This window comes from Telluribacter sp. (assembly GCF_035998675.1).
Lineage (GTDB): Bacteria > Bacteroidota > Bacteroidia > Cytophagales > Spirosomataceae > Telluribacter.
The window spans coordinates 288,358-346,028 of sequence record NZ_DASYHI010000018.1; the positions used below are offsets into that span (position 1 = coordinate 288,358).

At 46.1% G+C, this 57,671-nt stretch carries 49 protein-coding genes (2 of these 49 only partly in view); 21 read left to right on the forward strand and 28 right to left on the reverse strand.

Going from position 1 to position 57,671, the window contains the following annotated elements; all coding sequences use genetic code 11:
- Nucleotides 1-788, forward strand: partial view of a TerC/Alx family metal homeostasis membrane protein gene (locus VGN67_RS11885; RefSeq protein WP_327487045.1) — the 3' portion only. Its footprint begins 295 nt before the window's first position; only the last 788 of its 1,083 coding nucleotides appear in the window; the start codon falls outside the window, past its left edge; the stop codon is at nt 786-788.
- A gap of 17 nt (nt 789-805) precedes the next feature.
- Nucleotides 806-4,777, forward strand: coding sequence for an AAA domain-containing protein (locus VGN67_RS11890; protein ID WP_327487046.1), 3,972 nt, complete (start codon nt 806-808; stop codon nt 4,775-4,777).
- Nucleotides 4,778-4,870: 93 nt separating this feature from the next.
- Here VGN67_RS11890 and VGN67_RS11895 read toward each other — a convergent pair whose 3' ends face one another.
- Together VGN67_RS11895 and VGN67_RS11900 are read right to left on the reverse strand one after the other, a co-directional pair.
- Nucleotides 4,871-5,749 carry a hydroxypyruvate isomerase family protein gene (locus VGN67_RS11895; RefSeq protein WP_327487047.1) on the reverse strand — a complete coding sequence of 293 codons (879 nt, stop codon included), beginning with the start codon at nt 5,747-5,749 and terminating at the stop codon, nt 4,871-4,873.
- A 103-nt stretch (nt 5,750-5,852) separates the two neighbouring features.
- Nucleotides 5,853-6,536 carry a 3-keto-disaccharide hydrolase gene (locus VGN67_RS11900; RefSeq protein WP_414717310.1) on the reverse strand — a complete coding sequence of 228 codons (684 nt, stop codon included), beginning with the start codon at nt 6,534-6,536 and terminating at the stop codon, nt 5,853-5,855.
- Between the two features lie 187 nt (nt 6,537-6,723).
- On the opposite strand from VGN67_RS11900, the gene VGN67_RS11905 reads away from it, so the two are divergent.
- Nucleotides 6,724-7,125, forward strand: coding sequence for an HIT family protein (locus VGN67_RS11905; protein ID WP_327487048.1), 402 nt, complete (start codon nt 6,724-6,726; stop codon nt 7,123-7,125).
- Nucleotides 7,126-7,311: 186 nt separating this feature from the next.
- Here the strand turns inward: VGN67_RS11905 and VGN67_RS11910 are convergent, their stop codons facing one another.
- Both VGN67_RS11910 and VGN67_RS11915 read right to left on the reverse strand, forming a co-directional pair.
- Complete coding sequence (locus VGN67_RS11910) at nt 7,312-8,796, reverse strand: capsule assembly Wzi family protein (RefSeq protein WP_327487049.1); 1,485 nt, start codon at nt 8,794-8,796, stop codon at nt 7,312-7,314.
- Nucleotides 8,797-8,825: 29 nt separating this feature from the next.
- The gene (locus VGN67_RS11915) at nt 8,826-10,319 is read right to left on the reverse strand and encodes a capsule assembly Wzi family protein (protein WP_327487050.1); all 1,494 of its coding nucleotides are present in this window, start codon (nt 10,317-10,319) and stop codon (nt 8,826-8,828) included.
- Nucleotides 10,320-10,404: 85 nt separating this feature from the next.
- On the opposite strand from VGN67_RS11915, the gene VGN67_RS11920 reads away from it, so the two are divergent.
- The gene (locus VGN67_RS11920; RefSeq protein WP_327487051.1) at nt 10,405-11,781 is read left to right on the forward strand and encodes an exopolysaccharide biosynthesis polyprenyl glycosylphosphotransferase; all 1,377 of its coding nucleotides are present in this window, start codon (nt 10,405-10,407) and stop codon (nt 11,779-11,781) included.
- Here VGN67_RS11920 and VGN67_RS11925 read toward each other — a convergent pair.
- The 13 genes from VGN67_RS11925 to aspS form a co-directional block, all read right to left on the reverse strand.
- Nucleotides 11,749-13,032, reverse strand: coding sequence for a WcaI family glycosyltransferase (locus tag VGN67_RS11925; RefSeq protein WP_327487052.1), 1,284 nt, complete (start codon nt 13,030-13,032; stop codon nt 11,749-11,751). The two genes, VGN67_RS11920 and VGN67_RS11925, sit on opposite strands and share 33 nt — an antisense overlap.
- A gap of 11 nt (nt 13,033-13,043) precedes the next feature.
- Entirely contained in the window at nt 13,044-13,787 is a 744-nt protein-coding gene (locus VGN67_RS11930) for an FkbM family methyltransferase (RefSeq protein ID WP_327487053.1), read from the reverse strand.
- Nucleotides 13,788-13,792: 5 nt separating this feature from the next.
- A complete protein-coding gene (locus VGN67_RS11935; protein ID WP_327487054.1) occupies nt 13,793-14,923 on the reverse strand; it encodes a glycosyltransferase in 1,131 nt (376 codons plus the stop codon).
- A gap of 84 nt (nt 14,924-15,007) precedes the next feature.
- Entirely contained in the window at nt 15,008-15,676 is a 669-nt protein-coding gene (locus VGN67_RS11940) for a class I SAM-dependent methyltransferase (protein WP_327487055.1), read from the reverse strand.
- A complete protein-coding gene (locus tag VGN67_RS11945) occupies nt 15,595-16,491 on the reverse strand; it encodes a sugar transferase (protein ID WP_327487056.1) in 897 nt (298 codons plus the stop codon). The genes VGN67_RS11940 and VGN67_RS11945 overlap by 82 nt, the downstream gene beginning before the upstream one ends.
- An 88-nt stretch (nt 16,492-16,579) precedes the next feature.
- Nucleotides 16,580-17,722: a hypothetical protein gene (locus VGN67_RS11950; RefSeq protein WP_414717309.1), complete on the reverse strand. Its 1,143-nt coding sequence runs from the start codon at nt 17,720-17,722 to the stop codon at nt 16,580-16,582.
- Nucleotides 17,723-18,051: 329 nt separating this feature from the next.
- Complete coding sequence (locus VGN67_RS11955; RefSeq protein WP_327487058.1) at nt 18,052-18,705, reverse strand: class I SAM-dependent methyltransferase; 654 nt, start codon at nt 18,703-18,705, stop codon at nt 18,052-18,054.
- A gap of 50 nt (nt 18,706-18,755) precedes the next feature.
- Nucleotides 18,756-19,388, reverse strand: coding sequence for an FkbM family methyltransferase (locus VGN67_RS11960; RefSeq protein WP_327487059.1), 633 nt, complete (start codon nt 19,386-19,388; stop codon nt 18,756-18,758).
- A gap of 17 nt (nt 19,389-19,405) precedes the next feature.
- Nucleotides 19,406-20,890, reverse strand: a complete 1,485-nt coding sequence (locus VGN67_RS11965; protein ID WP_327487060.1) for a hypothetical protein — start codon at nt 20,888-20,890, stop codon at nt 19,406-19,408.
- A 121-nt stretch (nt 20,891-21,011) separates the two neighbouring features.
- Complete coding sequence (locus VGN67_RS11970; protein WP_327487061.1) at nt 21,012-22,643, reverse strand: TMF family protein; 1,632 nt, start codon at nt 22,641-22,643, stop codon at nt 21,012-21,014.
- Nucleotides 22,644-22,794: 151 nt separating this feature from the next.
- Entirely contained in the window at nt 22,795-23,853 is a 1,059-nt protein-coding gene (locus VGN67_RS11975; RefSeq protein ID WP_327487062.1) for a Wzz/FepE/Etk N-terminal domain-containing protein, read from the reverse strand.
- A 27-nt stretch (nt 23,854-23,880) separates the two neighbouring features.
- Nucleotides 23,881-26,214, reverse strand: a complete 2,334-nt coding sequence (locus tag VGN67_RS11980; RefSeq protein WP_327487063.1) for an SLBB domain-containing protein — start codon at nt 26,212-26,214, stop codon at nt 23,881-23,883.
- Nucleotides 26,215-26,342: 128 nt separating this feature from the next.
- On the reverse strand, nt 26,343-28,103 hold the full coding sequence (gene aspS, locus VGN67_RS11985; protein ID WP_327487064.1) for an aspartate--tRNA ligase: 1,761 nt from the start codon (nt 28,101-28,103) through the stop codon (nt 26,343-26,345).
- A gap of 91 nt (nt 28,104-28,194) precedes the next feature.
- Between aspS and VGN67_RS11990 the strand changes: the two genes are divergently transcribed.
- From VGN67_RS11990 to VGN67_RS12005, 4 genes are all read left to right on the forward strand, one after another.
- Nucleotides 28,195-29,115, forward strand: coding sequence for a PE-PGRS family protein (locus VGN67_RS11990; RefSeq protein ID WP_327487065.1), 921 nt, complete (start codon nt 28,195-28,197; stop codon nt 29,113-29,115).
- A 156-nt stretch (nt 29,116-29,271) separates the two neighbouring features.
- Nucleotides 29,272-29,802, forward strand: coding sequence for a DinB family protein (locus VGN67_RS11995; protein WP_327487066.1), 531 nt, complete (start codon nt 29,272-29,274; stop codon nt 29,800-29,802).
- Between the two features lie 78 nt (nt 29,803-29,880).
- Nucleotides 29,881-31,767 carry a CocE/NonD family hydrolase gene (locus tag VGN67_RS12000; RefSeq protein WP_327487067.1) on the forward strand — a complete coding sequence of 629 codons (1,887 nt, stop codon included), beginning with the start codon at nt 29,881-29,883 and terminating at the stop codon, nt 31,765-31,767.
- 162 nt (nt 31,768-31,929) lie between these two features.
- On the forward strand, nt 31,930-33,231 hold the full coding sequence (locus VGN67_RS12005; RefSeq protein ID WP_327487068.1) for a DUF5690 family protein: 1,302 nt from the start codon (nt 31,930-31,932) through the stop codon (nt 33,229-33,231).
- Here the strand turns inward: VGN67_RS12005 and VGN67_RS12010 are convergent.
- The 3 genes from VGN67_RS12010 to VGN67_RS12020 all read right to left on the reverse strand — a co-directional run bounded on the left by VGN67_RS12010 (nt 33,122) and on the right by VGN67_RS12020 (nt 36,261).
- Nucleotides 33,122-34,300, reverse strand: coding sequence for a TIGR03364 family FAD-dependent oxidoreductase (locus VGN67_RS12010; RefSeq protein ID WP_327487069.1), 1,179 nt, complete (start codon nt 34,298-34,300; stop codon nt 33,122-33,124). The two genes, VGN67_RS12005 and VGN67_RS12010, sit on opposite strands and share 110 nt — an antisense overlap.
- Nucleotides 34,301-34,328: 28 nt before the next feature.
- Complete coding sequence (locus VGN67_RS12015; RefSeq protein ID WP_327487070.1) at nt 34,329-35,051, reverse strand: HAD family hydrolase; 723 nt, start codon at nt 35,049-35,051, stop codon at nt 34,329-34,331.
- A gap of 124 nt (nt 35,052-35,175) precedes the next feature.
- Nucleotides 35,176-36,261: an endonuclease/exonuclease/phosphatase family protein gene (locus VGN67_RS12020; RefSeq protein WP_327487071.1), complete on the reverse strand. Its 1,086-nt coding sequence runs from the start codon at nt 36,259-36,261 to the stop codon at nt 35,176-35,178.
- A gap of 169 nt (nt 36,262-36,430) precedes the next feature.
- Here VGN67_RS12020 and rimP point away from each other — a divergent pair, with 169 nt between their 5' ends.
- From rimP to VGN67_RS12055, 7 genes are all read left to right on the forward strand, one after another.
- Complete coding sequence (gene rimP, locus VGN67_RS12025) at nt 36,431-36,913, forward strand: ribosome maturation factor RimP (protein WP_327487073.1); 483 nt, start codon at nt 36,431-36,433, stop codon at nt 36,911-36,913.
- An 88-nt stretch (nt 36,914-37,001) separates the two neighbouring features.
- Entirely contained in the window at nt 37,002-38,243 is a 1,242-nt protein-coding gene (gene nusA, locus VGN67_RS12030) for a transcription termination factor NusA (RefSeq protein ID WP_327487074.1), read from the forward strand.
- Nucleotides 38,244-38,345: 102 nt separating this feature from the next.
- Complete coding sequence (gene infB, locus VGN67_RS12035; protein WP_327487075.1) at nt 38,346-41,603, forward strand: translation initiation factor IF-2; 3,258 nt, start codon at nt 38,346-38,348, stop codon at nt 41,601-41,603.
- 216 nt (nt 41,604-41,819) lie between these two features.
- Nucleotides 41,820-42,158 (forward strand): hypothetical protein, encoded by a 339-nt coding sequence (locus VGN67_RS12040; RefSeq protein ID WP_327487076.1) that lies wholly within the window; start codon nt 41,820-41,822, stop codon nt 42,156-42,158.
- 14 nt (nt 42,159-42,172) lie between these two features.
- Nucleotides 42,173-42,550: a hypothetical protein gene (locus VGN67_RS12045; RefSeq protein WP_327487077.1), complete on the forward strand. Its 378-nt coding sequence runs from the start codon at nt 42,173-42,175 to the stop codon at nt 42,548-42,550.
- A 247-nt stretch (nt 42,551-42,797) separates the two neighbouring features.
- Nucleotides 42,798-43,481 (forward strand): hypothetical protein, encoded by a 684-nt coding sequence (locus VGN67_RS12050; RefSeq protein ID WP_327487078.1) that lies wholly within the window; start codon nt 42,798-42,800, stop codon nt 43,479-43,481.
- A 23-nt stretch (nt 43,482-43,504) separates the two neighbouring features.
- Nucleotides 43,505-43,729, forward strand: a complete 225-nt coding sequence (locus VGN67_RS12055; protein WP_327487079.1) for a hypothetical protein — start codon at nt 43,505-43,507, stop codon at nt 43,727-43,729.
- Here VGN67_RS12055 and VGN67_RS12060 read toward each other — a convergent pair.
- A complete protein-coding gene (locus tag VGN67_RS12060) occupies nt 43,726-44,196 on the reverse strand; it encodes a hypothetical protein (RefSeq protein WP_327487080.1) in 471 nt (156 codons plus the stop codon). The genes VGN67_RS12055 and VGN67_RS12060 overlap by 4 nt on opposite strands.
- A gap of 125 nt (nt 44,197-44,321) precedes the next feature.
- Here VGN67_RS12060 and VGN67_RS12065 point away from each other — a divergent pair, with 125 nt between their 5' ends.
- Both VGN67_RS12065 and VGN67_RS12070 read left to right on the forward strand, forming a co-directional pair.
- Nucleotides 44,322-44,894: a hypothetical protein gene (locus tag VGN67_RS12065; protein WP_327487081.1), complete on the forward strand. Its 573-nt coding sequence runs from the start codon at nt 44,322-44,324 to the stop codon at nt 44,892-44,894.
- Nucleotides 44,842-45,504 (forward strand): hypothetical protein, encoded by a 663-nt coding sequence (locus tag VGN67_RS12070; protein ID WP_327487082.1) that lies wholly within the window; start codon nt 44,842-44,844, stop codon nt 45,502-45,504. Before VGN67_RS12065 ends, VGN67_RS12070 begins: the two co-directional genes overlap by 53 nt.
- Nucleotides 45,505-45,508: 4 nt before the next feature.
- On the opposite strand, the gene VGN67_RS12075 is transcribed toward VGN67_RS12070, so the two are convergent.
- Together VGN67_RS12075 and VGN67_RS12080 are read right to left on the reverse strand one after the other, a co-directional pair.
- Nucleotides 45,509-46,843, reverse strand: a complete 1,335-nt coding sequence (locus tag VGN67_RS12075; protein ID WP_327487083.1) for a M23 family metallopeptidase — start codon at nt 46,841-46,843, stop codon at nt 45,509-45,511.
- Between the two features lie 95 nt (nt 46,844-46,938).
- Nucleotides 46,939-47,130 (reverse strand): hypothetical protein, encoded by a 192-nt coding sequence (locus VGN67_RS12080; RefSeq protein WP_327487084.1) that lies wholly within the window; start codon nt 47,128-47,130, stop codon nt 46,939-46,941.
- Nucleotides 47,131-47,250: 120 nt separating this feature from the next.
- On the opposite strand from VGN67_RS12080, the gene ruvB reads away from it, so the two are divergent.
- From ruvB to VGN67_RS12100, 4 genes are all read left to right on the forward strand, one after another.
- Nucleotides 47,251-48,279: a Holliday junction branch migration DNA helicase RuvB gene (gene ruvB, locus VGN67_RS12085; protein ID WP_327487085.1), complete on the forward strand. Its 1,029-nt coding sequence runs from the start codon at nt 47,251-47,253 to the stop codon at nt 48,277-48,279.
- A 195-nt stretch (nt 48,280-48,474) separates the two neighbouring features.
- Complete coding sequence (locus VGN67_RS12090) at nt 48,475-49,491, forward strand: hypothetical protein (RefSeq protein ID WP_327487086.1); 1,017 nt, start codon at nt 48,475-48,477, stop codon at nt 49,489-49,491.
- A 101-nt stretch (nt 49,492-49,592) separates the two neighbouring features.
- On the forward strand, nt 49,593-49,841 hold the full coding sequence (locus tag VGN67_RS12095) for a hypothetical protein (protein WP_327487087.1): 249 nt from the start codon (nt 49,593-49,595) through the stop codon (nt 49,839-49,841).
- Between the two features lie 463 nt (nt 49,842-50,304).
- Nucleotides 50,305-50,763, forward strand: coding sequence for a hypothetical protein (locus tag VGN67_RS12100; protein ID WP_327487088.1), 459 nt, complete (start codon nt 50,305-50,307; stop codon nt 50,761-50,763).
- 93 nt (nt 50,764-50,856) lie between these two features.
- Here VGN67_RS12100 and VGN67_RS12105 read toward each other — a convergent pair whose 3' ends face one another.
- The 5 genes from VGN67_RS12105 to VGN67_RS12125 all read right to left on the reverse strand — a co-directional run.
- Nucleotides 50,857-51,972 carry a DNA topoisomerase IB gene (locus VGN67_RS12105; RefSeq protein ID WP_327487089.1) on the reverse strand — a complete coding sequence of 372 codons (1,116 nt, stop codon included), beginning with the start codon at nt 51,970-51,972 and terminating at the stop codon, nt 50,857-50,859.
- Nucleotides 51,973-52,105: 133 nt separating this feature from the next.
- A complete protein-coding gene (locus tag VGN67_RS12110) occupies nt 52,106-54,154 on the reverse strand; it encodes a beta-L-arabinofuranosidase domain-containing protein (protein ID WP_327487090.1) in 2,049 nt (682 codons plus the stop codon).
- A 149-nt stretch (nt 54,155-54,303) separates the two neighbouring features.
- Complete coding sequence (locus VGN67_RS12115) at nt 54,304-55,149, reverse strand: alpha/beta hydrolase (protein ID WP_327487091.1); 846 nt, start codon at nt 55,147-55,149, stop codon at nt 54,304-54,306.
- Nucleotides 55,150-55,354: 205 nt separating this feature from the next.
- A complete protein-coding gene (locus tag VGN67_RS12120; protein ID WP_327487092.1) occupies nt 55,355-56,542 on the reverse strand; it encodes a DUF5009 domain-containing protein in 1,188 nt (395 codons plus the stop codon).
- A 28-nt stretch (nt 56,543-56,570) separates the two neighbouring features.
- Nucleotides 56,571-57,671: the 3' portion of a CotH kinase family protein gene (locus VGN67_RS12125; protein WP_327487093.1), read on the reverse strand. Its footprint extends 555 nt past the window's final position; only the last 1,101 of its 1,656 coding nucleotides appear in the window; its start codon lies beyond the right edge, outside the window; the stop codon is at nt 56,571-56,573.

Consider the following 57,671-nt stretch of genomic DNA (forward strand, 5'->3'; position numbering starts at 1 on the left):
GGCGCAACATGTCGCTCGAGTTCATTACCGGCTACCTACTCGAGTACGCCCTTTCGGTCGACAATATTTTTGTAATAATTTTGATATTCGCCTCCTTCAGCGTCCGCGAGAAGTACTTCAAGAAGGTACTTTTCTGGGGAGTATTAGGAGCGATTGTCATGCGCTTTATATTCATTTTTGCTGGTTCGGCGCTCATGCAGCGCTTCGAGTGGATTATCTACATCTTTGGGGCCGTACTGGTGTACCAGGGCGGAAAGATATTTTTTCAGGGAGGAGAAGACGAAAAAATGGAGCCTAACAAGCATCCGGTAGTACGCTTTACGGCTAAGTACTTACCCGTTTATCCACGTTACGTTAAGGAGCATTTCTTTATACTAAAGCAGGGCAAGTGGATGGTTACGCCCCTGTTTGTAGTAGTACTTATCATTGAATTTACGGACCTGATCTTTGCCGTTGACTCGGTACCGGCGGTGTTTTCCGTTACTAAAGATCCTTACGTGGTTTTCTTCTCCAATATTTTCGCCATTATGGGACTGCGGTCCATGTTTTTCTTCCTGAGCAACATTATGGGGCTTTTCCGCTTCCTTAAGTACGGGCTGGGAATCCTGCTCATGTTTATCGGTGGAAAAATGCTGGCCCACCATTATCTGGACGAAATGGGCTTTAAAACAGTATATTCCCTGTATATTATACTTGGCATATTAGCCACCAGTATACTGGCCTCCCTGGTTTTCCCGCAAAAAAATAAAGAAACCGAAAGCCTGATTACGAACGAAGAGCCGCAATAACAGAATAGACCGGAGCAATGAATAAAATCCTCAAAGCGTACCTCAAACGACTGACCAACCTTAGTAGTAGAAACAAATCACTAGTGTTGACGCGGTTGCCGGGGGAACAGTTTGTGGATATACACGATGGTGATTTCCTATTGGGAAAGTCATCTTTTGAGCTGGTTCGGCAGCTTATTCAGCGCAAAGCCCGAATTCCACTTTGCGACGTCCAGGACCCCCGCTACGACCGGGTCAATGAGTGGAGCCGGAAGTTGCGGAAAATAAGCCGAACCGAACGATTTATTGAAGAAGAACGAGGAGCCCGCGACCTGTACGTGGGCTATCCTTTTGTACGGGGCAAGCTGTCCGATGGTACGGTTATCCACGGGCCGCTGCTTTTCTTTCCGGTTACACTGCGCATGGACAAGGAGCAGTGGTGCCTGTTTGGGCGGCCTGACGCCGAAATTACCCTCAACCGTAGTTTTGCGCTGGCTTACGCTTACTTCAACGAAACCTCCCTGCCCGATGAGGTGGTGGAGAAAACGTTCGACGAGTTTCCGACTGATGCGCTGGAGTTCCGGACACAGTTGTACGAGTGGTTAAAGGAAACGCCTTTCCGGATCAATTTTAATCAGCAGCTTTTCGAAGATAAAATTCAGCCGTTTGAGGTCCTCAAGAGCAGCGATCTGCAGACCTTGGAAAAAACCGGAGAGCTTAAGCTTTACCCGGAGGCGGTGCTGGGGATATTTCCGCAGGCGGGTTCTTACCTGGTACCTGACTATGAAGTCTTGCTGGAAGCCTCGGAGGAGGACGAACTGGATTTTTCCTTATTATCTTCCTACGCCGACGGACCTAAGCCGCCAGGTACTTCCGAAACACCACTGCGGGAAGAGCAGGTACTGACGCCTTTTCAGGCCGATGTGTCACAGGAGAAGGTAATTCGGGCGGTGAAGAAGGGGGAGTCGGTAGTGGTGCAGGGGCCTCCAGGCACGGGTAAGTCACAGCTTATCTGTAACCTCATGGCTGACTTTGCGGCGCAGGGCAAGCGGGTACTGCTGGTTTGTCAGAAACGGGCAGCGCTGGACGTCGTGTTCCAGCGGCTGCAGTCGGTCGGGTTGGGGCCTTTTGCCGCACTTATTCATGATTTTCGTAACGACCGCACCGAACTATACCGCCAGCTGGCCACTCAGATTGAACAGGTAGATGCCTACCGCACCCAGAATTACAGCCTTGATGCGGTAGTACTGGAAAGACAGTTTACAAAGGAAAGCCGCCAGATTGATAAGGTGGTGGAGGAATTGGAAAAATTTAAGGAAGCCCTGTTTGATGAGTCGGAATGTGGGGTAGCGATAAAAGAACTGTACCTTTCCAGCCACCCGGAAGCACCTCATATTGAACTTAAAAATGCCGAAGGTACCCGTTGCTACCGCTCTTTTCGGCTGGACCAGGCAGATGATTTTCGTCGTCGGCTGAGGCTCTACGCGGCTTACGCGCTGAAGGTACCCTCCACGCACGGCTGGTACCAGCGGAAGACCTTTGCCGGGTACAGCCTGAGTGACCTGCGGAACCTGGAGCAGCTCCTGACGGATTGGCCGCTCTTTTTTGAACAAAAGGCTCAACAATTCACCACCCTGACCCAGACCACTTTTTCAACGGAGTTTACGCAGAGGCGGGACGAAGTACTCGAGCGCCTCGAAGATGTCCGGGACTTGCTACCCGACGATAGTACCTTTACCTTATTTCAAATCTACCTCCAGGGTACTGAGCAGCCCGTAAAACGGTTGGCGCTGGTCCGGCAGATTATGACTACTCTGGAAGGTTGGGAAGGCCTGGAAGGTACCCTGTCGGCGGCTGAGCTTCCGGCCTTCCGGGGGCACCTCATGAAAGCGGTCACAGCCCGGCAGTCGTGGGGCAGTAGCCAGTGGTGGGAGTGGTTTGGAGAAGAAAAAGCGGCCATAAAGCGGGTAGCGGCCCAAAACGGTCTAAGTACTCGTCTGGAGGACCTGGAAAAATTAAGTCTGCTGGTCCGGAACCGCCTTCAGCTGGAAGAGTGGCTGCAGAATCCGTTAATCAGCTTTGATAAACAGTACCTGGATGGTCAGCTTTCGTTTGAAAAACAATATGCTACTTTTTTCCGGAGGAGTGAAAAAGCGGCGGACGCGGCGGTGCGCCTACGCCTGAAGGACTGGGGCGAGGTACTTACGCCCCAGGCAATTCAAGGGCAAAAGAAAGAGGAGTTTATTCAGTTGATAAGTACCCTGATTGATTGGGTACAGGCCTGGGAAAAGGCTACCAGCGCTCTGGAAGTGTACCTGTTGCCGCACCAGTTGAGTGCGCTCTATACTTCCCCGAATCCAACTGCCGCAAAGCTCCGCGAGGAACTCCGGGTAGATTTTGATACGCTGGTAGAAATGGACCGGTTGTGGGAGCAGATGCTACCCGATGAGCAGTCGGTAACTACCCAACTTTTGCAAAGTATGGCTACCGAAAAATTCCAGCCGGAGGAAGTCATTAGCCTGTTTGACAATAGTCTGCGACTGGCCTGGATTGAGCATCTGGAAACCAGGTACCCCGACCTGCGGGCGGTATCGTCGCTTCGGATGCAGCAGTGGGAAGAGCAGCTTCAGGCCAGTATTCAGCAGAAGCAAAGCCTGAGCCGGGACATCGTCCATATTCAGCTGCGGGAGGCTACCTACGAGGAGGTTGAAAAAAACCGGCTGGGCAACCGGGTTACCTACCGGGAACTACACCACCAGGTTACAAAAAAGCGGAAGGTGTGGCCCATCCGTAAACTACTCGAAGAGCATGCGGAAGAGGTATTTCGGCTGGTGCCCTGCTGGATGGCTTCGCCCGAGGCCGTTTCGGCCATGTTCCCGATGCAAAAAGACCTGTTTGACCTGGTTATATTCGACGAAGCCTCGCAGTGCTACGCCGAGTATGGCTTACCCGCGGCTTACCGGGGGCGACAGATAGTGGTAACTGGCGACAGCAAGCAGCTCCCACCCAGCGACCTGTACCGGGTTCGATTTGAAGAAGCCGCCGAGGACGAAGAAGTACCCGTAGCCCTGGAAGTAGAGTCCCTGCTCGATTTGGCGGCGCAGTCGTTGTCCAAGTACCAGTTGACCGGCCATTACCGAAGCCGCTCTCTGGACCTGATTGATTTTTCGAATCAGCATTTTTATAAAAATACCCTGCGCCTGCTGCCTGACTTCCGGCACGTCAACGACGCCCAGCCGGGCATTGAGTACCTGAAGGTAGAAGGTACCTGGGAAAAGAACACCAATGTGGCGGAGGCCGAGCGGGTACTTCAATTGGTAAAAACCCTGCTCCCAAGCGGGCTGAGTATAGGCGTAGTGACGTTTAACTTCCACCAGCAGCAGCTGATTCAGGAGCTGTTTGAGCTGGAAAAAGTAGCGGCTCCCGGTCTTTTTGTCAAAAACATTGAAAATGTACAGGGCGACGAGCGGGACGTGATTATTTTCTCGGTAGGCTACGCCCCCGACCTTCGGGGCCGCCTGGTTATGCAGTTTGGTACCCTCAATACCCAGGGCGGCGAAAACCGGCTGAACGTCGCGGTTACCCGGGCCCGTGAACGGGTCTACATTGTTACCAGCCTGTGGCCCTCCCAGCTTCAGGTAGACCAAACGGCCAACGCCGGGCCAAAACTTTTGAAGGCTTATTTACAGTACGCGCTTGACGTGTCGGAAGGTAACTACCGCCCCCAGCCCTTACCAATGGACACCTACCGCAACGACTGGCTGCTGAAAGATAAACTGGCGCAGAAGAAGGCAAATCTGGTTAAAGAACTACCTTTCGCGGACCTGACCATCCGGTCCGGAAATACGTACGAAGGGCTTATCCTGACGGATGACGATTTGTATTACCAAAGTACCTCCCCCAAAGAACCCCACGCTTACCTGCCCATGCTTCTCCGACAAAAAAACTGGCCCTTTATCCGTCTATACAGTCGTGAGTACTGGAGGGGGGAAAGAGTAAGGGAGTTATAGATTACAATTGTTAAAATTGAAAAAGCGGATGGAGCAGCAAACAGCTCCATCCGCTTTTTTACCTAAAGCCTACTGCTTAAAGCATACAGCGGTTTATACATCACAAATCTGCACGCCTTGTTTTAGAGAAGTAAGGGGGTCACGCTTGGGGATAAACTCCTGACCCACATACCCCTTATAGCCCAGGTCTACGAGCGCCTGCATAATGGCAGGGTAGTACAATTCCTGCGTTTCGTCAATCTCGTTGCGGCCCGGTACGCCTCCGGTATGGATGTGATTAATGTACGGCATGTTGTTTTTCAACGTACGAATTACATCACCCTCCATGATCTGCATGTGGTAAATATCGTAGAGCAGCTTAAAATTCTCCGAACCGAGGCGCTTGGCGAGTTCAACGCCCCAGGCGGTGTGGTCGCACATGTAGTCTTTGTGGTCTACCTTGCTGTTGAGCAGCTCCATGACCAGCGTTACCTTATGCTTTTCGGCGGTTTTCATCAGGCGCTGCAGTCCTTTTACACTGTTTTCCAAACCTTGCTCATCGCTCATACCCCGCCGGTTGCCTGAGAAGCAAATCAGGTTTTTATAACCCGCGGCGGCCACTTTGGGTATGTGCGCCTCGTAGCTCGCTACCAGTTCGTCGTGGTACTTGGGGTCATTGAAGCCATCGGACAGGTTTTTATTGGCACCCCAGGGCATTGCGCAGTCCAGTCCGTATTTTTTCTGAATGGGCCACTCTTCCGGCCCCGTCAGCTCAATAGACTGAAGGCCAATTTCCTTAGCCGCTTTGCAAAGGTCTTCAAAGGGAATTTTTCCGTAGCACCAGCGACAAACCGAATGATTGATTTGGCCTTTCAAATTGGCACCAAGCAGTTGATTAGTAGCTTCCATACGTTCCCGTAGCGATTCGGCCGCAGGCATACCTACGGCAAGTCCGGCCATTTTTTTAACAGCCTCCCGGCGATTCGATTTCATGAGCAGGTAATTAAGTCTACTATTTACTACGTAGTAATCCTGAAAAGCAGTAGTCGCGAGTAAGCCACTACTGCTTTTTAAGACTAATTATAGTGTGAAGTTTTTACAATTCACGGATTCGGATATTGCGGTACCACACTTTGTCGCCGTGGTCCTGCAGCGCTATGGAGCCTTTGCCCTGGTTACCAAAGCCCTGCCAGGTCTTAAACTTGCTTTTGGCTACCATGGCATCCCATTCGGCTCCTTTGGTCGGAAAGTCAACTACTTTTTTTCCATTCAACCAGCTTTCGCCCTTGCCGTTATTTATTACGAGGCGCATTTTGTTCCACTCACCGGCAGGTTTTACTGCCTTGAGGTCGTTGGGAGGGAGCATATCATAAAGTGACCCAGATTTGTGGTTACCTTCCTTACCCGCGAACGAATCAGGGTGCTTGGCATCGTCGAGTACCTGAATTTCCGGTCCGGTCGAGTAGGGGCAGCAGTACTTTTCGCCTTCCTGCACGTGGTACATCACTCCGCTGTTACCTCCTTCGCTGATTTTCCATTCCATTTCCAGTTCAAAGTTGTCGTATTGATTTACCGTCAGCAGGTCACCACCTCCTTTTTCGGTCAGCACCATGGCACCATCTTCCACTTTCCATTTGGAAATATCGCCACCTTTCCACTTTTTCCAGCCATCAAACGATTTTCCGTCGAAGAGGGATACCCATTTGCCTTTTTTCTGAGCAACAGATTCAGCCGGTTGAAAGGCGATAAGAGCTACCAGCATAGCTCCCAGCACATACATTTTTTTCATAATTGTAGGTATAAACTGTTTTTATAGTAAAACGTCGAAACCTATTTCATTTACCGCTAAAAAGCTAATTTTTGTTTTACTTTGTCAGGAAGAGGTATAAAATTACGGCGAAAACAAGCGGACGAGCCAGAGAAATGTACCTCATAAACTCATCAACTCCCTAACTCATTAACTCCCTATGGCTTCCATTTTTTCTAAAATAATAGCGGGCGAGATCCCCTGCCACAAAATCGCCGAAACCGATGATTTCCTGGCTTTTCTGGATGTGTTTCCGGTAGCGCCCGGTCATACCCTGGTTATTCCTAAAAAGGAAGTTGACTATATTTTTGACCTGGACGAGGAACTGTACGTGGGCCTGATGCGCTTCGCCCGACAACTGGCACCCGCCCTGGAACAGGCAGTACCCTGCCGACGAATAGGAGTAAGTGTTATTGGTCTGGAAGTACCCCACACCCACGTCCACCTGATACCCCTCAACAGCATGGATGACATGAACTTCAATAAAAAGTTGAAAATGTCGCCAGAGGAGTTGGCGCAGACCGCGGAGCGGATAAGGAAGTTTGTAAGTTTGGAGTTATGAGTGGGCAGTTCATGAGTTTAAAGTTTATGAGTTGATGAGGGGTTAGAGGTGCCAGGAGGGAAACGAGTCACCAGTCATTAGCTCTATTAGTGGAACAGTTCCTTTTTAAACGAGCAGCTGAAATTCCAAATAGCCAACTCATATACTCATATACTCATATACTCATCAACTCCAGAACTCATGAACTTAAAAAAGCCCTTCTTTCCGGATACTGAGCATCAGGCCGGTTGAGTTGCGGTAAAGTTCTCCCACATCCGTTGCCACGGAGCCTTTCAGGATTGTGTTTGGCCCTAACCAATTTACCTTCCGTTGTACCGACAGGATACCCGAAAACTGTGTGGGAGCGGGCTCAAAAGGCAAGTCATAAGTACCTGCATTGCTGGAGTAGGAGAGTTTGGTACTCCACTCGTACCTATGCATGAAAGTACCTCTAAGCCCCAGGTGCAGCACCGCTACCCGGTTATTGCTGGTGTATCCGTAGGCGGGCCAAAGGGGCGAAGTATCAGTGGTTGGCGGAATAAAGGGAGTGCCAATAGTACGGTCATAGTAGGACCAGCCGTCCGCCACCTGGGCATTGTTGAAGTAGTTGTCTTTTCCCCGTTTTGTGCCCACACCTATAATAAAGTCTTCTCCCCCCTGACTCTTGGTGTATAACAACTCTACCACCGCCTCTTTTAAGGTAATCATCCGGAAGGAAGGTTGATTCCACCGAATGCGTATTCCATTGAGCCCGTCTTTTACATTAGTCAGGTAGTAGAGCGAGCCATCCTCATACAAGTTTTGCCGGTACAAAAATACATTGGTATACGTACCATTCCACTCGAGTCCTGCATCAATTGTTCCCAGGTGGTTTCCAACCCGGTTGGTATTATCAAAGTTTGTCGCCGTACTATCCAGTCTTCCCAATGATCTTCTACCCGTAACGGCGCGCAGGTAATTCTGGAAGCCCTTTGGCATTTGTCCGTCAACCGTTTGGGCGGATGATTTTCCGCCCCACTGTACCTGATGATTAAACCCACCGTACAACTTCCAGGCACCACCAGGTTTACCAAACCGACCGTACAGTTGCTTCTGATGAAGTTTTAATTCACTCGTTACCGGACGATTGTTTTCAAACCACCCATCCGCGTAAAAACCCAGTATTGCTAACCAGCCTTTGGTAAAGGGTACATCCGAAAATTTCCTCAAGCCCAGCTGAACCCGTGGTATTGGTACCGTATTCCCCGACATAATATAAGAACCCGTACCTAAGGTACTATCTGCCAAGCCCACCAATTGCTTCCTCCTGCCCACCCACAATTCCAGGTTCCCAAAGCCAAGCGTCCCGTACCTCTGCGGGAGTAATCCCTGTGATTTCTGAGACGGGGACAGATTCCCCACCGCTTCCACCCCAACCCCAGCCTTCCAGGCAGGAGCGGTACCTTTATTCTTTGATAGTTTCCAGAGCTTTTCAATGCCTGCCCGTACACTGAGGACCGGACCGGTTCGCGGTACAATACCAAACTGATTACTGTGGAGCCAGAAGGGGAGCCTCGGCTCGGTAGCGGAGTACCCGCTCACTTCCATCCAGCCCTGTTTTCCACCGAGGGCAGTAGTATCCAGAGATTGGCCCGACAGGTTAAAGCAAAACAAAATTCCCGGCAGGAACACCAACAGAAAACGTCTACACATGCATTAGTCAATTAGGGGAGGGGAGAGCTTTATCTAAAAATACCTGTTTTTCTGATTCCCAAATATACTCCAAAAGTTGTGGGATAAAGCTGTCCCAGGTCTGCCGCTACGGCTATTTTACCCCTAAGCGACCCTAGACGGCGATGCTGCAACGGGAAAAGTACCTCTGTAAGAGCGGAGAATTGATTAATATCGGGTGGGAAGGGAATACCGTAAGTACCCAGGTTTTGGGAGTATGATAGTTTCATAATATACTGCCAGGTGCTCCAGCCTCCCATTAGCCCCAGGTGCAGCATCCGAACCCGGTTGTTATTTGTGGCAGACAGGGCAGATGTTCTAGGTAATTCGTCTTTTGTTTCCGTCTCATGAGTTATAAAGGGAGTACCCATAATTTTCCCTTCGTATTCCCAGCCCTTGTACTGGGCATGATTGAAGTAGTTGTCTCTCCCCCTGGGGCCTCCATCCAGTGAGAATATATCACCTCCCTGATTTGCCGTTCCCAGGTACTCAATCAGAATCTTCTTTACGTAAAAATCGCTAGTAGACACGTTGGAGTTGGTCCAGGTTATCCCATTTAGGCCATCCTTTACGTTGGCCAGGTAAAAGAGCGAGCCATCATCATAAATATTCTGCCGGTATACCAACAGATTCCAGCTTCGATTTTTTATTTCAACCCCTACATCAAAAGTACCCAGGTGATTCCCAATCCTATTTCCGCGGTCAATGGCATCATACTTAGCCGGGTCTACATAACCAAAGGTGGGTATTCGCTTGCCCGAAGCTACATACCAGTAATCAATCCAATCCGATGGTAATTGATCTCGAACAGTATACTGGTTTGTTATAAGTACTTTTCCTCCCCATTGGGCATTGTGGTTAAGTCCCCCGTATAGCCGTACCGGCCAGCCTGGTTTTCCCAGGCGTAGGTAAAGCGTTTTTTGGTGGAGGTAGTGGTTTTTTACGACCGGATTTGCATCAAACCAACCATGAGCCACGAACCCTTTAAAAGCCACAATTCCCTTGAGTAAAGGAAAATAATCCATAAATCCTATCTGTACCCGGGGTAGAGGCAGGGCGTTTCCAGATTCAATGTAGGACCCGCTCGTCAGGAGGGAATCTCCCACCAGCCCTAACACTTGGCGTCTGCGCCCGGCCCACAGTTCCAATTTGCCGTACCTTAGTTTTAGGAAAGCTTCCGGTAGTAGCAATTGACTCTTTTGACCGGCGGTCGCTACCAGCCAGCTGCCATAGCCCCACTCGAACCGACGCTTCTTTCGCGTAGAATCCCCTGCATAATTGGCATATATTTTGCTCTGGGCAGTAAGAAACGGGGCGACTTCGGGGACACTCCCCCATTGGTTAGCCCGAAGCCAGAAAGGGGTACGCTCAGCGGTCGTAGCTACACCGCCTCCCTCTACCTCATAATGGTGTTTTAACTGGCCATACGAGAGAAAATGAAGTAGTAAAAATGAGACAGTTAACGTTCGCCTAAGATGAATAGTATGACCGTTTGGTAAATTCATACAATTTAGGAGATAGAGGATGAACCAAATATAAGTTTATATTACTAATATTGACCAAGTAATACCCCTTCAACTGTTAGATCCTATGCCAGGTCGTTACCGCTACTCTCAGCTCCTACCCATCCTGAACATTGTTGTTGATTCAGTATTATTAAATATCGCATTTCTTTTAGTTTATTATACTAAGTTTGGTCTTCGTGAGGACCTCATCATGGACGAAGCCTATATGGGGTTATTGGTAGCATTCAATGCACTTTGGCTGGCTTTCTCTATTACCAAGTACCCCTACGAAAAGTCTAGGATTTCCTTTAATTTACCTACCCTGCTGGTGCAATATTTTCAGGTCGTCATTCTCCACGCCGGCTTCATTGCTATACTTTGGGTACTAATTAAGGGATTTCATTATTCACGTTACCATATAGCCGGCACCTATTTCGTTTTCGCCTTCCTGGGCACTACCTGGCGTTTTTCTTCCCTTATTTTTCTCAAGTGGTACCGGGCCGCTGGCTATAATACCCGCAAATATAGTATTGTAGGCTATGGTAAGCTGGCACCTACCATTGTACATTATTTCAATTCTTACCCCGAAATGGGCTACCAGTTTTCTGGTTATTATGATACTACTCCATCCCGCCATATCAACGGTGATCTGGATGATCTTAAAATTATGATTGCCCGCTATGAAATTGATACCCTCTACTGTTGTTTGCCTTACCTACATCACCATCACCTAAAGGATATCATTGAGTTTGCTCAGAACTATTCATGTGAAGTGAAGATTTTCTTTGATTACCGTTCATTCGTTAACAAAGAAGTAAATGTGGAGTACCATGGCTTTGTACCTGTTATCAGTCTTTCCGACAAGCCTTTTAGGGATCTTAAGGCATCACTTATAAAACGAACCTTTGATATTATATTCTCTCTGACCTCTTTATTGTTGCTAGCACCATTGCTCTTCCTAATTGCACTCATTACCAAATTTACCTCACCGGGGCCAATCTTCTTTAATCAGGAGCGAATCGGTCAGTTTGGTAAATCTTTTACCATTTACAAGTTCCGGAGTATGTATTCCCGCTCCGAAGCCACTCCCATTCCTTCTCAGGGTGCACTAGACCCCCGCATAACGCATTGGGGCCATTTTATGAGGAAAACCCGTCTGGATGAGCTTCCTCAGTTCTTTAATGTACTCAAAGGAGATATGTCAATTGTTGGTCCGCGGCCTCTGACCGTTTTTGACGTGGAAGGAATTATGGAAGTAGCACCAGAGTATCGTTTTTTGCTTACCATGCGGCCCGGCATTACCTCCTTTGGCCAGGTAAGCTACGGACATGCCCGCAATGTAGAAGAATCAGTAGCCCGGCTTCTGTATGATCTGGAGTATCTGAAGAAAAACTCTTTTACGGAAGATATACGAATAATGGTAAAGACACTACAGGTTATGGTGAAGGCAAACGGCAGGTAGTTCTTTAGATTTAAGATTTTTTATTTGATATACCCGGTCTTCAAATTTTCCTAAAATGAGATCTTTGTTCAAATACAACTGAGCGTATTGAAAAGCATTGTTTTTCTGAATTGAAAAATCTCCAGTTAAAGCCGTCACAATTGCGTCTGCTAAAGTTTGGCAATCTTCTGGTTCTACTACGATACCAATATTATTTTGCTGGATAGTATTAAATAAAGAAGTACCTTTTTCGGCTGATACCATAGCTAATCCCCCCACAGCTAAGATGCCAGTAAGTTTGGAAGGTAGTACCAGGTCGGCTGCAGCTCTCTTCTGTGGAACAAGATGTAGATCACCAAGAGAAAGAAGTTCAGGTAAACGTTCATAAGGAAATAAAGGACAAAAGTGCACATTGGTTAATTCCAAATCAGCAGCCATTTTTACCAGTTTTGCTTTGGCAACGCCATCTCCACAAAAAATAAATCTCCATTCTTTACGTTCAGCCAGAAGTGCAGCTGCTTGAAGGACAATTTCAAGTCCTTGCTTTTCTCCCAGGTTACCAGAGTACAAAATTACTTTATCAAATTCTTTAATTCCCAGTTCATTTCGCAATCGAAAAGTTTTAATGAAGGGTTGCGGCTTGATAAAATCTAAATCTACCCAATTTTCTAGCATACAATAGTTCTCAGGAGGCACACCCTTCTCAACAAGCTTGCCCTTCATTCCCTCACTTATACTACATACCAAATCAGCCTTCCTTAGAAGAAAACGCTCAAACCTTTTTAAAATATTTAGCAGGAAAGAGCTTTTTATTATCCCCAATTGGGCTGCAGCATCAACTTGTAAGTCCTGAACGTGAAAAACAAAGGTGCTCTTAAAAATACGGCTATATAGGTAAGGAAAAAGGCCACTTGAAATGGGAGGATAAATAGCTATAACCAAATCATACCTGGGTTTTGAAAGAGAAAGACGAAGCCAGACCAGAAATGAACTACAGGTAAACGAAAGTTCACTTAGCAGACGTGTTTTACCTGTTACATGTTTTGGTACGTACATCGGGCAACGATAAACAGTCAGATTGGCAGAATGTTCTACTCGCCACTTATCATTTGAGTAATTAGCATGTACCTGCCACTCAGGATAGTAAGGAGGCGCAGTAATTACATCTACTTGGTGCCCTTGTTGAGCAAGCCATATAGCCAATTCACCATTGTATTTGCCAATTCCCGCCTTTTCAGGAGAAAAATTATAGCTATAAAGTAGAATATGCACAAAAATTAATCTTAAACACGTTTATATAGCATATCCATTTGCATAATTTGAGAGGAGCTAGATTGAAGTGAACCAACAGGACCAATAAGCTGGAATCCCAAATTTTTTACATATTCATGCATTTCGTCAAATAAAGGCTCACCTTCATACATTTTTACAAAAGAGGTTTCAAACAGTAAATAATCGACTCTTTTTATAAAATCCCTGGCACCAAGTAGAACTTCCTTTTCATAACCTTGAACATCTAATTTCAGCAGAATGGGCGAAGGTAAGTGACCAAGGTTATCAATAACTGCATCAAGAGTATTAATGTGAACATTAATAGGAGTAGATTGCGCAGTTTTGGGAATTTCTTTCTTTTGAAATTCAGAAACAGGCAATGCCGAGCTTGCATGTGAATGGGCATTTTTATAAAAATTTATTTCACCCGACTTACTACCAAGTCCATAATTATAAAATCTAGTTAAGGAAGACTTGCTTAAATTTTGTTGCAATACTAAAAAACTATCAGGAACAGGCTCAAACGAGTGAATAACTGCATTTGAGAAGAGTCGAGAGGCAGCCAAAGCAAATTGTCCTTGATTAGCTCCAACATCGATAATTGAAGAAATATCAGGGACGATTTTCTTTAACTTAATCAAAATATTGAACGATGAAATTGATGCAGCACGATTAATTAAATAATTTAACCTGCCATTAGGATGTAAAGCAATTTGAACAATCTCAATAAACCGTACTAATGATTCAGCTAACATAATTTTTATTTTTCACAAATAGAATTGTAAATTTTTACGTAATGAGGAATAATTACATCCCAACGATAAAGCGTTTCAACAAGCCGCCTAGCATTTTTTCCTTTATTTTCTAAGTCCATATCTTGATTGATAGCTAATAGTCCGGATTGAATAGATTCTTTATTACAATTAACTATGAAACCTGCATTCCAATTTAAAATTTCATCTGCTATACCAACCTCTTTTGTTATTAAAACAGGGAGACCTTCATTCATGCCCTCCAAAACAGCCATAGGCATCCCCTCTGCTCTTGAAGTATGAATAAACAATTTGGCTTGCTGATAAAGTTGTTGTTTTAGTGTATGGTCCGCAAAGCTGATAAATTTAACACTAGAACAGTTGAAATTATTAATAATTGTTTGAAGTTTATATTTATATTGGCTACTGGAAGGTCCAGCAATTATTAGATCAGGAAATGTTGGCAAATAAGTCTTGATTTCACAATAAGCATGTAAAAGAATATCTAACCCTTTTTGATATGAAATTCTACCAATAAACAACAACTTGTCTCTGCTTACATCTGGACAATAAAATTCCGAATTATCAAAATTAACACCATTAGGAATAACTACATAATTAGCCATTCCTATTTTTTTTATACATGATTCCATTTCAGTTTTAGTTAAAACCTGAACAGCGGCACATTTTTTCAGAGCTCTTGATTGAAATAATTTTAAATACAAAAATTTATAAAAATTTTTAATTTTGTTTCTAGAAATATTCCAAACATTTATTTCACCATGTGTACTAATAATTATTTTTTTTGGTTTAGAAAAAACATATGATATAAAATGCGGAAAGTGCCAAAGCTCATGAATATGAATGATTTTAAAATTCCTCAAATTACCCTTTAAAATATAAATAAGAAGTGAAAGAGAGAAGCCTTTCCATAACGCAGAAATAAATGGTGTCGATTGAAAAAAGACAACTTTAATATCTTTTGGTAATTCTATACGTTCTTCACTAATATCGTTATAAATTGTCCAGACATAAATTTCATAGTCTTTCCCCAAAAGCCCTTCAACAAGGCTTTGTAATACCTTTGGGGGACCGCCATGGGATTTATTAAGAGTCAATATAATGAAAAGTACCTTCATGAGAATTCATTTCAAGATTTTAAAAGATACTTAAATTTTTATTGCTAGATTCAGAATAAATAGTACATAAGTCTGGCTTATGATTCATGAGAAAGCATTTTTTAAAAAATTCTTTATGATAAAATGAAACCGAATTAAATTATTCTTTTTACTTAAGAAAGTATAAATTTCATTAGAAAAAAGGCTATTGTTACTTTTGATAATTTTAAAACCTTCGGATTTTAATAGAAATACAAAGAGCTGGAGAGTAAAAATATTTATATGGCCATATGACAAGAAGTGTGGTACGCGTTTAGCTATGTCCAAGTAAAAATCAATTGGTACTTCAGAAACTTGCCTTCTAGAAACTCTAAAAATTTCTCTTAGAAGAAGTCGAGGGTGTTCAACATGTTCAATAACATGGGAGCATGTAACTAAATCAAAGAAGTTGTCAAGATAAGGAATAGAATACCCATCATATTTAGTAATTTCCTTAACTGATTTAATATTCCTTGATTTTATAATATCAATTGCAGACTCAGAAATTTCTAGTGCATAAAAATTCGGATTAAATCCATATTCACTCAACCAATATAGAACGCTACCATCGCCAGAGCCTACATCGAGGACTTTATTAAAGTTGGTTTCAATAATTAGAATATCAAGAATTATTTTAGCTTTACCTTTTCCTCCTATTTCTTTCCACTTTTTGGAAAAAAGACTTGAAGCATATTGATTAATATATCCTTCTTTGATATCGATTTTGACATCCATAAACCTATAAAATATTTTAAAGTTAAAGTTGTATAGTATATTTTTTTTAAAAATGATAGTTTAAAGTGTGCCATTAAAGAGTAATTTAAACCATCATTAGGCATTACATTATACTTAAGGACAACTTGTTTATTAGATAAGTAGGAATTATGGACAGAATATTTGGAATCATTTGTTCCGCTACCATCGTTCCCTACAGTAATTACTTTTGGTTCCACAGGGTATAGAGTATAAGATTTGCTCAAAAATCTATTGTAATCCCATCTTATAGCCCATGAGTCATGTAAATTTAAATTTTGTTTTAATAGCATTAAAGTCAAATCCTCGCCTCCTTTTTCAAAAGATTTCCTTTGAGTAATATCTATAAAGAAACCGTAAAAATAATTCAAGTCCCACCTAGCCTCAAACCATCTATTACTCCATGTTCCCCAGCCATAAGAGCAAGATCTGGAAAGAAGATAAACATTATCAATGTAAGAACCAGGAAGTTGAATGGGAAAGCGAAAGCCTGATATAGAATGTATCATATGGTTATTTTCATACAAATCCAATGAATCATTCATAAATTTTAAAAAATCATTAGATACAATTAAATCGTCTTCAAGGACGATTACTTTTTTATAAATATCTAAAACTGTACTAACACCATCGATTATTGAATTTGCTAAACCTTTGTTAAATTTTTGTTCTATGATGTTAACCTCTTTAAATCCTTTTATTGTCCCAATATAATGCCTCACTTCATGAACTTTTTGAATATCAAGTTTACTTTTTGCTGCATCGGAAAATATGTATAAAATTGATTTAGAACACAAATTGTTAGATTGTAAAGAAAGTATTAACTTCTCCAGGTGATTAGGTCTATTATAACAGAAAACAATAATAGGTGACAGGATCATTTTGCTATTTCTTAAATATAAAAGCTTTGGCTGTAATTTTCGAAGTCAAGTTTGTAATTAATATTGGAATAAGAACTATTGTAAAAAGACTGCCACAAATATATGCAAAAGCGGGCATCAATGAACCTCGCAAAATAAAAATCAAGGAGATTGAGGTATATATGGCTGCGTTTCTAATTATTAAATTATTTTTTTGTATAATGTATGTTCCTAGTTTAAAAACAACATATGATAGTATGATCGAATAAAGAATTATACCTGGAATACCAAAATCTATATATGCTTCAGCAACTATAGGGTTTGATAAATTATTGAACCACATTCCGTGATTATTAATAAGGTAATTCCCAATTTCTACTCCTGAAGGTATCGGCTTATTTGGCCACATTGATCTAGGAAAAAAGAAAAGAAACGTGCCCAGTAATTGATTTCCAAAGGTGAAGTTATATTGATGAACGTATTCAAGTGTTGCTGTTAAATTTGACCAAGCATCAAAGTGTAGTTGGCTGAAATGGCTTATAATAATATCAATGGTCCTATAACTGAGAATATTTCCCCAACCATAAATGCTGGAATGTGTAAAAATAGAAGAAATTGGAAAAAAAATAATAAATAATAACAAAAATACAGATAACAAGATTTGATTGCTTATTAAATATTTATGAAATAGTAAATATAACAATAGTAAATACGTAGGTCCAAGTCCATTTCTTTTCTCTAAAAGAGGATTTTTAGTAATTAAGATCATTAAAATTAATAGGAGCGTAACAATAAATATATTTGGTGCAAAGTTTCTTCTCATAGCAACTAAATATAATAAAGTAGCAAATGGAAAATTATATAACACCTTCTTTTTTAGGAGAAGTATAGAGGTTTCCTCACTTTCTTGTGATATTATTATATTTAAGAATGAAATTTTTTCTATGATTTCGCTTGTTGCTATAAAAGTAGAGAATAAAGAAACCGTAAATAAAATAGATAATGTACTCAAATTTGGTGACTTATAAAATTGTAAAATAGTTAATTCTTTATTATGCTGATTCTTTCCCTTGTTTTTTAAAAAATATGTATAAAATAATATATAAAATAATAAAAATATCGAGGTTACTATGTTTGTATAAAAAGCACTTACCTCATTAAAAGGCATTGTGTTTATAAGAGTGTATTTATTTATTAAGAACTGAATAATAGGAGATACAATAAAGAAGAGGTAAAAAAAAATAAAAACGCAAATATTTGCAATGTTTTCTATATCAATATATAAAATTATGTATGCAAATACTATTATTAGTAATATTTGGATTAAAAAAGAGATTATTAGTGGTATAGAAAAAGTGGCATTAAACAATAAAATTAATGGCGCAATCCCTATAAAGGCTATTAAAATATCTTTGTAGATGCTATTTGAGAGCCTCAACCGCTTCATGCAAAAAGTGTTAGATTAAATTTTAATTATTAGATATAAATATTTAAAAATTATTTTTTTCCTTCTAAGTAAAGTGAATAACTATGACCCTTTATGCCGCCCTCAACATCTTTTATATCCTTAATATATTCACTTTCACCATAGTCTGATTGTAAAATCTCTTTAAAATCATATTTTTCTAAAAGAAATGTTAAGCTTAATCTATCGAACATTGTTTTATGTTGATGTGGCCAACCTTGGATATAGCCTAATATATTGCTTAATAATTCTTCCTTTGGATATTGATATTCTTTAAGTAAATTCAATTTATATAAAAAAGTTTCCGATGCTTCTGTGCTATAGTTTTGATACTGGATCAAGTATTGTTCGACGTGTTGATATAAATCTGGTACTACTATTCTAATCACTCCTCCCTTTTTTAAGCACCTTTGAGCTTCAAGAAAGAAGATGTCTGTGCTTTTACTTGATAGGTGCTCTAACAAATGTGATGCATATATAATATCCACAGATTCATTTTTAAATGGTTTCCATCTTTTATTAAGATTCATGTATTTTGCATTTACTGAAGTATATTTTATTGGTGTTAAAAAATTTGCTATGAATTTTCCAGCTGTTGTTTGTTGTAATAAGCTGTTAATAGAAGAATCCGTATTTATCCATCCTTCAGGTCTTACTGGACCGCATCCATGGTTAATTCTTATCATATCTTAAGAAATGTAAAGCGATAAAATATTATTTATGAATAAGGGTTAAATTAAATTGACAAACAATTATTGTTTCTATAGAATATTGTTGTACAACTTAATATTGATGCTCCTGGACACATTCCCCAAAAGTTTATATAGCGGAAATCGGTTTCTTTTAAAAAGGTAAAAGCCTCTGTGTAGTTTTCTCTGTTAGAATTGTCAAGAATGATTATTCCTGTAATGCTCAAAGATTCAATGGAACTTTTTATACATTCTACTCTATGTCTACCATCAATAATGATAATATCATATTTTAAATTTGTTTGGTTACAAGAATTTATATACTTAGTTACATCTGATAATGGAACATAAATTACCTTTACATTGCTTCTTTTAAGGCTTTTGGTTACTGTCTTATACCAATGATTATCATGTTCGATAGAATTAATAAAGTTTACGCGGTCAGAAAACCATAATGTTGAGTTACCACTACCATACTCAAATACTTTTAAATTATTATTTAGACGTTCGTCTAAAAAGAATATTGAAGAATAGGTAAACCATGGTATAGGAAGGCTATTCCCATCAATTGATTGTTTTTTATCATAGCTATTGAACCATCCTAGTTCCCTTAATGCATTTTTCTTCGATATAATCTTTATTGTCGCTGCTAAATTCATCTTTGATAATAAGCTTCTCATACTATTATGCATTTCCATTAAATTTTATTTATGTACTTATTGTATGCCATTTGTAATGTCTCCTTATAGAATATACTTAGTATTCCGATAAATAATATTATCGTTAATAATGAACTCATGAATACCTGCCAATTTATTATATAGAGTGTAGATACTTTGAATATATATAAATAGCTTGCTACTGAAAATATAAATGCAATAGAGATTGTTTTTATATTTATATCTAATATAATTTTCCGATTATATTTTTTTGAAAAACTGTGAATCATATATAAGCTCCCAATTATATAGGAAAAAGACCATGGGAATAATGCAGTTCCTTCCACTTTTAAAAAGTATATTATAAAACCTAATAATAATAATAATGTAACCATTATTATGTGCATATTTAGAATACTTTTCAGGTAGCCTAATCCAAAATTAAAATAGTATGCAGGTAGGCTTAAACCATTTATTATCGTGCATATTCCAACTATAAAAGCATAATTGTAAAAGGTTATACTATGATTTCCTAAGAGGATGTAAGAGATTGCTGGTAATGAGTTTAATAAGACAATCTGAGTAATTAGCATTATAAAGTTTATTGCATTACTTGTTTTTGCATATAAATCTGCAAAGTGATAATCTGTATTTTTATTTTTTGTGAGCTCTGATACATACGGTATTATATTGTATAACGTTACATTTGATGCTGTCCTAAAATAAGTTGCTATTTTACTAGCTATTTCAAAATAGCCTACCACGCTCAATCCTGCAAAATTGGTTAATAATAACTTTGCTAATGGTTCATATGCCATTCTGAACAACATCGCTATTTGTATCTGAAAGTTTATTGTTATTATCTTCAAAAAATATATTTTATGAATTTTTTGAAACATATGATACTTTATTAATTTATAAGTTGACAATATTGCGCCTATTAATATTAAGATACTTTGTACTAATTGAGCCAAACAAAGGCCTATCAATCCGTAATTGATGGTAGCCCATAGTATTAATGGAAGGAATAGTATATTAAATGTTATATATGTGTAACTCTTTATATATGTTTTCTTTAATCCTTCTGCGACTGCAAAATATAATTGGGAAAGTATACTTATTAATAGATTTAGAAAGCTGTATAGTAATAATTTATTAGCAAGATGTATGTACTTTGTCTGTATATTTATATAATTGTTGCCTATGTAAATAATTATATAAACTACACTTGCAATAATAATCCAAGTTACTATGGTAAAAACTATTGAAGCATTTAATAAAATAATTATTCTTTTTAAATTTTTGGATTTAGAGTATTCAGAAGTAAATTTGACAATTCCTCCAGACAAGCCCCCATTACTTAAATTCAATATTGATGAAATTGATAATATTATTGACCATAAACCTAACTGTTCTACACCTAGATAATCAATAACAAATTTATACTGAATTCCTATTGACGTGGCTGAAACGGCTAATTGTAAAATTGATGTAGATGCATTTTTTAAAAACAAGTTTCTCATCCTTTTCCTCTCAATATTTTCTGCTACTTACTGGTATTTGAAATTTCATTAAATATACATAATCAATAAAAAAGACCGCAATCCCTAGCGGTCTTTTTTATTGATTATGTATATTTTTAATCTATTTTAATTTTAAATTATTTACTTCTCTTTGTAATATTTCATTATCTTTCTTTAGCTCTAATAAGTATAATGTTAATTCTTCAATCTTTTCGAGTAAAAGTGCATCTGTCTTATGCAAATCATTTCCGACCTTTACCATTTCTTCTGCGCTAGGTATCCCAGGTAAATGTTTGTATTTTTTAATAAATAATTCAGTGTCTTCTAAACTTCTAAGTTTATATGTAGAATCAAATACGTGGTCAGACCAATCTGAGCTATTTTTTACTGCTACTTTTACTTTTTCAGTTAATACGCCTTCTGATACATAAAGTTTATATCCACTTGGCGTTTCCTTTATACCATTCCCGATTATAACACCTCCTGAATTTAAATTAACCAAATTCTCTTTGTCAGTTATAGTCCAATTTGAACTACCACCAACCATTTCTCGTGCGTTAGATGTATTTGAACGCATTATATTGCCATCTGCATCTACATATAATTGGAAAAGAGTCCCTGTTGATGGAGGCAGATTCTCAAAACGTACACCAGTGACAGTCGTTCCTCCAGCCTTAACATGTAGAAATGCCGTTGGACTTGTATTACCAATACCTACCTTTACCTGATTTGCACCTGTACCCCCCAATACAAAACAATTTGAACAAGCTACTGATGAATTATAACCTATGGCTGTTGCATTTGATAATGTTGGAGTAATAACATTAGAAAGCGTGCCTATCAATGTATTTTGAAATCCAGTTGTATTAGCTGTTCCTGATCCTGAACCTATAAAAACATTTCTATATCCACTACTATTGTTTGAGCCTGAATTTGTAGATATAAAAGTATTACTATTTCCTGTTGTATTTTTTTCACCACTTAAGTATCCTAAAAATGTGTTACCTGCTCCACTATTAGGAGTTTCAAGTGATACACCTTTTCCAGCATCAAAACCAATATACATATTAGTGGAACCTGTTGCGAACTGGCCTGCTCGATAACCAATTGCAAAATTGTAGTTACCATTAGATTGCTGGCCCGCACTAGTTCCAATATAGGTATTTACAATGCCTGTTGTATTGGTTACCCCTGCAAATGGTCCAATAAAAATATTTGCTCTACCTGTTGTATTAGCTTGGCCGGCTTGTGTACCTGCAAAAAAGTTATCATTACCTGTTGTATTACTTTTTCCCGACTCATTTCCTATAAATATATTTGCTTGCCCTGTCAAGGTATTGTTACCTGCATTTGATCCTAGCATTACATTATTTGTACCAATAGCCCGTAAAAAGGGTATATCATTGAATCTTATTCCTCCTGTATTTGGAATATTTATATCACCATTAACATGGAGCCGCTGAAGTGGATTTGTTGTACCTATCCCTACATTTCCTGTATAATGTACATTTGATCCGGATGTTGTCCAAGGCCCTCCAGCATCTGGGGCCAAAAAGAGTAAACCTTCAGCATTTACAGTAAGCACTTTACCATTAGTTGGACTGGTGGTGGTGGCAGAGTTCATATTGGAAAGTTTGACTCCATTGTTTCCAATGACAAGTGGTTGGCCAGATGGTGTTGTGATCTGATTCTGAGCCATCAGGCTACCGGCTATAAACAAGCCCAGAAGGGTAAGGGTAGAGGTTGCTTTCATTTGTTGTAGATTTTTGACTTGGGATAAGTTGTATGAATGATGGATGAGTAATTTAATGACTTCGTCATAAATATATAGTAAAAGAATAACATACTCCAATTAATATTATCAAATGGCTAGTAAAGTACAATAAGTTGATAATGAAGCTTAACTAGGTCAGCTTTTTGTGTAGCATCTCTTTGTAGAAAAGTACATATAGTAAATAGCCGAACATACTAAGTAGAGCAAAACTAATGCCAAAAAGTAACCGGTTAGGCGTACTTTTTCTTAAGGGTATACGAGATGGTTCAAGCACCTTAAAAACGGGCTGCTCTTCCTTTACTTTTATCTTGGCCTGTTCCCACTGACGTACCAGATCACTATAAAGCGACTGGGAGAAGGTATATTCGGACTGGAGTCGTTGTTCTTCAATGCGGGCTACGTTGAGGTAGGCATTACGGTTTTGATCCCGGTAACTTTGAAGGGCATACTCTGCCCGTTGCTGACGCTGTTTAGCGGTAGCGGCCTGTTCTGCCAGGAATTCAGCTTGCTGCCGACTTTTTTGGGTACGATAGTCTATGACATAATTGGTAAGGTAATCGGAGGCTTTCTGTACCGTAAGGGCTGCCACTACCGGATCAGGCATTTCGGATTGAATTGAGATAATACCCGTTTTCATATCGATTGAGGCACTCAAACGCTCCTGGATTTTTTTGATCATCGCATCGTCTTCTAATGAAATGGATACTACCTCGCCAGGTAGTTGGGGCTTGAATTTTGGTGAAGCAGTTTTTGAAGGCAAGAAATTGCCTAAAAATCCGGTTGAGGTATCTGGCTCTAAAAATAGTTTTAAGGTTTTATATTTTCTATTGTTTTCATCTACCACCGGCTGGTTTAGCAGAAAGAGCGCAAAGGGCGCACTTTTGAGGACATCGGGATATAAATCAGGCCGGACTGCATCCCCTCCTTCCACTCCTCCCAAATTAATGCCAGCCAATCCGGCCAGAGATCCTAATTTTCCCATTTTGGATCCCGCTCCTGCTTCTGGCAACAGGAGTGTGCGTGCGCTATACTCTTTGGACATTAAAAAACTGATGCTGAGTCCCAGAATACCTGCTATAACTGTAACCAGAAATAATGCTCTATAATGGCGCTTGATAAAAGCAAATATATCACTCAGGCTGATTTCGATGACATCGTTAGCATGATCTACTGGTTGTTGATTTTGCATAGCAGTTTGGGAATGATTCCACCGGAATTATAAAAATCTGGTGATAGTAAGAATTAGAGTACCTAATACCGAGATAATGGCGGCTTTCTCGGCGGGACTGGTTTCACGGCCTTCCTTTTCTTCTTTGGCTGGAATGGTGATTACGCTACCGGGGACGATTCGGGGCCGTGACGTAATGAAAAAGAAGGAGCGGCTGCGGTCCACCCGGCCGTTAGGGTAGGAGACAAAGATCTTACTTTTCCGGGCCTTATCGGTATAGCCCCCCGCCTGGGCAATGTAGTCTTTGAAGGAAAATTTAGTATCGTAATTGATTACCGAAGGATTAAGTACCTGCCCCACGATCCGGACGGTTTCGGTGATTTTGGGGATGGAAAGCGAATCGCCCGCCTCCAAAAGGAGATTGGCGGTTTGGTTGGGATTCTCAAATATGGATTTAAGATCTACCCCCACGAGCTGTTTGTTTCGGATAAATTGAGCGCCGGAGAGGTAGGCCTCGGGTTTTAAACCACCCGCCCGTTTGATAAGGTCGGAAATGCGTTCGTTTTTATCCACAATCGCGTAAGTACCAGGATACATCACTTCACCGTTCATGTAGACGGTTTTCTGGGCTTCGTAACGAGGCGAACGCCTCACAAAAACTACATCGTAGGGTTGCATGGTTACAACCTGGTGGCCGGGGAGCTTCTGAAGGCTGGGGTCTACATCAAAGGTAAGTATTCGTACACTTTGTAAACCCGCCAAGCCAAGGGTATCATTCTTTACCCTGCGGGCTAGTTCAATTCGATAGGGAATGGCCCCCTCGGAAAAGCCGCCTGCCAGAAAGATAAGGTCCGAAACGGACATGCTATCGGCGTAAGCGAAAGTACCCCCTTTATTGACCGCTCCCGAAATGGTTACTTTATAGTCTTCCCGGAGATCGGTAATAGATTTAATAAAAACACTATCTTCTTTTTTGAGCAGGATGTCGGGAATTTTGCCTTGTACCAGGTCGCCCAGGGCGAAGGAAAGAAGTTGGGGTTCGTAGTTATCCTGCTTGCGTTGAATCAGAGCCCGGTGCAGGAAGGCATCTTCGCGCAGTCCCTCCGCTTTTTGGATCAATTGCTTCACGGTAGTAGTACCTTCTTCCAGCGCATACTCGCCGGGCCGCAAAACAGCACCCCCAATTTGCACCCGGTTTTCGTAGCGATTCAGTATTTTTCCGATGGTGTACCTATCGCTGTTCTTTGGCTCGAATGTGGAAAACTCCTGCTCACCCAGGGCGTTGACCCGGAACTCTTTTCCGGTACTGCGACGGAGCCGAACGGAGGTAGAATAGGCATCAGTGGTGAAGCCTCCCATGTAGCGCATGAGGTCCTGAAAAGTTTCTCCGGGGCGGGTTTCAAACAGGCCCGGACGCTTCACTTCGCCGGTAACTTCCACCCGTACCTGGTAAGGATGGACCAGGATTATATCCTGGTCGCGCAGACTAATATTATCCCCCAAATCGGCTTTGGTCAGGAAGTTGTAAAGATCTATTTTCCGGATGGCATTATTGTTCCGAATGACCTCTATTTGCCTGAAAGAGCCATTTTCGGTGGGTCCGCCGGACAAGTACAGCGCGTTAAAGGCGGTGGCCAGGGAGGAGATCGTGTAGGTGCCGGGGCGTTCGACTTCACCCGTCACCATGACCTTGATGCTTCGCACATTGCCCAGGGTAATGGTTGCAAAAGTACCCGAACGGTTTAGCCCGGCGTAGGCTGAACGAAGGCGGCCCACAATGCGCTCCGTGGCCTGCTCAATGGTGAGGCCATTGACATAGACCGGAGGAAGGTTAAGCATCTTGACGGAGCCTTCCGGGCTTACCTTCAGGCGAAAGTTATCCACAGCGTTACCATAGATATCCACAATTAGTTCGTCGTCCGGACCAAGGATATAATTGCTGGGGGTGGCCAGCCGGAGGTTGGGTTCAAACGTCAGCGAGGAGTTGGAAAAAAAGGAAGCACCGAATATGCGGGACTTGGCGGCGGAGGGAGAAGAAGGGGCAATCTCTATTCGATCGGAAGAACTGCTGGTTTGTTCCCGGACTACCCCGACGGTATCGCGCCGGAGGCCGGACCCCTGCGAAGAAGAAGATTGCGCCTGCTGGAGGGCCTGTCGCATTTTGGTAATATCGTCAAGGGTATAGCCGCGGGCTAAAGCGGCCTGCTCAATTTCCATGTCGGTGAGTCCGCTGGCTTTGGCTTGCTGGTAGTACTGGAGCAACTGCGGCCCCGATACCTGAGTAGGGTTAATTTTCTGGGCAAAGGAAATGGTAGTGCCAGCTAAAAAAAAGGAGAGGAAGAGGACCCTGCAAAACAGGCTCCGAAGGGAAAACACGACCATGCAACTCACAATAAATAGAATAATGGATAGAGGAAGTACAGAGATGGACAGAACCCGTATGGATTCTGTCCATCAATTACCAAAAGTACTAAAACTTACATTATGTCAATACTGATTTCTGAAGGGAATTACTGAATGGTATTTATACTCAGCTCCCTGAGTTGCTGGTCGGCAATGGGGGAGGGAGAATCGATCATGACATCGCGTCCGGAATTGTTTTTGGGGAAGGCGATAAAGTCGCGGATGGAGTCGGCTCCGCCGAACAGCGAGCAGAGGCGGTCGAAGCCGAAGGCGATACCGGCGTGCGGAGGCGCCCCAAACTCGAAAGCATTCATCAGGAAGCCAAACTGTGCCTGGGCCTCTTCGGGCGTAAAGCCTAGGATGCCGAACATTTGCTGCTGCAGGTCGCGCTGGAATATACGTACCGAACCGCCGCCCACTTCTACACCATTGATGACCATGTCGTAGGCGTTGGCGCGTACCTTTCCCAGATCAGTAGCCAGCAGGGGTACATCTTCGGGTTTGGGACTGGTGAAGGGATGGTGCATGGCAAACCAGCGTTGTTCTTCTTCGCCAAACTCCAGCAACGGGAAATCTACCACCCACAGGACACGGTAATCGTCGGGATTCCTCAGGCCGAGGCGGGTACCCATCTCCAGACGCAGCTCATTGAGCTGCTTGCGGGCCTTGTCGGCCACACCGGGCAGGATCAGCATCAGGTCGCCGGGTTTAGCTCCGAAGGCTTCCGCCCATTTCCTGAGATCTTCTTCCCCGTAAAACTTATCTACGGATGATTTCAGGGTACCGTCGCTGTTGTAGCGCAGATAGATCAATCCTTTGGCACCAATCTGGGGGCGCTTTACCCAATCGGTCAATTCATCAATTTGCTTGCGGGTGTAGTCGGCGCAGCCGGTGGCCTTGATACCTACTACCAGTTCAGCGCCGTCAAATACTCCGAAGTCTTTGCCACTGGTCAGGTCGCGGTCTTCTCCTTTCAGTTCAACGAATTCCATGCCGAAGCGGACATCGGGCTTGTCGGAACCGTAGCGTCTCATGGCTTCGGCGTAGGTCATGCGAGGTACTTCGGGGATGTCGATCCCCTTGACCTTTTTGAACAGATGCCGAATTAAACCTTCGAATGTATTCAGTATATCTTCCTGCGTTACAAACGCCATTTCACAGTCTATCTGGGTGAACTCCGGCTGGCGGTCGGCCCGAAGGTCTTCGTCGCGGAAGCACTTTACAATCTGATAATAGCGGTCAAAGCCCGATACCATCAAGAGTTGCTTAAAGGTTTGGGGGGACTGGGGCAGGGCGTAAAACTCACCCGGGTTCATCCGGCTGGGTACCACAAAGTCACGGGCTCCTTCGGGGGTAGATTTAATGAGTACGGGCGTTTCAACTTCAATAAAATTCAGCTCATCGAGGTAGTGGCGGGTATGGCGCGCTACCTGATGACGCAATTCCAGATTGCGCCGCACCACCGAACGGCGCAGGTCCAGGTAGCGGTACTTCATGCGTATATCGTCGCCGCCGTCGGTTTCGTCTTCGATCAGGAAGGGAGGAAGCTTTGCCGGATTAAGTACCAGTATTTCTTTGACCCGGATTTCAATGGCGCCGGTCGGTATTTTGTCGTTCTTGGACAGCCGTTCGATAACTTGTCCTTTGGCAGCTACCACAAACTCACGTCCTAAACCACGGACTGTTTCCAGGGTTTCGGGCGAAGATTTTCCTTCTTCAAACAAGAGCTGGGTTATACCGTAGCGATCCCGCAGGTCAATCCAGATCATACCTCCTTTATCGCGCACGCGCTGAACCCAGCCGCATAAGGTAACCTCTTGGTTCACATGGTCTAGACGTAGTTCGCCGCAGGTGTGAGTTCGTAACATAAAATCAAATTATACAGTAAAATAGTTAGGGTCTGATGAATGACGGCCCAAAAGTACGTAATTTTACCAAATCTATTCGTTAGCAACTGCCATGAAATCCATTCCCTATCTATACAGGACGCTGTACGCGTTGTCGCTGTTCTTACTCGTCACTGCCTGCTGGGAAAAGGTACCTGACCCCGATCCGGTAACGGGGCGGTCGGATGAATTTGAGACCGTACCCCAGCGCTTTCCCCTGGAAGCCCAGGTAGTAGACGAAGCCTCGGGACTAGTCGATAGCCGGACGCTAGACGGGTACCTATGGACCCACGAAGACGCGGGCAACTGGACGGCCCTTTATCTTATCAGTAAAGATGGAAAACAAATCCGGCAGTATTTACCTGAGGGTATTGTGAATCGGGACTGGGAGGATATTGCCGTCGGGACCGGTCCGCGCGAGGGAGTAAGCTACCTGTACGTTGGGGATATTGGCAACAACGACGCTAATCCGGCGACGGATATTAACTTTATTTACCGGATGCCCGAGCTGACGAGCCTGGACGGTACCTTCCGACGGGGCGACATCGAACAGCTTATCTATAGGTACCCCGACAGTCCGCGTGATGCCGAAACTCTCCTTTTTGATCCTATTTCCAAAGATTTATTCATTATTTCCAAAGAATTCGACCGGGCTAATATTTACCGGTTACCGTATCCGCTCTCACCCGGTGGCGTGGTAACCGCCGAACTGGTAGGCAATATACCATCAGTATACTTTGCTACCGGAGGCGATATTTCTCCTGACGGCACCGAAATCCTGATTCGCACTTACACTAATATTTACTATTGGAAACGCAAGCCCAATGAATCTGTTGGCCAAACCCTGACCCGGCCCTCGGTAAAGTCACTGCCTTACGAGCTGGAACCCCAGGGCGAGGCGGTTTGCTTCGATAAGGAGGCCAATGGGTACTATACCCTGAGCGAACGCCGGGCGGCACCAAGTGTTACCCTGAACTACTTCAAGCGAAAATAGAAAGGTAGGATTATGAATGCTGAATTGAGTCAGGGTGAACTATTGTTGGTTTTGGTCCGGGATTGTTGAAAAATTCTCCGTTCCTGTAACATAATAGAGCAATCAGCACCCAATTGTTTATATTAGTGGCGGTTAAATAAAAACTACCTTTCCACTATGAAAAACAAATTACTTAGTAAGCTTTTGGTACTGGTGCTGGTCACCCTGAGTACCGCCTCCTTTGCGCAGTCGATCAGTCAGATGTCCGCCGACTGGAAGCGCGCCAAAGAATACACCCAGGAGTACCTGGATGCCATGCCGGCCGATGGCCTCAGTTACAAGCCTATGCCGGAAGTACGTTCCTTTGCTGAGCAAATGCTGCACCTGGCCAACGGAAACTTCAACTTTGCCGCAGCGGCATCGGGCAAAGCGAATCCTTATCAGGGCAAAAATCTGGAAAAAATGCCGGAGTATACTACCAAAGAAGCCCTGTCCAGGATTGTGGGCGAAAGCTATGATTTTATGATCAGCAGCCTGGATGGAGCGAAAGACGGAGATATGGGTGCTTCTATTAAGCTGTTTGGCCGGGATATGGGCCGTGGCGTAGCCTACGGCAAAGCCTTTGAGCACCAGACCCACCACCGCGGACAGACTACCACCTACATCCGGATGAAGGGCATTAAGCCTCCCAACGAAAAACTTTTCTAAAACAATCTCCGGGTCCGGTCCCTCCTGGCAGCTGTCAGAGGGGACTTTTATTACTTCATCAATTCCTGTTTTTATTATATGGTAAAAAAGCTACTTACCCTCGGCTGGGTACTGGCGTCGGTACTAGTGTACGCTCAGCCAGCCTCCGATGAAGCCTATATCCGCGAAAACTACACCAAGGCGGAGTACGATATTGCCATGCGAGATGGGACCAAACTGCACACTATTGTTTATTCCCCCAAAGACGCCTCGGCCAGTAGAAAGTACCCCTTCCTGATGCAGCGTACCTGCTACAGCGTAGCTCCCTACGGGCCCGACAAGTACCCCGTCCGGCTGGGCCCCAGTCCGTACCTGATGCGGGAGAAGTACCTGTTTGTGTACCAGGATGTGCGGGGCCGCTACCTGAGCGAAGGAGAGTGGACGAACATGACGCCCCACATCCCGAATAAAAAAAATAAAGATCAGGTAGACGAGGCCTCGGATACCTACGATACTATAGAATGGCTGTTAGCGAATATCCCCAACAACAACAGCCGGGTAGGGCAGTGGGGGATCTCCTATCCCGGCTTCTACACCACAGCTGGTTCGCTAAGCGGGCACCCGGCTCTGAAAGCTTCTTCGCCGCAGGCGCCCATTGCCGATTTCTTCTTTGATGATTTCCACCACAACGGCGCCTTCACGCAGGGCTACTACCTTACTTTTCCGGTGTTTGGCATCCAGCATCCGCAGCCAACCACGGAGTCCTGGTTCAACGACGAATTTATTCACCCCAAACCCGACGGCTATACGTTCAACCTGAACATCGGGCCACTGAAAAATTTCAACAAGTACTACCAGGATAACTTCTTCTGGCAGGAAACCGTCAACCACCCCAACTACGATGAATTCTGGCAGAAGCGGAACATACTGCCGCACCTGAAAGGGGTCAAACCCGCCTACATGACGGTGGGGGGCTGGTTCGACTCCGAAGACCTGTACGGTCCGCTCAATACCTATAAGACCATCGAAAAGAATAATCCTACTGCCTACAATACCCTGGTAATGGGCCCCTTCGGCCACGGGCGCTGGAGCCGCGAAACCGGGCATACCCTGCACAATGACATCTACTTTGGCGACAGCATCGCTACCTTCTACCAAAAGAATATTGAACAGGTATTTTTTAACCACTTCCTGAAAGGCGCCGGTGACGGCAAGACCGGCCTGCCCGAAGCCTACCTCTTCGATACCGGAACCATGCAATGGAAAACTTTTGAGAAGTGGCCGGTGGCGCAGGCCCGGAAGCAGACGCTCTACTTTCAGCCGGGCGGTAAACTGGCATTCAGTACCCCAGCCTCCCGCAACTCGTTTAGTTCCTACATCAGTGATCCGCTGAAACCGGTACCCTATACCGAAGACCTGGCGCAGATGTCGGGCTTCACGCCTTTTAACTACATGTCCGAAGACCAGCGCTTTGCCGCTACCCGCCCCGACGTACTGGTGTTTCAGACCGATGTGCTGACCGAAGACATTACGCTGGGAGGCGAGATCATGACGAGGTTAAAGATAAGTACTTCGGGTTCCGATGCCGATTTCTTTGTAAAATTGATTGATGTATACCCGGACGATACCGAAAACCACCCCCACGTGACTGATCCGGAGGTAGTATTGGCGGGCTACCAGCAGATGGTGCGCAGTGAGATTATGCGGGCGCGCTTCCGGAATAGCTTTGTAAAGCCCGAACCGCTCAAGCCCGGGGAAATTACCGAACTAAACTTCCGCCTGCAGGATGTCCTGCATACGTTCAAAAAAGGGCACCGCATCATGGTACAGGTACAAAGTACAGCTTTCCCGCTCTTTGACCGTAACCCGCAAAAGTACGTAGACAACATCTACAAAGCCGATGCCTCTGATTTTACCATGGCCACCCACCGGGTGTACCACCAGTCCGACGCCGCCAGTAGCCTGGTAGTGGAGGTACTTAAATAAAGGAGGAAGGCAGGAAAGGAATGCAGGAATAATTTGTAGAGACGTAACATCATGCGTTTCTGCTTTTTTAAAGATTATTTAACTTACAGATTGCCAGGCGGCAGGTAAAAAATCGGTACCTTCATTGTTACAAAAATCCTGTACCGAAACCTTTCCTGATCCTTGAAAAAGTACTCTTCCACTTTTGTAACAGTCCTGGGCGCGGTAGCGGCCTTTTGTACCTACACGAGTATGTTTGGTTTTCGTAAAGGTATTACCGCGTTGCGGTTTGAGGGAGTGGAATTTCTGGACATAGACTACAAGATCTGGCTGATTACGGCCCAGGTACTTGGGTATGCGGTATCAAAGGGAATCGGCGTGAAGGTAGTTTCGGAAATGAAACCTCACCAGCGGCCGCTATTTGTACTGGGGCTGATCCTTTTTGCCGAACTGGCGCTGCTGGGCTTTGCCCTGGTACCCGCACCCTACAATATCCTTTTTCTTTTTCTGAACGGGCTGCCGCTGGGCATGGTGTACGGTACCGTACTGGGGTTTCTGGAAGGTCGTCGGCAAACCGAAGTACTGGTCGCGGCCCTGACGGCCTCGTTTATTTTTGCGTCGGGACTGGTGAAAACCGTAGCGCTGCTGCTCATGCAGCAGGGGGTAACCGAGTTGTGGGCACCCTTTGTGACGGGGCTGCTGTTTGTACTCCCGCTCTTGCTTTCGGTATGGGGGCTGGCTAAACTACCCCCGCCTACGGTGGCGGATGAAGTAGCCCGCACCGAGCGCCGACCGATGAACCGGGTGGAGAGGCAAGCTTTTATAGGTACCTTTCCGGTAGCTCTTACGCTCCTGATTGCCTCCTACGTACTGTTATCGGCTTTCCGTGATTTCAGAGACAATTTCGCGCCCGAGATCCTGAGTGCCTCGGCGGTGGGGAATCCGGCTATTTTTGCCCAGACCGAAACGCTCATCGCCCTGATCATACTGGTACTGATGGCGGGGCTGCGCTGGGTCGAAAACAATTTTCGGGCCTTTACCCTCATCAATGGCATCATGCTGGCGGGCGGGGTACTGGTAGGCGCAAGTACCTGGCTTTACCAACTGGGGGTACTAACGCCGGGCGTATGGTTTATGCTAACGGGCCTGGGTATGTACATGGCCTATGTACCCTGCAACGGTCTGTACTTTGAGCGGCTGGTGGCGTCGTTTCAATACGTGAGTACGGTCGGCTTTCTGGTTACCCTGGCCGACTGGTACGGGTACCTGGGGAGTGTAGGGGTACTTTTGTACAAAAATTTCGGCCAGCCGGATATCAGCTTTCAACAGTTTTTTGTGTACGGCTGCTACGGAATGTCCGCCGCCTACCTGGTACTTACGTGCTTGTCGTACCTGGCGTTCCGGCGGAAGTACCAAACCACTCCTGTACCCGCTCTTCGGCATATCCCAGACTCGACGTCATCCCTTTCCCCCCAATCCCCGTAATGATATGCAGGCCCGGCGCGGGTTCCAATTCCAGGATGTCGTCGGGGTGTTGGGCGTAGTACCCGGCCCAGCTGCGGGCCATACCACGTACCGGAAAAGTGACGATCCGCTCGGCTTCCCGTAGGATCAATTCATTGATATATTCCTTCACATCGAAGCCCAGTTCGTCCACCCGGTCGGCGGGGGCGTACTCATGGGAGTCGCCAATGATCACGGAGCCGTCGGTAGCCTGCTTGAACAAGAGGTGGATGCCCCATTTTTTCAATTCTTGGTAGTGAGAAGGAGTAGTCAGTCGGGCAAACGAAGGACATTCTTCAAACGATTCGTAGCGGCGGAGGGTGAGGCCGGTTAGGATGTTACAGGCTAATTTTATTTGGGGCAAAGCAGAAGTCTGTAGCATCTGTAGCTTGCTTACGACCAGCCCGCTGGAAGCAAAGATTTCGGGAAAAAGCAACCTGAATTCGCCGCCACTGCAGACCAGCAGGCGGCTACCGAAGTACTTCTCACGGCGGGCCGTAACTACCTCCACGCCAGCCGCCGCGGGTACACAGTCCAACACGGCCGTATTGGGCAGGTAGATAACTTCGTACTTCTGCTGTAGGTACTGAATCAGCCGGTGAACCAGCCGGTCCGGCTCTACGCTCACATCCTCCGGGAAGTACACACTACCTTTTACGTAGGAAGGCTGCAGATAGGGGTGCTGGAGTAAGGTGTCTTCTTGGTTGAGTAGCTGAATCGGATAGTCTTTTTGCCGAAAAAGTACCTCTGCCTCCTGGGCCAGCTGCCATTCCTCCTCATCCGACGCCACATATACCGACCCATTGGCCCGTACCGTAATATCAAATTCGGCCTGTATTTCTTTGTATAGCTCCACCGACCGCTGTCCGTACCGTTGCCAGCGTCCCGATAAGCCGGAAGGTACTACCTGTCCGAAGTTACGGACGGTGGCGCCGGTGGGGTAGTTGTCTTTTTCCAGCAGCAGTACTTTCTTACCCAGGCGGGCCGCCTGCAGGGCATGAGAGGTACCCAGAATACCGGCTCCTACTACAATTAAGTCGTATTTTATCATAAGGAAAAAAATGTAGCGGTCAGGTACTTTATTGATTCAATTCTTCTACGATCCCGATCATCTCCCGCAGGGAGCCTAGCAGGCGGTCGGGCTGGTGCGGCTCTAGTTGCTCCCGGCTGTGGGTACCATTGGTAACGGCTACGCTCATCCGGCAGCGCGCGGCAAAGCCCGACTGAATGTCCGACGGCGTATCGCCCACGTTAAGTACCTTCGCCGGGTCCTCCACGCCCAGCAGTCGCATGGCTTTCTGGATCATGTGCGGGTGAGGGCGGCCTTTTTCTACTTCGTCGCTGGTGATGGAGGCCTGGATCAGGGTGTTTGAAGTACCTACCCGTTGTTCGTTGAGCCCTTCCAGCCAGCCCAGCTTTTTTAAAATTATATCAGTGACCCGGCGGTAGAAGCCCGTGGTCAGGGCAATTTGAATCTGCTGCTGGTGCAGGTAGTCAAATAATTCGAGGCAGCCTTCGGTTGGAGTAACTTCGTGGGTGAGGTAGTGGTGCTCAAGTACTTCGGTAAATACCTTGTAGGATTTATCCACCCGCATCTGCAACTCCGGATGGCTCCGGCTTTTGAAGTGCTCCTCCCAGAGCGTTTGAAAAACAAAGTACTTGTGCAGGCCCTGCATAGCCAGTATCCGGTCGTTGCTTACTGTGAGACCAGTCTTAAGCGCCGCCCGGGCAAAGCAGGCCTCTACTTCGTGCTGGTCGGTGAGGGTAGTGCCGGCCATGTCAAGGGTAACCAGTTGGATCATAAGGTCAGGTAGGAATAGCGAACGGTGAAAGTTGGGGAGGCAGGATAAATGGTTTATATCAGGGCCAAAGATAGAAAAGCCCGGCCACTGGCAAGGTTATCTGTTTATGAAATAAATGTTAACTCTACTCCGGCTCAGCCAGGGTATAGGTACCTACCAGCGGATAATGGTCCGAATAAGGAATCTTTCTCATGGTTTGAAAATCCTGAAGTCTGAGGTTTTCCCGGCTGTAAAACTGGTGGTCGATCCGGATAAAGTACGGGAGCCTGTTGTAGCTGAACCCAAAGCCCCGCCCCTGTACTTCAAAAGCATTGGCCAACTGCCCGCGCAGGCGGCCATAGACATAGCTGTAGGGGGTTTCATTGAAGTCCCCGCAAACTACTACCGGGTACTCCGACTCCGTTATCCAGGAATCCAGCTGATTTACCTCATCGTTTCGTTCCACAAAGCCTTTCTTCATTTGCCGCAGGGTACCCCGGGTCTCCCGCTTTACACCCACGTACCCCTTTTGGCTGGCCAGCTTGTTCAGCTTCAGGGTCATGGAGTAAAGGTGTACGTTAATAATCCGGATTATTTTTCCCCGCCACCTGATGTCCGTTTGTACCATGCCGTTCTGACTGGCAAAGTGAGCATCTTTACTGGCAACAATCGGATACTTTGAAAAAGTAATGACGCCGCTCACGTAGGAAGGGTCTTCGTCATTAACCCGGGTCAGAGCAACGTGGTGGGGGTAGCCGGCCTTTTTCATCAGCTCAAGCGTAGTCACTCCAGCCTTGTTTTTACGGTTAGAGAACTCCTGGAGGCAGATAACATCGGGGTTCGTCTGTTTCAGCCACGACAGTACCTGCTCCGTAAAAGGTTCGCTGTCATCGTAGAGTTGAAATCCTGCAATATTGTAGTTGACGATTTTGAGTGCAGGTGCACCGGCGGTAGCAAGAGCCCCCTCGGGGGCGCTCAACTTATAAGTACGTTCCAGGAACGGAAAGCTTGCCAGCAGCAGCACGACCGGTACTACGGCCCGGGCGGGTTGAAGTACCAGCCAAAACCCCAGAAAGATTATCTGCCCGACAAGTACCACCGGAAAAGAGATCATCATGAAACCCGCCAGCCAGTGGGAGGACGGCATCCAGTAGCAAAGGGCATACACGACCAGGGTGTACACCACAAATAATTTATATAAAAACCAGATGCCTCCAGTTATCAATCGCATAGTACTTTCATTCTTTTGACCCCAAAAATAGAGGAACCTCCTGAATAATGCAGAGATACCGGTACTGTTTGTGCAAATTGTAAATAAGTGTTATCTTTGCGGCATATTTCGGTTCAATTTTAAGATCGAGGGGATAGGAAATCCCCTTTTTTGTTGCAGTATAACGTTCATGGCGCTGAAGGAACAAATCGAACAATTACTGGAACCTTACTTACAGGAAGGAGATTGTTTTGTAGTAGATATTCTGGTAAAGTCTTCCAGAGTAAGCCAGAAGGTGACAGTCCTGCTGGATAGTGACGAAGGAATTACCATTCAGGAGTGCGCACGAATTAGCAGAAAACTGGGTGCGGAGCTGGAAGAGAAGAATGTTTTTGAAGAGGCCTACACCCTGGAAGTATCTTCGCCCGGCCTGGATTACCCCCTGAAAATGGTACGCCAATACCGCAAGAACATCGGACGGGATTTGAAAGTAACCTTGCAATCAGGAGAAATCCTTACGGGGAACCTGGCCGAAGTAACGGAGGAAAGTATTGTGCTGCAGCTACCTGCCCCCAAAAAGAAATCAAAAGTACCGGTAGACGAAGCCACGCTCCGGCCGACCATTCAACTGGCTGACATTGCCAGGGCAGTCGTGCAGGTTTCGTTTAAATAAGTAGAAATTCAACCCATATTTGGGGCTGTTTTTTTCAGACAGCGATATAATTATTAACTTAGTATCAGTAATTATCCTTACATAACCAATGGATAGCGTAGTATTGATCGAGTCATTTGCAGAATTTGCTCGCTCGAAAAGCATAGATCGTCCAACGATGATCAGCGTCTTGGAAGAAGTTTTTCGTACGATGATTCGTAAGAAGTTCGGTACCGACGATAATTTTGATGTGATCATCAACCCCGAAAGTGGTGACCTCGAAATGTGGCGCACCCGCGAAATCGTGGATGATGACTCCGAGGATATTTGGGATCATGACAAGATACCTCTGGCGGAAGCCCGCAAGATACAGTCTGACTTTGAAGTGGGAGAAGAAGTAGCCGAAGAAGTAAAGCTGATTGATTTTGGCCGTCGTCTGGTACAAACTGCCCGTCAGACCCTGATTCAGAAGATCAAGGACCTGGAAAAGGAAATGATGTACGAAAAGTACAAGGATCAGGTAGGGGAGCTGGTTACCGGTGAGGTGTACCAAACCCTGCGCAATGAACTTATTGTACTGGACAGCGAGAGCAATGAACTGAGCCTGCCCCGCACCGAGCAGATTTCCAAGGATCGTTTCCGGAAGGGCGATGCCGTGAAGGCCGTTATCCATAAGGTTGAAATGATTAACGGTACGCCCAAGATTTCTTTGTCGCGTACTTCTCCGGTTTTCCTCGAGCGCTTGTTCGAAACCGAAATTCCGGAAATTTACGATGGCTTGATTTCCATCCGTCGGATTGTACGCGAGCCGGGTGACCGGGCCAAGGTAGCCGTAGAATCCTACGACGACCGTATTGACCCGGTAGGAGCCTGTGTGGGTATGAAAGGATCGCGTATCCATACCATAGTACGTGAACTGGGCAATGAGAATATTGACGTTATAAACTACACCGATAACCTGGAGCTGCTGATTAGCCGCGCCCTGAGCCCGGCCAAAGTAAGCTCCATGCAGATAGACCGCGAAGCCAAGCGGGTATCGGTTTTCCTGCGCCCGGATCAGGTATCACTGGCCATTGGTAAGGGAGGACAGAATATCAAGCTGGCCGGCCGGCTCGTGAACATGGAAATTGATGTATTCCGCGACATCGAAGAGCAGAATGAGGAAGATGTGGATCTGTCGGAATTCAACGATGAAATTGACGAGTGGATGATCCAGGAGCTACGCAAGATAGGTTTGGATACGGCCAAAAGTGTACTGGCTTTGAATAAAGAGGAGCTCGTACGTCGTACGGATCTGGAAGAAAATACAGTAGAAGAAATTCTGGATATACTCCGGAAGGAATTTGAATAAAGGGTTTCACGGTTTTGGACCGTAAAACAGCGGGCGGTAAAGCGGAACTAATTTGTTGATAATTGATTACCCATAAAAGAAAACACTTTTTTACTTGCTAGTATGGCAGAAGATAAAATGATGCGCCTAAGCCAAGTGGCACGAATCCTGAACGTAGGTATATCTACGATCGTGGATCATCTGTCTGCCAAAGGGTTTAAGGTGGAAACCAATCCTAATACCAAAATCAACTCCGAACAGATTGAGTTCCTGGCCAAGGATTTCAAATCAAGCGAGCTGCAGTCGGCGGGGGGACCCCGCAAACCGGCGCCAGCGGAACCTGTTGTGGAGCAGAAGGAGGAAAAAGTAAGGAGCGATTTTGAGGATATACTTTATTTCCGCACACCGCCCCCCGCTAAAGAAGAAGATAAGACCGTTGAAAAAACTGTTGAACCCTCACTGGCTTCAACCGAAAACAGGCTACCGGGTATAAAGGTAGTAGGTAAGATAGATCTGAATACCAGAAAGCCGATCGCTCCGCCCAGGCCGGAAACCGTAGAAGAGCCGGAGCCGGTGAAGAAAGAAATACCTACCCCGCCTGCGCCTCCCAAAATTGAGGAGCCCGCGCGGAAGGAACCCGATATAGAAGCACCTCGTCCGGAGACCGCGGCACCAGCTGCCAGGGAAAATACTAATTCCAAAAATGAGGACTCCCAGAGTGGAGACTCCCGGAGTGGAGACTCCCGGAGTGGAGACTCCCAGGGTGCTAAGTCGCCTGTCATTGACGTTCCGACAGAAACTCCCAAGGAGGAGGCTTTGAAGGTAAAGGCTCCCCGAGTGGAGGCTCCCGGAGTGGAAGCTCCCCGAGCTGATGCTTCCCAAGTGGATACTTCCCGAGTGGATACTCCCCGAGTGGATACTCCCCGAGTGGATACTCCCCGTGCCGAAACAGCCCCGGCGGAACCTAAGGCTGAAGCCCGTGTAGTACCTGCTGAGGGGACGGGTCAATCAAGCCAGAAAGAAGAAGCACCAGCAGTTGCTCAAAACGAGAGGCCACCCGCTGCCAGTCCCAAAGAAGAACCTAAGACCGAACAACCAGCTGGTGACACTCCGGAGGAGTCGAAACTGATTGAGGCCAAGGGCGAACAACTCCGCGGCCTTAGGGTAGTGGGGAAAATAGAACTGCCTTCGGAACGGGGCCGCAAGAAAGATGCGGTAGCCTCCACCAGCGATGCCAATGCTGACAAAAAGCGGCGTCGCAAACGGAAGCGCATTCGTGAAGGGGGTGCCGCTGCTCCCAAGCCCGCCGAAGCTACCGCCAACGCGGGTACCGCTTCGCCGGCCGGAAAGCCCAAGGAAACCACCGGAACTGGTCGACCTGCACCAGCTGCGGGTACTGCAGGTGCCAATGCAAAAGGCAAGACAGGTGCAGGAACCGGAACAGGTGCAGGAGGACGTCGCCGCGACCGTCGCGAAGAAGTATCTCAGAAAGAAGTATCTGACAATATTAAAGCCACGATGGCCCGCATGGGTGGTGGTAATACGCGTGGAGGTAGTACCAGGGGGCGGGGCCGCCGTCGTGATCGCTCGGAGCAGGATGACTTCAATGAGGATCAGAACGAAACCAAGGTACTGCGCGTAACGGAATTTATCTCCGCCAACGACCTGGCTTCCTTCATGGACGTAACCGTGCAGGAAGTAATATCGGTATGTATGAGCATGGGTATGTTCGTTTCAATAAACCAGCGTCTGGATGCCGAAGCCATCACGTTTATTGCCGATGAATTTGGTTACGGGGTAGAGTTTATCTCAGCCGAAGAAGAAGTACAGAACGATGTTTCCATAGAAGTAGATAGTCCGGATGATCTGGTAGAGCGTGCACCAATTGTTACCATTATGGGACACGTTGACCACGGTAAAACCTCTTTGCTTGACTACATCCGCGAAGCTAACGTTGCGGGCGGTGAAGCCGGAGGTATCACGCAGCACATTGGTGCTTATAGCGTTAAAACAAAAACGGGTAAGCAGGTAACCTTCCTGGATACACCTGGTCACGAAGCCTTTACGGCGATGCGTGCCCGTGGAGCCCAGGTAACGGACGTAGTTATTATTGTTATCGCGGCTGACGACAGTGTCATGCCTCAGACGCGCGAAGCGATCAACCACGCTCAGGTAGCTGGAGTACCTATTGTATTTGCTTTCAGTAAAGTAGATAAGAATGGGGCTAATACGGAAAAGATCCGGGAAGAACTGGCAAATATGAACCTCCTCGTTGAAGACTGGGGTGGTAAGTACCAGGCTCAGGAAATATCATCTAAGTCAGGAATGGGTATAGATGACCTGCTGGAAAAAGTATTGCTGGAATCCGAACTTCTTGAGCTAAAAGCTAATCCTAACCGTCGGGCTGTAGGTACAGTTATCGAAGCCTCTCTGGATAAAGGCCGTGGGTATGTGACAACTGTATTGGTAGAGACAGGTACTTTACGGGTAGGAGACATACTATTGGCAGGGGCTAACTTTGGCCGTGTAAAGGCCATGACCGACTACCGTGGTAAGAAACTGAAAGAAGCCGGACCTTCCACTCCGGTTCAGGTACTAGGTCTGGGTGGAGCGCCACAGGCCGGGGATAAGTTCAACGTGATGGAGAACGAGCGTGACGCCCGTGATATCGCGAACAAGCGCGAGCAGATCCTGCGCGAGCAGAACATGCGTACCCGTAAACACATTACCCTCGAGGAAATCGGACGCCGGAAAGCCATTGGTACTTTCAAAGAGCTTAACCTGATTGTGAAAGGTGACGTGGATGGTTCGGTGGAAGCCTTGTCAGACTCATTGCTACAACTTTCTACCCAGGAGATCCAGGTAAGTATCATTCACAAGGCAGTAGGACAAATATCCGAGTCGGATGTTAACCTGGCCATTGCTTCCGATGCCATCATTGTGGGCTTCCAGGTACGTCCTTCGCCCAATGCCAAGAAAATGGCCGAGCAGGAGCAAATAGAGATCCGTCACTACTCCGTAATTTATCGGGCCATTGAGGAGATTAAGGATGCGATGACCGGTATGCTGGCACCGACGGTAGAAGAGTTTGTTACCGGTAATATCGAAATTCGGGAAACCTTTAAGATTAGCCGCATTGGAACCATTGCCGGTTGCTATGTAACGGATGGATTTGTGAAGCGTAATAACAAAATTCGGATTATTCGGGAAGGTATTGTTATCCACACCGGCGAGATCGACTCTCTCAAACGCTTTAAAGATGATGTCAATGAGGTACGGACGGGCTACGAGTGTGGTCTGAACATCAAGAACTTCAACGATATCGAAGAAGGTGATATTATCGAGAGCTTTGAACTACGCGAAGTAAAACGTACTTTGTAATATAACTAAGGTACCTTTAGGTACTGCGGCCCTCTGCATCCAGAGGGCCGCTTTTTTATACCTGAATGGGCCCGTATTTTTAGCCCTTTCCTGGGGAAATCCTTCCTCCTTCATTTACACATCTGCCTGTGCTTTTAAGATGCTTCAGGGGCTTCCTGCAAACGGAACAGTTATTTTATAAAAGCTGAGTATAAACTGTTCTAAACAGCATTGGATATGAAAGACTCAAAAAATAGAGATACTGAGGATAACTCAATGGCTCATTATAGAAGCGATAGCGATGCCGACAAGCCAGCTACCTATGATCCAGACGACCAAAAGCCTGAGACTACCATAGGCGTTGGACAAGGCTACCGCGATGTACCCCTGGAAGAGTCCGATCCTGATAAAGGTTATAGCGCTAATGGGGGGCAGGGAAAGTGGGAGTCTACATTGCCGCTGGCCGATGAGGACATGGACCGGAGGCAGTCGGATCAGCAAAAGAATGAGGACCTTCAGGATAGCTATGAAAAGATGCAGCGTAACAATAATAAAGAGGAAGGGGAGTCAGAGTAGAAGTGGAAAAAAATGTGAAACTGATTAAACAGATAGAAATCATGAAAAACCGCAATATATTGCCCGAAGACAATGAGGACCTGGACCAGGACCGTATCAGGCAGTCAAAGACGAATCTGACCATGGTGGACCGCAGGCCGGGAGAGAGTACCTTTCCGAACGGAACCAAGAATCATTCTACTAAATATGACCACGCGCAGAGTGATATTCCATTGGAGCTAATTAATGATATTACGCTTGAAGACAATCTTCATGTGGTGGATGATTTGTACGAAGCTGAACAGCGGGCTTTACAGGAAGATGAACTCAGTGACGAAGAACTGGAAAACCTTACCATGGAAGACCTGGAAGAAGATGAGCTCGATGAGGATGATGAAGAAGAGTTCAAGTAAGCTGATTTAACCTACGATTTTCTGGAAGGCCGCCCCAAAGGGCGGCCTTTTTTGTATAATATAACTAAGGCTTCTTTGTGTAAAAAAAATGTAAGATATGGGTGAAAAATAATTGAATATATGATATGTATATTATATATTATGTTTTATATTTGTACTACCATGAAGAGGGGCAACAGCGGTTTGCTGAGCTATTGGCTTTCTTTTTTATTTACTATATTACTTATTATATTTTATACTCGCAGACATGAAATCGAACAACGAGTTAACGAGTCAAAACGAAGAGGAGCAGAACCTGCGCTCCTACCAGCTGGTACGTACCGACGAGGAGTCAGGCGAAACGCTGGTGATGGACAAGTACCTGTATTTTGAAGGTCGTCCGCGTGAATACCGTTTCAACGGACAGAGCGGACAGTTCAACCTGTACGGCGATCGTATTCTGACCGACGAGAAGGGACGTATGCTGACTACTTTCTCTTTTCAACCCATTGCCTACCGAATTTTTGAAGATACCCTTTTTGGCCGTACCGTACGTGAACTGTGGGCGGAGATATTCTTTGTGGACGACGAAGACTGTGTGTCTTCCCTTATGTTCAATAATACGTCAGTCAACGAACTGTACCGCATGATGGAGCCTATTCTGTACGAACGGCAGACCCTATGTGACGTAACTGTAACGGTACGCCCCGAGAAAGTATTCAGTAAGTCTGATCCTACCAAGTCCTGGTTTATTGCCCGGTTCTCGTACGAGACAGCTCCGGCCAGCCGTGTTCGCGAACTGCGTGAGTATGCCCGTGACCACCGAATTTATCGCAGCGAAACCCTTACCAGCGGTGCGCAGCACAAGTTAATATCACGGTCATACTACAATGCCATCGAGTCGCTGGACGACTACTCGCTGACCAATGGTTCTTCGGCCAAGGCCGCTTAATAAAAAGTAATCCGGTAACGTCAATGATAGCACTAAAAGGAGATAAGGTACTGTATCTGGTTCACCCTGATACAGTTGAGTTGGTGGAGGTTGAAGCAGGCCGGACCCGCCTTGTGACGACGCACCAGACAATAGTGGTAGACACGGATGACAACCTGGAAGCGCTTAAGTACCTGTGTGGGCCGGAGGACCTGCACGAGCTGATGACACTACCACCGTTGACCCGGGCCAGCGACCTTCCGTTTTAAAAAACGGAAAGGTTGCCCGGCTCGCGGTGAATAACCTCCCGCAAAATCAGGATCTGCTGTTTGAGTAGCTGAATAGTATCATCACGATCTGTCAACTGTCTTTCCAGCAGCCGGTTATGTTCGCGCAGGATGAGGGTTTCGTTCGAAGGTCCGCTTTGCTCCGTATGGGGTTGGGAAGAACTATCGGCTTGTTTGCCTCCGGGAGTAGCCTGGTTGGTTTTGAAGGGCTCTCCGGCGCCTCTTAGCAGCCAGTCTCCGTTGATGTCGTCAAATCGGTTCACGATGCTGATAAGCGTTTCGTAGCTCGGCTTTGTTTTGCGCCTTAGTATGGTATAAAGTTTGGCGGGTTTATCAAAGCCAAGCTCTTTGCTTAGGCCATAAGCGGTTAATCCTTTGGTTTGCATGATGTATTCCAGGCAGCCGTAGATATCGCTGGGAGTGTCAGAATCTGATGCAGTGTAGGACATTGTCTATTATGTTTTAATTGTATTTGGTTCAAAAATAGACAAATATTATTTATTTAAGCAAGTTAAGTTATAAAAATAATTTAACCATGACTGGATCAGAGCCTATAATTAATAATTCAGATAGTATGAGTTCCAAATCGTTGCGGTGGCGACCCGAGGATTTGTTGCTCACCTGGCTGGTTCCTATGAGCTGGGAAGAACTGGCCGCAGACAGTGATGACCGGGCCCTGGAAGCCTACCGGGCCCTGGAGCTTAGCGTCCGGTTGCAGGATGCTTTTGAAGCCCCCAAGCTTCGTGACTTGACTCCCCGCTTAGGTCAGGAAACTATTCTGAAGCTGTTGGCTTACGCCTGGGTGCGTTATACAAAACGGGAGGGTAAGGAGGCTGTATTGCCTGCGCAGTTACGGCAATGGGCTCAATTTCTTCTGGATAGCTATCCGCTGGAAAGTATAAAAGATATTATATATGCCTTTCGAAGAATAGGTGCCCAGTATGATACGCCCCGGGAAGTAATGACGGAGTATCTGGAATGGAAAAGTCAGAAGCTGGAAGAGTGGCACCGGAGTTATAAAGATTCCCCCGACACTTTACCCGATTGGATTTTAGCACATTGTCCCCCTCACTGGTTTGAAAACAATAAAAGAAATGAAGCAACCCAAAACCGCCGTACTACCAACGACACCGACCAGGCTGCCTGATAAAGAAGCCGCCAAAGCAGAAGCCCGAAAAGAAGTAGCCTGGCAGAAGTGGATTAAGCTGAATGTGGTATACGTGAGTCCGGACGTATGGGGAACCGACTTTTCGGAAAGGTACCACGCCGAAAAAACCATCGCTGATTTGCGTAAACTTCCCACGCGGGTACTGGTTGACACCCCTACGCTTGATTACCTCGTGCGGGACCCGTCGCGACTTTCCCATAATGCCCTGCTCATCCTGAATGACGCCGATACGGAGTGTATCGTTAGTGCGGCGACCTGGTGGGAGTGGGCCGAGAAGGTACGGGAGGGGCAGTATATACTTCGGGCCGACTTTGGTGCGTTCATGTCCCGCATGACCAAGAGCTTTGGGCTGTCGCAGGGAGAGCTGAACTCACAGGTTATGAACGAATTTACCCGCCTACAGCCAGTAAACCAGCTGGTTGAAGTAGCAGCCGGTACCAAGTCCGGAGCTGCTACCCATTTATTGAGCAGTGAAAACACCTACAACCGTTGGCTGGTAGCCCATGCTGTATCCCTGGAGGTTCCACTGCTAACGCCGGATCTGCAGTTTGGGGCTTACAAAAAATCCGGACTTAAAGTACTATGGTAATAATTTACCTGGCTGGTGAGGTACTGCTCAACCAGCCCGTCGCTCCGTCTTCGGTCCTTACCAATTCATAATCTTCAAAGTACCCGAGTACTTCCACCGTTTCATTACCCGTTAGTGAGCGAACTGTTTCTGCTCCGCCCACTGGCAGGTTAATAAGCGGTAAGGGAGTACTTACTTTTCTTTTGGTCAGTTGTCCTTCAATGGGCTGTAGTGAAGTAGTAGCAATATAACCCTTGGTACCGTCGGGCAGGAGTACCCGGTAGCTCCGGGCCGACTGGCCCGTGATCCAAACTACAGCATGCTTATTTAAGGGAGCGATTTTCTCCTTCAGATCATAAGAGCGAAAAAGGTTTCCTTTCTGCGCAAGACGGGCGGTGTCGCCCAACCAGCGCGTGGCTGCCAAATTGGGTAGTCGTTCTTCCCGGTCATTTACAAAAGGCAAAGGATCACGAGCCCCTGACCAGCCTCCGTAAATACCAAAGTGCAGATGTGGTGCCGTGGTAATAGCGTTTCCTGTATTCCCTACGGTACCCAGCGTATCTCCGCGTTTTACCCGTTGCCCTACCGTTACCAGCTGCGTGTCCAGGTGCGCGTAGTACAGCGAAATACCCAGGCCCGTTGCTGACACCGATACTACATTTCCGCCCAGGTTATTGGTACCCACCCGGGAAACAAATCCATTGGCGGCAGCGACTACAGGAGTACCTCGGGGAGCTCTTATGTCAATCCCTTCGTGCGAGCGCCGGCCCGCATCCCGGACGGCACCCCAGTAGCTGATAATATCGGCCCGACTTCGGCTGGCAACCGGAAAGCCCAGCACCGGCTCCGTTTTCAGGTTCAGGGTAATGGAAGCTACATTATTTAAACCAGTCTGCAGGCGTAGCAAAAGCGTTTCCTCCTGACCGCCTCCGTACACTATCACCGAATCATCCTTAGCCATATAGGCTACGCGCTCAGGCTTCCCCGTTTGCGAAACCCGGAAAAGGTCAGCGAAAAGCCGCAAGGTACTGTCATTGCCGGTTGGGTCGGTTGATATCACCAGCCGACGACCAGCAGGAACTACAAATCGATAGGAATGTGCAGAAACCGAGTCTCCAAAGAAATCTTTTTCCCGATAAGGCAACCCCACCAGGAGGGAGTCAGAAAGTACCTGTTCGGCCTGTCGTTGCCACGCGCGACCTGCCGGAGTCCGGTCTAATTTCTTGCGTCTCAGGTCGCGCTCATAAAACTCCCGTGGGGTAGTAGGAAACCATTGGGTTATAGGCGGAATCTTTAAGTTACAGGAGGCAAGGGTACCTAGTAAGAAAAGTATTAAAAATCTATTTGTATGTTTTTTCATAGTGTATCAAAGTCTGCTAATGTTAGTTCGGGGAGGAACAAATCTGTGCCAGCCTAAACATAAAATCTTCATAAAAGAGCCTAAATGCAAGATTTTCAGGCGGCTCTTCGGCGATTCTGCTGTTGATAGTGCTCCTCGTACAGAGCAAGCCCCGCTCTGACAGCAGCCTCAAAGTCTGGGAGGCTAAGCTTACATTCTTCTTTGGTTCTGAGGCAGGTAACGGTAATATATCCCTGCCGGGCTACTTCCTGCTTTATCACTAGTTGGGCAGCTTGTTTTACTCTCATGGTAGTAAATTTTTATAATGTAAATATATTATAAATTGTCTATATAACTGCTATTTTATGATAAAAGTTAAATACAAATTTAGTATATTTGATTATTGAATAACAAACAAAACCAGGCTGATGAGTAGCAGTATTGTGAGACAGAAAAAGCCGCTTTCGAGCGGAGAAGTTGAGCTGGAAAGGGCGCTAAGACCACTTTCTTTCAGCGATTTTACGGGTCAGGACAAAGTAGTGGAGAACATGAAAGTATTCGTGAAGGCGGCACGGCAGCGCGAGGAGCCTTTGGACCATGTGCTGCTGTACGGCCCTCCCGGATTGGGTAAAACCACGCTCTCCCATATCCTGGCCAATGAGATGGGCGCCGGAATAAAGACTACCACCGGTCCGGTACTGGATAAGCCCAGCGAGCTGGCCGGAATCCTGACGAATCTACAACCCGGCGATGTCTTGTTTATTGATGAGATTCACCGCCTCAATCCGGTAGTCGAGGAATATCTTTACTCGGCCATGGAAGATTATAAGATTGATATAGTATTGGATACCGGCCCCAACGCCCGTACGGTTCAGATAGGCCTTAGCCCTTTCACCCTGATTGGGGCCACTACCCGTTCGGGGTTGCTCACGGCGCCACTACGGGCGCGGTTTGGTATTAACGCCCGGCTGGAATACTACTCTGCTGAGCTGCTTTCCACGATTATTAGTCGTTCGGCGATCTTGTTGGGCAGCCCTATTGACGCCGCTGGTGCCTACGAGCTGGCCAGCCGCAGCCGGGGTACTCCGCGTATTGCCAACAACCTGCTGCGCCGTACCCGCGACTTCGCCCAGGTACTTGGCGACGGTACTATTACGCTGGATATCGTCAAGCGTACCCTGGTTGCCCTGGAAGTTGATGAGGGAGGACTGGACGATATGGATAACCGTATTCTCATGGCTATTATTGACAAGTTTAAAGGAGGACCGGTTGGGCTAAGTACCATTGCTACGGCCATTGGGGATGAGTCGGAAACCATTGAGGAAGTGTATGAGCCTTACCTGATTCAGGAGGGATTTATAAAGCGTACCCCGCGTGGGCGCGAAGCAACCGAAAAAGCTTACCAGCACCTGGGGCTCAACCTACCCGACCGCTTTTTGCTGGACCAGGCAGCGTAGGGAGCAGTGCGCAGTGCCGGGGTACCTGGTCCGGTGGTCTAAGGTACTTCGGTATTTATTAAAAATAAATTCTGTAACCGAAACATGCATAAAGTTAACTAATTGTGCGGCAGCAGGTTGGATAAAACTTATTATCTATAATATGGAATTTTTAGAGTATGGCTACTGTTATAATAATACTTAATTATACTGTCAATGGAAGCATCAGATGAAAAAATGAAGTGGGAAGAGCAGGAGCAGTGGCGGAAATCTATTCCGGCTCAGGTTTTTCTCAATCACTTCTTTGGAATTCAGAGGCATATCCTGCACCTGCAGGACAATTACTCGCTGGCAGATTTGTCCCGGTTTCAGTCATTCGCTCCTTCACTGACAAACGAGCGGATTGAGCATGCTGAAAAGATGCTTATCCAATGCTGGAACACCGAGTATGGCTTGCGCGCTACGGCGGCTAATGGCGACGAGTCCTATCTTAAAAATGCCCTGCACTGGACTTTTCCGCAGGCGTACTACTGCCTGCTCTTTGGAGCTAAAGCATTTCTAGCGGTGGAGGGAGGAATAGCCACGAGTGAAAACATAGTAAGGCTACGATTGGGTAGACTGGTAGCAGAAGGCTGGTTTCCCTATCCGGTTAGTTTTGCAGCCTTTGGTTCGCCGGGTCATTTTTCGCTCCGGGCCCTGCCAGAGGGGTATCGTACCCCAAACCTGCAGTTGGTCGACTCTCCCAAGGAGTCACAGGCACAGGTAGGGCAGTTTCTGCGTACTACCCGTACCATGCAGGCCCAGGCGTTGAGGAGAAGGCTACAGGCTAATCCGGATACGGCCCAGCGCAATGCAAGTACCGGTAAGGTGTTGACCAAGTTTAGTAAAAAACACTGGGACGCCGTAGCCTATAAATTAGGAGCGACAACTTTCTTTGATTTGTTTTCACGATTAAAGATATCGGCTAATCACCGGGAAATAGAGCGCTTTGTAGAAGCGGCAATTGATTTCAGGCTTTTCCACCACTGTTTGCTGGAAACCGTTCAGTACATCAATACTATTCATGAGGCTTACGTGGCAAAAGCCTTGGGTAAGCAACATTATGAAAGTTTCGTTGAGCAACTGCCTGGCTATTTACGTAAAGGATTTGTACAGAATCGATACGAAGATGTCATAAAGCCTTTGCTGACCAAAGTAAAACCGATGTCTGTACCGTACAGATTGGCCAGCTAATGGCTTGGTGTTACGGTGCAAAGGCTAAGTTGAATCTGAGGTGTATATTAAATAACAATATAATATCGTTTAACAAGTAAATAATAAAGTTGAAATACACAATGATGAAAGAGACCAAGGACTTTTTTCGCAGCCAGGGAGGAGGGCAATATTTCAAACGGGAAGGTGATCAGGTAAAGATTATTTGTCTGTATGAATTCAATCCTTCCATAGAGCGGACCAAATTCAACGTAGCTTTAATAGAGGCATTACACTGTGAGCCTTGTGAAGCTACCGATTTCGAAAAAGCCGAACAGGAAGTAGCACGATTACTTGACTTGCCCATTATTCCCGTGCATCAGCGCGCTTAACAAGATTCCCTCCTCTTTATTATATAGGCCCGGTTTTAATGACCGGGCTTTTTTTATTGTGCTGGCACAAAAATTTATTCCTGTTACATAAGCTCTCCTAAAGAAGACATTAATTATTAGTGATGGTTACAGTTTATTGAATAGTTTTTGTTTATTTCCCCACCTTTCCTACTTTATGTGGGGAAATGTGCTGGGAGTAGAGAAGGTTTATCCACAGTTTCCCCAATTGTGGTAAACCTCTATGTTTATCTTCAAAAAATAATTTACGTATACACAGCAGGTTAGAAGTAGAAAATGAATTCAAATGGCAGTTACATGGACGGACAAAGCAGGCTGCTGGTATAATTATTTAAATAATGAAGCTAAAACTATATATCTACTTCCGTTTTTTAACCTTCAACAATCATAAGGAGTGAGCAACGTGGATAAAGTGCACCTAAAAGAGTTCGTTCAGTGTGCAGCTATGCTTTGGAACGAGCATAAGAAGAGAGAGACCTTATATATTGAGGCTATGAAGAAAGACGACCTAGGTACACTACGTCGTACGTGTAATCAAGGCCATATTAGCGCCTTACTTTTTCAAAAAGAGATCCAGTGGATTTACGATTATTTCAAATGTATGTTGAATGATAGTGACCTGCGGGATAGCTCGGTAAAAAAGTCCAATCCAATTTCATTGGACAAGTTTAACGATCGTATCTTAATTGCCAGATTACTCAAAGACACTGAGTACTCAACCTTACACTGCTACCAAAAACTACTGAAGTACCTGGATAAAGACAGTGAAGAATCTTATATTTTGCAGGAACACATAGCCCGCATTTCAGATTTGTACGAAGTACTGGCTAAAGAAGTAGGTACTGTGCAAACCTGGAGCAGTACCAGCCAAATGCCTGCCTATAGAATAGCAGCTAGTGCCTAACAAAGATCCGATATATTATTCCAAACCACCCTTAACTGTTCGAGTGAAGCGAGAGGAAACTTACCAAAGTTTCCTCTCGCTTTTTTTATGCCCTTAGCTAACAACAGCCGAATGACTACCCAAAAGAGCCTTTAGACGCTGCTCGGTTTCCGATAAAAGAGAGTCGTCTTCCGTACTTTTGGACAGAAACCGTTTTAGTTTGTTGTTTTCATAAGCCAGTAGTACGGCCGGATGTACGTAGTAGCGGCGACAAACCGCCCGGGTATTACCCAGGTGAGCGGCCACAGCATCCAGACAAGCGTTTACCTTCCGGTTAAAATCCCGTTTGCTGGTACTGGCTAGCTGGGCGCTGAGGAACTCAAAAGCGGTAACGGTACCCATCCAGGTCCGGAAGTCTTTGGCGGTAAAGTTTCCTTCGGTATGAGCCCTGATGTACTCGTTCACGTGCTCTGCCTTGAGGGTACACCGTTTGCCGTGCTCGTTGCTATACTGAAAAAGCCGTCGCCCGGGCATTGCCTTGTAGTGCTTTACCAGGCGGGCCAGTTGTCGGTCACGCAGGGTTATATCGTGTTTTATCCCTTTTTTTCCTTTGAAAGTAAACCGCACCAGTGAACCCGTTACAGTAGTTTGCCGGGCATCCAGGGTGGTAATACCCGACGAACCGTTTTTTATTTTATACCGTAGGTTCCCCACCCGGATACACGTTTTTTCCATGAGCTTTATGACCAGTGCCGTTACCTTTGAGAGGTCGTCGTTGCGTCGCCTCAGGTCTTTTTCAACCTGCTCGCGCAGTTGAGGTAAGGCGATTGAAAAATTTAGCAGCCGATAGTACTTGGCGTGGTTCCTGATCTGGTTCCAGAAAGGGTGATAGCGGTACTGCTTGCGCCCGGCTTCGTCAATACCCGTAGCCTGCAGGTGGCTGTTGGAATCCTGGCTGATCCACACATCGCGCCAGGCCGGCGGAATGACCAGCGACTTGATACGGCTAAGGGTTAGTCCATCTTTACAACGCTCGCCCTGCTCATTGACATAGTAAAAGCCCCGACCCGCCCCGATACGGCGGTAGCCGGGAGCATAGCCACTTCGAACGTAGGTAAGGCCCACCGCCTCGGCTGTCCGGACGGGGTCATGTTTTAGTTTTTTTATTTGTTTGGGAGAGATGGAGGGAAAATCCACATTAGGTCCCGTGGGTGTTGCTACTGCCGACATACTTCATTTATATTAGACAAGGGAGTCTACAAAATCAGTACCCGTACAGTGCGGTGTTTTCTATATTGTCAGTTGCGGAATAGACTACTCATTGTTTTAGGATTGGTAGCTGCGGTGAGGATATTTAACCTCTTTACCTTACCACCGGAAAAGCCACAATTCTTACTTTGGTACAGCCGTAGGGGATGAGGGTAATAGCTTCTACGGCTTCACCTACTTTGCCTTTGTACAGGCCGTTCCGGTCGGTTACCGGCTGTCGGGCTACTCCCTCTACTACTTGCCAGGCGGGTATTTTCCGGGCCGACGTCCGAAGCTCAATGGGGGCATTCGCAATATTCCACACAAACGAATCAGCCAGGGGTTTTATAGTAACCTGAACATTTTTCAGGGGGTCTTTGATTACCTGCTCTACCAGCCCGTAATTCCAGTCGCCTTTGGGAAATATGCTGAAGTACTTACCTTCTACTTCATTGTGACCTTCTTCCCACTGTTCTTCCAGCCGGAGAGCATATACCAGCGGACCACGTTCAACTGCTCTCGAATTTTTGGCCCAGTTGGAGGTAGTTACCTCCATCGGCAGGTGCAGCGTAAGCTTATCACCGTTCTTCCAGGTTTGGTTGTGGGTATAGAGCTGACCGGCTTTTGCCTTACTGATTGGTTTTCCGTTCAATGAAACGGTAGCTTCCTTGCACCAGCCGGGTATCCGGAGGGTAAACGGGAAAGCTACCGGCTTGGGAGTCTTTATTTCAAAGTGAATAACATCACCAAAAGGGTAGTCCGTTATTTCGTTGATGGTTACCTCGGTATTGTCACTACCTACCTTTGCTTTGAGTTGGTTGGGGCTATAAGCCAGCGCCGCGAGACCGTTGTCGCGGGTTCGGTACCAGAGATGCTGGGCAAACTTGGTCCAGCCCTGGTGCATATTGGCCAGGCAGCAGGTATAGCCGCTTCGCATACCGAATACATTGTTCATTTCCCGGTCAAAGGGGAGCGAAAAATCAAATACCCCCCGCGATACCTGTACCTGATTGGCGATCTGGAAGTACTGTTTGGCGTTATAGTCGTCGGTCGTTTGGGTAGGTAAGGCATTAAAGGTCATTCGTTCGAGCGCGTCCATATAGTGTACATCGCCCGTTACCGCAATAATATTCTCCAGCGAGAACATCGACTCAACAATGGCGCACAACTCTACTCCCTGCGAAGGATCATTGCCGTGGAGGTCTTCGTCACCCGAGAATATACCCATGGGCAGACCGTGGAGCGTCATCAGGTCGTTAAAGCCGGTTTTCAGCGCTTTCAGGTACTGCTCGTCGCGGGTTCGCTGGTAGTTCACAGCCGGGGCTTTCAGCGCCATGCCCACGTTTACCGCGTGCCGGTGCATCCAGTTCTGGCCGTTTTGGTTGGTAGCCGCTTCAATTGCCCAGTCACGGTTGCCCAGCCAGGTACTCCAGGGGAACGATTGTGACTCCACCAGCGAAGCGAGCTCCAGTAATGATTTATCCCGCGTAATACCGTACAGCCACTGAGCCATCATTACATTGTCGGTGCCCCGGGAGGTGGCCCACTCGGTCCATTTGCCAACGGGACATTTTTTGAGGGACTGTAACTGGTAATGGAAGTACTTAGTCATAAAAGGAATCACGCGCGGGTCCTGGCTGGCGGTGTAGTACTGCTGAAGTACCTTAAGCATGATCATCTTGGGCCACCAGTCTTCGCCCTGTTCGCAGTTGTCGGCGGTAATCTGTACGCCCTGTTCCCGCTCCGCTTTCGTAATGGGACCAAAGTAGCCGGAAGGCCGCTGGTGGTCGAGGGTCCAGTTGATATACCGGAGTACTTTTTCCTGGAGGGGCTTGCTGTCCAGCAGGTAAGCCAGTGGCACGGCGCCATCCAGCCAGTAGGGTGTTTCTTCCCAGCCGTCGCCCTTGCCACCCAGCCAGCCGTTGTCTTTTTTTATTTTGTTATGTACCTCATCCAGATGCCCCGTGGTACCTTTTTCCATAATCAGGAGCTGATTGCGCAGCCAGCCCGTGGGTTTTATGGTACCCAGTGGCAGTTCGGTAAAGACGGGCGGCGTATAGGTTTCCAGGGGCCTGGGTTGTGCAGTCGGGGTCGGTTGGTGATACGAACCGGTCGTGAAAGAAGTGAACAGAAGCAGGCAAACAGCTGAAAGTAGGCTCTTCATAGGGAATCTCCGGGTTTCGGATTTTGAGAGTGATTTACCTTCTCAAGATAAAAAAGCTTTGCTTCTAATGATAGCCGGGTATAAAATAAAGAATCCTAAGCCTTTAGACTTAGGATTCCGGGTTAGAGGTTGAATCAGACGCTATGTATTTAGCTGGCCGGTTTGTTCTGAAAAACGGCAATAATGTTTCGGGTTACTTTTTCGGGCGTAATGAAATGCGGCTCGCCCGGGTAAAGTATGTAAGTATGCTGTACCTTTAAAGCCTTCAGTTTTTTCTGAAGTAGCAGGCCGTGCTGCCAGGGTACCAGTTCGTCTTTTTCTCCGTACAAAAGTATAGTACGCGGAGAGCGGAAACTAGCCAGGTAGTAGGGGCTGGCGTTAATGAAATTATCATACGGTTTTTCGTACTCCGCCCCAACCAGGTATTGAACATTGGGCTGCAGGCTTTTGTCAATAAGTTCTTTTATACAGAGCTCCGTGGGGGCCGATGCCGCCACTACGGCTTGTACAACCTGCTCCTGGTTGTCGCGGTAGGCGTGGGTAAGGGCCAGGTGGCCGCCCGCACTTACCCCGGCAATCACGTAATCCTTCTTTTTGATATTATACTTTTCTGAATTTTTCACCAGAAATTGTACGGCCGACTGGATATCCGCTAATTGAGCAGGCAGCAGTTTTCCGACATCGCTAGCAATACGGTAGTTGAGATTAACAATAGCCAGGTTTTTCTTGGTCTTTTTTAACAAATCAACGGTAGGAATTAGATGGGATTTATCACCGCTTACCCACCCGCCTCCGTGCAGCAGGACAACTACTTCCGCCGGATTTTTTTCCAGGGAAAGAGGAAGATACAAATCAAATTTTTGCAACGGTTCTTTACCATAAGACACGTTTTTGAGTTCAACGTGGTCAATGATAGGATCGTTGATAGAACTGGTATCGGGAGCCATCAGACCTAAATCCTGACAACCGGTTGAGCCAAGTGAAAGCAGCCCCAAGGCAAGGCACGCAGTTCTGTGAATAAATTTCTGAGAAAAATAGAGAGTACCCATAGTAGCTTTTTTTAGTCATTTCTGCTTTAAAACATACGTTACAGCAGTTGATGAAGATGAATAAGTTTGCAAAAAAACCTATGCCACGGGATCGTTTTCTGTTGTTTAACTTAGTTAACGGTAAATTTTCCTCAATAGTTATTTTATTTTCTCAAATTCTAATAAACAACTTTTTCTTAAACATCCAATATAAAATTAGCCACTGCACCAGTAGTATAACCCCTCCATTAACGAGCGTACGGTAAGTTTCGCCCATAAAAAGGTCATACTGAGGGTTAATGTGAATCCGGAAAGACTGATCAATAAAACCCACTACCGTATGAGCCAGCACGTAGGCGGCAATGGAGTTCATTCCGACAACTATAACGGGAAAGAACCACTTTTGGGTTTGAAGTATATCAACCACATAATAGAAGCCCGCCAGCAGCAGAAAACACCAGCCCCCGCTGAACAGGGTCCAGGTAGGGGTCCAGATCCGTTTCACGTTGGGAGCAAAACCCGACCAGTTTAGTAAAAACCCCAGCGTGAGCAGTAGGCCGCCGGTAAGCAGCAGGCGCTTGAGGAGCGGACCGGCCGCTTCCGAATTTTTGATCCATTGCCCGGCCACCAGTCCAAGTACCATGGTACCGAGGGTAGGTATGAAACTCAGCGTAGCATAGCCTCCGCCGTTGTACAGAAAAGGCTTTTCGCGGGGAAATAGATTGAGAAACCACTGGTCAAAAGCCCAGGCCGCATTGGTGTTCTTATCCCAATGGGCCGCAAAGCCGCCCAGCCGATGGGGCCAGTCGGCGGGTACCCCCGTTTGGGTCCAGTCAAAGTCCGGGCCGGGCAGCGGATAAAGCGCAAATACCAGCCAGTACCCAACCAGCAGCACGGCCAGCGCTATCCACTGCGTACGCGGAGACCGGAACCCGAGCGCAAACAAAAACGGATACCCCAGCCCAATTTGGGTAAGAGTGTCCTCAAAGGTAAAATTAGTTTGCGGACGGTACATGGAACGAAGAAAAATACCCAAAAGTACCAGAATGAGCGCGCGCCGTAGCATGTGCAGCCACAGGTAGCTGGTGCTGTGGCCTTTGACAAGGCGGCTCGCCAGCGAGTAGGGCAGGGCCACTCCCACCAGGAAAGTAAACGAAGGCTGGATCAGGTCATGCAGCGAACAGCCAACCCAGGGTACGTGGCTCTGGTGGTGGTGAAGGAAAGACCAGAAGGTACTTTCCGGCGCCGCTTTGGCAACATGACCAAATTCAAGTACTTCGGCCATCATCAGTAACATAACAAAACCACGGTAGGTATCCACGGAGGAAACCCGTTGCGGCAGGGAAATTGGTTCTTTCACAAATAGAAAGCGCTTAGGGTAATGGCCACTACTGCTGTATTAGTTTTTGACTAGAGATGATTTTCCCATCGGCTTCCAGGGTGACAACCTGCACGGGCGCTCCGGTGGCAGTTTTTAAATCCAGCTCGGTGCTATGGAGACCGGCGGGCAGCGTACCCAGGTTTTTCTGTAGGGTAGTTCGGCCCCAAAGATCGATCATCAGTACTTTTACCTGGGAAGGTTTAGGCAGGTTAAACTTTACCTGCACCTGCTCTTGAGCGGGGTTGGGGGAGACCGTCAGGAGCAGGCTGTTGCTGGCGGTAGTACTGGCCGTCACGTCAGACCCAAACTGTAGGAGTACATCATCCATCCAGCGCAGCCTTTGGTTGAGCCATTCTTTGAGGTAGTTCACTTCGTCCGGGTAGTTGTTGCCAACGTAATAGTTGGGCCACAATTTCTGCCCAAGTACCGGCCAGCGCTGGAAATTCCGGATGGGAGCTTCCTGCAAGCTGGTTATAGTTGAATCAATATACTTGTTGATGTGGTCGGTTTTGAGTACAGTCTTCCGCAGGGACTGGTACCGTAGCCGTACCTTGCGGGCGAAGTTATAGTCCATCAGCAACCTGTTCCACCAGAAGGGAATTTGGTAGGTGTCATCCCGGCAGTGCTGATTAAAGTCAAAAGCCCAGCCCTGGTAAAGTTCGCCCTGACAATAGTCGGCATTGCCGTAGGCCAGGTTATAGTCCCAGATAGGCCCCATAACCAGCTTTCCTCCTTTACTATCACGGTCTTTGTAAAAGAAAGTACTTAGCCGGTAAGCGTCAATATTACGGCTCACCTCATTTATTATCAGGTAATCTACCCAGGAGTCTACATCAATGTACCTGGCGTATCCCGTGGTTTCATCGCGGTAGTCATCGCTTTTCAGTACATTCTCAAAATTAGTAATGTATTCTTTTATGTAGTTGAACTGGTTTTCGGTCAGGTCCTGTAGTTTGGGAAATTCCACCTGAATGGGAATAGAGATCGAAGGATTCATCGTCGACTTATAAGGCGACTGCCAGGTTCGGGAAAGGGTACCTTCGGTTTTATCGATCTTCAGAATATAGCCACCCGTCAGGGCATCGCCACTGGTGTCTGAGCTTTTTAA

Coding starts and splice junctions, on each gene's coding strand:
- VGN67_RS11890 (WP_327487046.1), top strand. CDS start 806: ATGAATAAAATCCTCAAAGCGTACCTCAAACGACTGACCAACCTTAGT.
- VGN67_RS11895 (WP_327487047.1), bottom strand. CDS start 5,749: ATGAAATCGAATCGCCGGGAGGCTGTTAAAAAAATGGCCGGACTTGCC.
- VGN67_RS11900 (WP_414717310.1), bottom strand. CDS start 6,536: ATGTATGTGCTGGGAGCTATGCTGGTAGCTCTTATCGCCTTTCAACCG.
- VGN67_RS11905 (WP_327487048.1), top strand. CDS start 6,724: ATGGCTTCCATTTTTTCTAAAATAATAGCGGGCGAGATCCCCTGCCAC.
- VGN67_RS11910 (WP_327487049.1), bottom strand. CDS start 8,796: ATGTGTAGACGTTTTCTGTTGGTGTTCCTGCCGGGAATTTTGTTTTGC.
- VGN67_RS11915 (WP_327487050.1), bottom strand. CDS start 10,319: ATGAATTTACCAAACGGTCATACTATTCATCTTAGGCGAACGTTAACT.
- VGN67_RS11920 (WP_327487051.1), top strand. CDS start 10,405: ATGCCAGGTCGTTACCGCTACTCTCAGCTCCTACCCATCCTGAACATT.
- VGN67_RS11930 (WP_327487053.1), bottom strand. CDS start 13,787: ATGTTAGCTGAATCATTAGTACGGTTTATTGAGATTGTTCAAATTGCT.
- VGN67_RS11935 (WP_327487054.1), bottom strand. CDS start 14,923: ATGAAGGTACTTTTCATTATATTGACTCTTAATAAATCCCATGGCGGT.
- VGN67_RS11940 (WP_327487055.1), bottom strand. CDS start 15,676: ATGGATGTCAAAATCGATATCAAAGAAGGATATATTAATCAATATGCT.
- VGN67_RS11950 (WP_414717309.1), bottom strand. CDS start 17,722: ATGCCTTTTAATGAGGTAAGTGCTTTTTATACAAACATAGTAACCTCG.
- VGN67_RS11955 (WP_327487058.1), bottom strand. CDS start 18,705: ATGATAAGAATTAACCATGGATGCGGTCCAGTAAGACCTGAAGGATGG.
- VGN67_RS11960 (WP_327487059.1), bottom strand. CDS start 19,388: ATGAGAAGCTTATTATCAAAGATGAATTTAGCAGCGACAATAAAGATT.
- VGN67_RS11965 (WP_327487060.1), bottom strand. CDS start 20,890: ATGAGAAACTTGTTTTTAAAAAATGCATCTACATCAATTTTACAATTA.
- VGN67_RS11970 (WP_327487061.1), bottom strand. CDS start 22,643: ATGAAAGCAACCTCTACCCTTACCCTTCTGGGCTTGTTTATAGCCGGT.
- VGN67_RS11975 (WP_327487062.1), bottom strand. CDS start 23,853: ATGCAAAATCAACAACCAGTAGATCATGCTAACGATGTCATCGAAATC.
- VGN67_RS11980 (WP_327487063.1), bottom strand. CDS start 26,214: ATGGTCGTGTTTTCCCTTCGGAGCCTGTTTTGCAGGGTCCTCTTCCTC.
- aspS (WP_327487064.1), bottom strand. CDS start 28,103: ATGTTACGAACTCACACCTGCGGCGAACTACGTCTAGACCATGTGAAC.
- VGN67_RS11990 (WP_327487065.1), top strand. CDS start 28,195: ATGAAATCCATTCCCTATCTATACAGGACGCTGTACGCGTTGTCGCTG.
- VGN67_RS11995 (WP_327487066.1), top strand. CDS start 29,272: ATGAAAAACAAATTACTTAGTAAGCTTTTGGTACTGGTGCTGGTCACC.
- VGN67_RS12000 (WP_327487067.1), top strand. CDS start 29,881: ATGGTAAAAAAGCTACTTACCCTCGGCTGGGTACTGGCGTCGGTACTA.
- VGN67_RS12010 (WP_327487069.1), bottom strand. CDS start 34,300: ATGATAAAATACGACTTAATTGTAGTAGGAGCCGGTATTCTGGGTACC.
- VGN67_RS12015 (WP_327487070.1), bottom strand. CDS start 35,051: ATGATCCAACTGGTTACCCTTGACATGGCCGGCACTACCCTCACCGAC.
- VGN67_RS12020 (WP_327487071.1), bottom strand. CDS start 36,261: ATGCGATTGATAACTGGAGGCATCTGGTTTTTATATAAATTATTTGTG.
- rimP (WP_327487073.1), top strand. CDS start 36,431: ATGGCGCTGAAGGAACAAATCGAACAATTACTGGAACCTTACTTACAG.
- nusA (WP_327487074.1), top strand. CDS start 37,002: ATGGATAGCGTAGTATTGATCGAGTCATTTGCAGAATTTGCTCGCTCG.
- infB (WP_327487075.1), top strand. CDS start 38,346: ATGGCAGAAGATAAAATGATGCGCCTAAGCCAAGTGGCACGAATCCTG.
- VGN67_RS12040 (WP_327487076.1), top strand. CDS start 41,820: ATGAAAGACTCAAAAAATAGAGATACTGAGGATAACTCAATGGCTCAT.
- VGN67_RS12050 (WP_327487078.1), top strand. CDS start 42,798: ATGAAATCGAACAACGAGTTAACGAGTCAAAACGAAGAGGAGCAGAAC.
- VGN67_RS12055 (WP_327487079.1), top strand. CDS start 43,505: ATGATAGCACTAAAAGGAGATAAGGTACTGTATCTGGTTCACCCTGAT.
- VGN67_RS12060 (WP_327487080.1), bottom strand. CDS start 44,196: ATGTCCTACACTGCATCAGATTCTGACACTCCCAGCGATATCTACGGC.
- VGN67_RS12065 (WP_327487081.1), top strand. CDS start 44,322: ATGAGTTCCAAATCGTTGCGGTGGCGACCCGAGGATTTGTTGCTCACC.
- VGN67_RS12070 (WP_327487082.1), top strand. CDS start 44,842: ATGAAGCAACCCAAAACCGCCGTACTACCAACGACACCGACCAGGCTG.
- VGN67_RS12075 (WP_327487083.1), bottom strand. CDS start 46,843: ATGAAAAAACATACAAATAGATTTTTAATACTTTTCTTACTAGGTACC.
- VGN67_RS12080 (WP_327487084.1), bottom strand. CDS start 47,130: ATGAGAGTAAAACAAGCTGCCCAACTAGTGATAAAGCAGGAAGTAGCC.
- ruvB (WP_327487085.1), top strand. CDS start 47,251: ATGAGTAGCAGTATTGTGAGACAGAAAAAGCCGCTTTCGAGCGGAGAA.
- VGN67_RS12090 (WP_327487086.1), top strand. CDS start 48,475: ATGGAAGCATCAGATGAAAAAATGAAGTGGGAAGAGCAGGAGCAGTGG.
- VGN67_RS12095 (WP_327487087.1), top strand. CDS start 49,593: ATGATGAAAGAGACCAAGGACTTTTTTCGCAGCCAGGGAGGAGGGCAA.
- VGN67_RS12100 (WP_327487088.1), top strand. CDS start 50,305: ATGCTTTGGAACGAGCATAAGAAGAGAGAGACCTTATATATTGAGGCT.
- VGN67_RS12105 (WP_327487089.1), bottom strand. CDS start 51,972: ATGTCGGCAGTAGCAACACCCACGGGACCTAATGTGGATTTTCCCTCC.
- VGN67_RS12110 (WP_327487090.1), bottom strand. CDS start 54,154: ATGAAGAGCCTACTTTCAGCTGTTTGCCTGCTTCTGTTCACTTCTTTC.